General features: G+C 36.2%; 55 protein-coding genes (2 of these 55 cut by a window edge). 17 read left to right on the top strand and 38 right to left on the bottom strand.

Annotation, left to right across the window (positions count from 1 at the left end; genetic code table 11):
- Window positions 1-130, bottom strand: the 5' end (the start) of a protein-coding gene (gene pdxS, locus C794_RS14460; protein WP_017797865.1) for a pyridoxal 5'-phosphate synthase lyase subunit PdxS. The gene continues 758 nt to the left of window position 1, outside the view; 130 of the gene's 888 nt are visible here — the first part of the coding sequence; it begins with the start codon at window positions 128-130; its stop codon lies beyond the left edge, outside the window.
- 125 nt (window positions 131-255) lie between these two features.
- Between pdxS and pdxR the strand changes: the two genes are divergently transcribed.
- The 5 genes from pdxR (at window position 256) to C794_RS14485 (ending at window position 6,658) form a co-directional block, all read left to right on the top strand.
- The gene (gene pdxR / locus C794_RS14465) at window positions 256-1,656 is read left to right on the top strand and encodes a MocR-like pyridoxine biosynthesis transcription factor PdxR (RefSeq protein WP_017797866.1); all 1,401 of its coding nucleotides are present in this window, start codon (window positions 256-258) and stop codon (window positions 1,654-1,656) included.
- 48 nt (window positions 1,657-1,704) lie between these two features.
- A complete protein-coding gene (locus tag C794_RS14470; protein ID WP_017797867.1) occupies window positions 1,705-2,334 on the top strand; it encodes a Bax inhibitor-1/YccA family protein in 630 nt (209 codons plus the stop codon).
- Window positions 2,335-2,368: 34 nt separating this feature from the next.
- A complete protein-coding gene (locus tag C794_RS14475) occupies window positions 2,369-3,790 on the top strand; it encodes an alanine/glycine:cation symporter family protein (protein WP_039819658.1) in 1,422 nt (473 codons plus the stop codon).
- A gap of 264 nt (window positions 3,791-4,054) precedes the next feature.
- Window positions 4,055-5,164 carry a nitric oxide synthase oxygenase gene (locus C794_RS14480; protein WP_017797869.1) on the top strand — a complete coding sequence of 370 codons (1,110 nt, stop codon included), beginning with the start codon at window positions 4,055-4,057 and terminating at the stop codon, window positions 5,162-5,164.
- 69 nt (window positions 5,165-5,233) lie between these two features.
- Window positions 5,234-6,658 (top strand): dipeptidase, encoded by a 1,425-nt coding sequence (locus C794_RS14485; protein ID WP_017797870.1) that lies wholly within the window; start codon window positions 5,234-5,236, stop codon window positions 6,656-6,658.
- Window positions 6,659-6,737: 79 nt separating this feature from the next.
- Here the strand turns inward: C794_RS14485 and purU are convergent, their stop codons facing one another.
- A complete protein-coding gene (gene purU, locus C794_RS14490; RefSeq protein WP_017797871.1) occupies window positions 6,738-7,640 on the bottom strand; it encodes a formyltetrahydrofolate deformylase in 903 nt (300 codons plus the stop codon).
- A gap of 250 nt (window positions 7,641-7,890) precedes the next feature.
- On the opposite strand from purU, the gene C794_RS14495 reads away from it, so the two are divergent.
- On the top strand, window positions 7,891-8,358 hold the full coding sequence (locus tag C794_RS14495; protein ID WP_017797872.1) for an Hsp20/alpha crystallin family protein: 468 nt from the start codon (window positions 7,891-7,893) through the stop codon (window positions 8,356-8,358).
- 326 nt (window positions 8,359-8,684) lie between these two features.
- Here the strand turns inward: C794_RS14495 and C794_RS14500 are convergent, their stop codons facing one another.
- The 16 genes from C794_RS14500 to C794_RS14575 form a co-directional block, all read right to left on the bottom strand.
- Window positions 8,685-8,975, bottom strand: a complete 291-nt coding sequence (locus tag C794_RS14500; protein ID WP_017797873.1) for a YppG family protein — start codon at window positions 8,973-8,975, stop codon at window positions 8,685-8,687.
- A gap of 109 nt (window positions 8,976-9,084) precedes the next feature.
- Window positions 9,085-10,050, bottom strand: a complete 966-nt coding sequence (locus tag C794_RS14505; protein WP_017797874.1) for a Gfo/Idh/MocA family protein — start codon at window positions 10,048-10,050, stop codon at window positions 9,085-9,087.
- A 204-nt stretch (window positions 10,051-10,254) separates the two neighbouring features.
- A complete protein-coding gene (gene hxlA / locus C794_RS14510; RefSeq protein WP_017797875.1) occupies window positions 10,255-10,878 on the bottom strand; it encodes a 3-hexulose-6-phosphate synthase in 624 nt (207 codons plus the stop codon).
- A gap of 15 nt (window positions 10,879-10,893) precedes the next feature.
- Window positions 10,894-11,844, bottom strand: coding sequence for a sugar kinase (locus C794_RS14515; protein ID WP_017797876.1), 951 nt, complete (start codon window positions 11,842-11,844; stop codon window positions 10,894-10,896).
- 15 nt (window positions 11,845-11,859) lie between these two features.
- Entirely contained in the window at window positions 11,860-12,540 is a 681-nt protein-coding gene (rpiA, locus tag C794_RS14520; protein ID WP_017797877.1) for a ribose-5-phosphate isomerase RpiA, read from the bottom strand.
- 19 nt (window positions 12,541-12,559) lie between these two features.
- Complete coding sequence (locus C794_RS14525) at window positions 12,560-13,846, bottom strand: TRAP transporter large permease (RefSeq protein ID WP_017797878.1); 1,287 nt, start codon at window positions 13,844-13,846, stop codon at window positions 12,560-12,562.
- Entirely contained in the window at window positions 13,846-14,331 is a 486-nt protein-coding gene (locus C794_RS14530) for a TRAP transporter small permease (RefSeq protein ID WP_017797879.1), read from the bottom strand. The genes C794_RS14525 and C794_RS14530 overlap by 1 nt, the downstream gene beginning before the upstream one ends.
- Before the next feature lie 19 nt (window positions 14,332-14,350).
- Window positions 14,351-15,379, bottom strand: coding sequence for a TRAP transporter substrate-binding protein (locus C794_RS14535; protein ID WP_017797880.1), 1,029 nt, complete (start codon window positions 15,377-15,379; stop codon window positions 14,351-14,353).
- Window positions 15,380-15,417: 38 nt separating this feature from the next.
- Window positions 15,418-16,050 carry a bifunctional 4-hydroxy-2-oxoglutarate aldolase/2-dehydro-3-deoxy-phosphogluconate aldolase gene (locus C794_RS14540; protein ID WP_017797881.1) on the bottom strand — a complete coding sequence of 211 codons (633 nt, stop codon included), beginning with the start codon at window positions 16,048-16,050 and terminating at the stop codon, window positions 15,418-15,420.
- Window positions 16,051-16,063: 13 nt separating this feature from the next.
- A complete protein-coding gene (gene hxlB / locus C794_RS14545) occupies window positions 16,064-16,630 on the bottom strand; it encodes a 6-phospho-3-hexuloisomerase (protein WP_017797882.1) in 567 nt (188 codons plus the stop codon).
- A 13-nt stretch (window positions 16,631-16,643) separates the two neighbouring features.
- Entirely contained in the window at window positions 16,644-17,645 is a 1,002-nt protein-coding gene (locus C794_RS14550) for a LacI family DNA-binding transcriptional regulator (RefSeq protein WP_017797883.1), read from the bottom strand.
- Between the two features lie 199 nt (window positions 17,646-17,844).
- Window positions 17,845-18,102 carry a hypothetical protein gene (locus tag C794_RS14555; RefSeq protein WP_017797884.1) on the bottom strand — a complete coding sequence of 86 codons (258 nt, stop codon included), beginning with the start codon at window positions 18,100-18,102 and terminating at the stop codon, window positions 17,845-17,847.
- A gap of 126 nt (window positions 18,103-18,228) precedes the next feature.
- Window positions 18,229-19,689, bottom strand: a complete 1,461-nt coding sequence (locus C794_RS14560) for an aldehyde dehydrogenase family protein (protein ID WP_017797885.1) — start codon at window positions 19,687-19,689, stop codon at window positions 18,229-18,231.
- 13 nt (window positions 19,690-19,702) lie between these two features.
- Window positions 19,703-20,581, bottom strand: coding sequence for a methyl-accepting chemotaxis protein (locus C794_RS21250; RefSeq protein ID WP_039819660.1), 879 nt, complete (start codon window positions 20,579-20,581; stop codon window positions 19,703-19,705).
- A gap of 428 nt (window positions 20,582-21,009) precedes the next feature.
- Window positions 21,010-22,131, bottom strand: coding sequence for a M20 peptidase aminoacylase family protein (locus tag C794_RS14570; RefSeq protein WP_017797887.1), 1,122 nt, complete (start codon window positions 22,129-22,131; stop codon window positions 21,010-21,012).
- On the bottom strand, window positions 22,131-22,958 hold the full coding sequence (locus C794_RS14575) for a MurR/RpiR family transcriptional regulator (protein WP_017797888.1): 828 nt from the start codon (window positions 22,956-22,958) through the stop codon (window positions 22,131-22,133). The genes C794_RS14570 and C794_RS14575 overlap by 1 nt, the downstream gene beginning before the upstream one ends.
- 117 nt (window positions 22,959-23,075) lie before the next feature.
- Between C794_RS14575 and C794_RS14580 the strand changes: the two genes are divergently transcribed.
- Window positions 23,076-24,482, top strand: a complete 1,407-nt coding sequence (locus tag C794_RS14580) for a YfcC family protein (protein WP_017797889.1) — start codon at window positions 23,076-23,078, stop codon at window positions 24,480-24,482.
- A 157-nt stretch (window positions 24,483-24,639) separates the two neighbouring features.
- Window positions 24,640-25,752, top strand: coding sequence for an o-succinylbenzoate synthase (menC, locus tag C794_RS14585; protein ID WP_017797890.1), 1,113 nt, complete (start codon window positions 24,640-24,642; stop codon window positions 25,750-25,752).
- 300 nt (window positions 25,753-26,052) lie between these two features.
- Here menC and C794_RS21255 read toward each other — a convergent pair whose 3' ends face one another.
- Entirely contained in the window at window positions 26,053-26,808 is a 756-nt protein-coding gene (locus tag C794_RS21255) for a hypothetical protein (protein ID WP_017797891.1), read from the bottom strand.
- Window positions 26,809-26,986: 178 nt separating this feature from the next.
- Here C794_RS21255 and C794_RS21065 point away from each other — a divergent pair, with 178 nt between their 5' ends.
- Together C794_RS21065 and C794_RS14600 are read left to right on the top strand one after the other, a co-directional pair.
- Window positions 26,987-27,268 carry a hypothetical protein gene (locus tag C794_RS21065; RefSeq protein ID WP_017797893.1) on the top strand — a complete coding sequence of 94 codons (282 nt, stop codon included), beginning with the start codon at window positions 26,987-26,989 and terminating at the stop codon, window positions 27,266-27,268.
- A 381-nt stretch (window positions 27,269-27,649) separates the two neighbouring features.
- A complete protein-coding gene (locus C794_RS14600; protein ID WP_017797894.1) occupies window positions 27,650-29,044 on the top strand; it encodes an L-cystine transporter in 1,395 nt (464 codons plus the stop codon).
- A 68-nt stretch (window positions 29,045-29,112) separates the two neighbouring features.
- Here the strand turns inward: C794_RS14600 and C794_RS14605 are convergent, their stop codons facing one another.
- From C794_RS14605 to C794_RS14620, 4 genes are all read right to left on the bottom strand, one after another.
- Window positions 29,113-29,877, bottom strand: coding sequence for an SDR family NAD(P)-dependent oxidoreductase (locus C794_RS14605; RefSeq protein ID WP_017797895.1), 765 nt, complete (start codon window positions 29,875-29,877; stop codon window positions 29,113-29,115).
- A gap of 191 nt (window positions 29,878-30,068) precedes the next feature.
- Window positions 30,069-30,419 carry a fluoride efflux transporter CrcB gene (gene crcB, locus C794_RS14610; protein ID WP_017797896.1) on the bottom strand — a complete coding sequence of 117 codons (351 nt, stop codon included), beginning with the start codon at window positions 30,417-30,419 and terminating at the stop codon, window positions 30,069-30,071.
- Window positions 30,416-30,805, bottom strand: a complete 390-nt coding sequence (crcB, locus tag C794_RS14615; protein ID WP_017797897.1) for a fluoride efflux transporter CrcB — start codon at window positions 30,803-30,805, stop codon at window positions 30,416-30,418. The genes crcB (C794_RS14610) and crcB (C794_RS14615) overlap by 4 nt, the downstream gene beginning before the upstream one ends.
- Window positions 30,806-31,235: 430 nt before the next feature.
- The gene (locus C794_RS14620) at window positions 31,236-32,129 is read right to left on the bottom strand and encodes a 3-hydroxyacyl-CoA dehydrogenase (RefSeq protein WP_017797898.1); all 894 of its coding nucleotides are present in this window, start codon (window positions 32,127-32,129) and stop codon (window positions 31,236-31,238) included.
- 335 nt (window positions 32,130-32,464) lie between these two features.
- Between C794_RS14620 and C794_RS14625 the strand changes: the two genes are divergently transcribed.
- The gene (locus C794_RS14625; protein ID WP_017797899.1) at window positions 32,465-32,737 is read left to right on the top strand and encodes a hypothetical protein; all 273 of its coding nucleotides are present in this window, start codon (window positions 32,465-32,467) and stop codon (window positions 32,735-32,737) included.
- Window positions 32,738-32,795: 58 nt separating this feature from the next.
- Here the strand turns inward: C794_RS14625 and C794_RS14630 are convergent, their stop codons facing one another.
- Window positions 32,796-33,920 carry a zinc-dependent alcohol dehydrogenase family protein gene (locus C794_RS14630; RefSeq protein ID WP_017797900.1) on the bottom strand — a complete coding sequence of 375 codons (1,125 nt, stop codon included), beginning with the start codon at window positions 33,918-33,920 and terminating at the stop codon, window positions 32,796-32,798.
- A 395-nt stretch (window positions 33,921-34,315) separates the two neighbouring features.
- Here C794_RS14630 and C794_RS14635 point away from each other — a divergent pair, with 395 nt between their 5' ends.
- Window positions 34,316-34,882: a glycerol-3-phosphate responsive antiterminator gene (locus C794_RS14635; RefSeq protein ID WP_017797901.1), complete on the top strand. Its 567-nt coding sequence runs from the start codon at window positions 34,316-34,318 to the stop codon at window positions 34,880-34,882.
- Here the strand turns inward: C794_RS14635 and C794_RS14640 are convergent.
- The 6 genes from C794_RS14640 to hag all read right to left on the bottom strand — a co-directional run bounded on the left by C794_RS14640 (window position 34,839) and on the right by hag (window position 41,187).
- Complete coding sequence (locus C794_RS14640) at window positions 34,839-35,657, bottom strand: HAD-IIA family hydrolase (RefSeq protein WP_017797902.1); 819 nt, start codon at window positions 35,655-35,657, stop codon at window positions 34,839-34,841. The genes C794_RS14635 and C794_RS14640 overlap by 44 nt on opposite strands.
- A 27-nt stretch (window positions 35,658-35,684) precedes the next feature.
- The gene (locus C794_RS14645) at window positions 35,685-37,382 is read right to left on the bottom strand and encodes an ABC transporter permease (protein WP_017797903.1); all 1,698 of its coding nucleotides are present in this window, start codon (window positions 37,380-37,382) and stop codon (window positions 35,685-35,687) included.
- Window positions 37,379-38,503, bottom strand: coding sequence for an ABC transporter ATP-binding protein (locus C794_RS14650; protein WP_017797904.1), 1,125 nt, complete (start codon window positions 38,501-38,503; stop codon window positions 37,379-37,381). The genes C794_RS14645 and C794_RS14650 overlap by 4 nt, the downstream gene beginning before the upstream one ends.
- 13 nt (window positions 38,504-38,516) lie before the next feature.
- On the bottom strand, window positions 38,517-39,551 hold the full coding sequence (locus tag C794_RS14655; RefSeq protein ID WP_017797905.1) for an ABC transporter substrate-binding protein: 1,035 nt from the start codon (window positions 39,549-39,551) through the stop codon (window positions 38,517-38,519).
- Window positions 39,552-40,030: 479 nt separating this feature from the next.
- Complete coding sequence (locus tag C794_RS20510; protein ID WP_017797906.1) at window positions 40,031-40,207, bottom strand: YjfB family protein; 177 nt, start codon at window positions 40,205-40,207, stop codon at window positions 40,031-40,033.
- Window positions 40,208-40,290: 83 nt separating this feature from the next.
- On the bottom strand, window positions 40,291-41,187 hold the full coding sequence (gene hag / locus C794_RS14665; RefSeq protein ID WP_017797907.1) for a flagellin Hag: 897 nt from the start codon (window positions 41,185-41,187) through the stop codon (window positions 40,291-40,293).
- A gap of 688 nt (window positions 41,188-41,875) precedes the next feature.
- On the opposite strand from hag, the gene C794_RS14670 reads away from it, so the two are divergent.
- Window positions 41,876-42,064, top strand: coding sequence for an aspartyl-phosphate phosphatase Spo0E family protein (locus C794_RS14670; protein WP_017797908.1), 189 nt, complete (start codon window positions 41,876-41,878; stop codon window positions 42,062-42,064).
- A 401-nt stretch (window positions 42,065-42,465) separates the two neighbouring features.
- Here C794_RS14670 and C794_RS14675 read toward each other — a convergent pair whose 3' ends face one another.
- Window positions 42,466-44,436, bottom strand: a complete 1,971-nt coding sequence (locus C794_RS14675) for a methyl-accepting chemotaxis protein (RefSeq protein WP_017797909.1) — start codon at window positions 44,434-44,436, stop codon at window positions 42,466-42,468.
- Between the two features lie 343 nt (window positions 44,437-44,779).
- Here C794_RS14675 and C794_RS14680 point away from each other — a divergent pair, with 343 nt between their 5' ends.
- A complete protein-coding gene (locus C794_RS14680) occupies window positions 44,780-45,031 on the top strand; it encodes a GlsB/YeaQ/YmgE family stress response membrane protein (protein ID WP_017797910.1) in 252 nt (83 codons plus the stop codon).
- A 176-nt stretch (window positions 45,032-45,207) separates the two neighbouring features.
- Here C794_RS14680 and C794_RS14685 read toward each other — a convergent pair whose 3' ends face one another.
- A complete protein-coding gene (locus C794_RS14685) occupies window positions 45,208-46,080 on the bottom strand; it encodes a transporter substrate-binding domain-containing protein (protein ID WP_017797911.1) in 873 nt (290 codons plus the stop codon).
- Window positions 46,081-46,329: 249 nt separating this feature from the next.
- Here C794_RS14685 and C794_RS19905 point away from each other — a divergent pair, with 249 nt between their 5' ends.
- Both C794_RS19905 and C794_RS14695 read left to right on the top strand, forming a co-directional pair.
- Window positions 46,330-46,683, top strand: a complete 354-nt coding sequence (locus tag C794_RS19905; protein WP_017797912.1) for a hypothetical protein — start codon at window positions 46,330-46,332, stop codon at window positions 46,681-46,683.
- Window positions 46,684-46,919: 236 nt separating this feature from the next.
- The gene (locus C794_RS14695; RefSeq protein WP_017797913.1) at window positions 46,920-49,082 is read left to right on the top strand and encodes a YhgE/Pip domain-containing protein; all 2,163 of its coding nucleotides are present in this window, start codon (window positions 46,920-46,922) and stop codon (window positions 49,080-49,082) included.
- 442 nt (window positions 49,083-49,524) lie between these two features.
- Here the strand turns inward: C794_RS14695 and C794_RS14700 are convergent, their stop codons facing one another.
- The 6 genes from C794_RS14700 to C794_RS14725 form a co-directional block, all read right to left on the bottom strand.
- Window positions 49,525-50,985, bottom strand: a complete 1,461-nt coding sequence (locus tag C794_RS14700) for a CoA-acylating methylmalonate-semialdehyde dehydrogenase (protein ID WP_017797914.1) — start codon at window positions 50,983-50,985, stop codon at window positions 49,525-49,527.
- Between the two features lie 21 nt (window positions 50,986-51,006).
- Entirely contained in the window at window positions 51,007-52,350 is a 1,344-nt protein-coding gene (locus C794_RS14705) for a GntP family permease (protein ID WP_017797915.1), read from the bottom strand.
- Between the two features lie 22 nt (window positions 52,351-52,372).
- A complete protein-coding gene (locus C794_RS14710; protein WP_017797916.1) occupies window positions 52,373-53,572 on the bottom strand; it encodes an iron-containing alcohol dehydrogenase in 1,200 nt (399 codons plus the stop codon).
- A 143-nt stretch (window positions 53,573-53,715) separates the two neighbouring features.
- Complete coding sequence (locus tag C794_RS14715; RefSeq protein WP_017797917.1) at window positions 53,716-55,497, bottom strand: sigma 54-interacting transcriptional regulator; 1,782 nt, start codon at window positions 55,495-55,497, stop codon at window positions 53,716-53,718.
- A gap of 175 nt (window positions 55,498-55,672) precedes the next feature.
- Complete coding sequence (locus C794_RS14720; RefSeq protein WP_017797918.1) at window positions 55,673-56,407, bottom strand: tyrosine-protein phosphatase; 735 nt, start codon at window positions 56,405-56,407, stop codon at window positions 55,673-55,675.
- A 34-nt stretch (window positions 56,408-56,441) separates the two neighbouring features.
- The gene (locus C794_RS14725; RefSeq protein ID WP_017797919.1) at window positions 56,442-56,849 is read right to left on the bottom strand and encodes a secondary thiamine-phosphate synthase enzyme YjbQ; all 408 of its coding nucleotides are present in this window, start codon (window positions 56,847-56,849) and stop codon (window positions 56,442-56,444) included.
- A 139-nt stretch (window positions 56,850-56,988) separates the two neighbouring features.
- On the opposite strand from C794_RS14725, the gene C794_RS19910 reads away from it, so the two are divergent.
- Window positions 56,989-57,671, top strand: partial view of an alpha/beta hydrolase gene (locus C794_RS19910; protein ID WP_017797920.1) — the 5' portion only. 631 nt of this gene lie beyond the right edge of the window; 683 of the gene's 1,314 nt are visible here — the first part of the coding sequence; its start codon is at window positions 56,989-56,991; its stop codon lies off the right edge, out of view.

The raw sequence follows: 57,671 nt of genomic DNA on the forward strand, positions 1-57,671 counted from the left end.
TAACAGCTACCGCACCTGCCTGCTCAGCAATCTTGGCCTGCTCACTATTAACGACATCCATGATAACTCCGCCTTTTTGCATTTGAGCCATCCCTCTTTTAACTCGATCTGTACCAAGTTTTCTTTCCATAAATCTCACTCCTCATAATAGATTTTCTAGTGGTTTTTTATTATTATAAAAATAGATTGATATGTTTAAAAGCACCAATTTTTCATAATTTGATAAGGTCAGTTAGTAGAGAGGAGTTATTTAACATGGAAATGCTCAGTATACATTTGGATAGATCCCTAGGTACTCCATTATACGAACAAATATATATGTATATAAAACAGGAAATAATCAATTCTCATCTTTCATACGGAGAAAAGTTACCGTCCAAACGTAAATTATCAGAATTTCTTGAGGTCAGTCAGAATACAATTGAATCTGCATTTGATCAACTTATAGCTGAAGGATTTATTGAATCGATACCACGAAAAGGATATTTTGTATTGGCCCAGGGAGATTTAGAATATATTTATCAAGAGAAACACACTACTTCCACAGAAAATACTTCTGAAAATGAAATCAAATATGATTTTTACCCAAGTCGCATTGATACAGAAGCTTTTCCATTCGATCAGTGGAAGAAGTATGCAAAACAAATGATTGATAAACAATATCATCAACTATTATTACTAGGAGATGCACAAGGAGATGTTGAATTAAGAGAAGAAATTGCAAACTATCTTTATCACGCAAGAGGTATCCGTTGTGACCGTGATTCCATTATCATTGGTGCTGGTGTCGAAATATTATTACAGCAACTAATTTCTTTGTTCTCAAAAGAAACGTTATTTGGTATCGAAGACCCTGGTTACCAGCTGATTTTACATATTGTAAAACATTTTGGTCATCAAGCTTTTCCATTAGAAATGGATGATCAGGGGATTATGATGGAGGAATTGGAAAAAGCAGATCCATCATTAATATATGTAACCCCTTCTCATCATTTTCCATATGGATCTGTGCTATCTATTAATCGCAGAAATCAATTACTTCAGTGGGCAGGAAACAAACAGCAACGTTATATTATCGAAGATGACTATGATAGTGAATTTCGTTATACAGGAAAAACAATCCCGCCGCTGAAAAGTATGGATGCGAATGATCGTGTCATTTATTTAGGTTCCTTTTCGAAATCCTTAATCCCTTCACTGAGAGTAAGCTATATGATTTTGCCAAAACAGCTATTGCGTTTCTTCAACGACAAGCTTTCGTTCTATCATTCCACTGTCTCCAGAATCGATCAACAAGTACTTGCACAATTTATGAAGAATGGAGATTTTGAAAAACATCTCAATCGAATGCGAAAAATATATCGAAGAAAGTTGGAATTAGTTCTCGAACTTATAAGGCCTTACCATCCTATTATTCAGCTTGTTGGTGAACAATCTGGATTACATATTGTTTGTGAGGTAAAAAATGGGAAATCGGCACAGGAAATACTAGACAATGCAAATAAAGCTAATCTAAAGGTCTATCCGATTACAGCTTACACTGCTACGGATTGGTCAACGGAATATCCACAATTCATTATCGGATTTGCAGGGATACCATATAAACATTTACAACATGCGATTGAATCATTTTTAGACATCTGCCTGTCAAAGTAGAAATATGGTATAATTAGCATCTGTATTTTTTTAAAAAGGTGTGACATGATGAATAAACAAGAAATTATACAACGCATACTCATTGTATTCACGTTAACGTTAGCTGTAGCGTGTATAGGTATTTACATGGGACAATTCATACCTCAACAATGGATGCTGTCACTACTGATTATTGAAATTATCATGTTAATAGCTGCTGTACTTTTACGACGTTGGGGCCGAATTGGTTATATATTCTTATTTTCATTTGTGATAATAACCGGAATAACCATGTTTCCAGCAATTTACTATTATCTAAGTGAGATAGGTGCTATCGTTGTTTTATTTGTGTTTTTGTTAACTTTAATGATTTTTACCATTTTAGGAATAGTTGGCTGGGTATTAGAGAAAGATTTGTCTTTTATGGGTTCTACATTATTTATAATTTTACTTGTACTGATTGCTTTTAGCATATTTAATTGGTTTGTTCCACAATCTGATACAGTATTAGTAATCGTGGCTTGTGTTTCTGCTGGGCTATTTTCGGTATATATCGTTTATGACTTTAACCAAATCAAACATCGAGCATTAACCGCAAAAGATGTTCCAAGTGCAGTATTGAGCTTATACCTTGATTTTGTTAACCTTTTCCTCGACTTATTACGAATTGTAGCTTATGTTTTCAAAAGAAGAGGTTAACGTCGCTTGTCACCACTAATAGAAAGGAAGATTAATGTTGGAAGTACTTCAAACAATTATAGATCATGTAAATAATTTTTTATGGGAATACGTTTTAATCTTTGTGTTAATAGGTTTGGGGCTTTACTATACTATCAGAACAAATTTTGTTCAGTTTCGTTTGTTCCCTGAAATGTTTCGAGTTATTGGAGATAAGCGTTCCTTTGATGCTTCAGGGAAAAAAGGAACTAGTTCCTTTCAAGCATTTGCGATAAGTGCAGCATCTCGCGTTGGAACAGGAAATATGGCTGGTGTTGCAACCGCAGTTGCTTTAGGTGGACCAGGAGCATTATTTTGGATGTGGATTATTGCTCTTTTAGGTGCAGCATCTGGTTTTGTGGAAAGTACTCTTGCACAGCTTTATAAAGAAAAGGACTCTAATCAATATCGTGGTGGTCCAGCCTATTATATTGAAAAGGGCATGAAGAAACGTTGGCTCGGTATTGTATTTGCAATTACGATTACATTTACATATGGACTCGTATTTAATTCGGTACAATCCAATACAATTAGTTTAGCATTCGAAGGACAATTTCAAATTGATCCACTTTGGATAGCTGTTATATTAACTACACTCGTTGCCGTGATTATATTTGGTGGATTAAAGAGTATAGCTAATGTATCACAAGTTATTGTACCTTTTATGGCTATACTGTATATCGTCCTTGCTTTGATTATACTAGTAATGAATATTCCTGCTATTCCAGACATGTTTGCACTTATTTTTTCCAATGCATTCGGTATTGAACAAGTAGCTGGCGGTGGATTTGGTGCAGCAATTATGATGGGAATTAAACGTGGACTATTTTCTAATGAAGCAGGTATGGGGGCTGCTCCTAATGCTGCTGCAACTGCTGAAGTTAGCCATCCAGTTAAACAAGGGTTAGTTCAAGCATTAGGTGTATTTTTCGATACTATTCTAGTGTGTACAGCAACAGGATTTGTTATCTTAACTGCCGGAGGTTTTGCAGGTAGTGATGATGATGGCATACAAATTACACAAACTGCATTTACCCAGACTCTTGGAGAATGGGCAGGAATATTTATTGCCGTAGCAATTTTCTTATTTGCATTTAGTTCTATCCTCGGTAATTATTACTATGGAGAAAATAATATTGCATATATTCGTAATACGAAAATTGGGTTATTTATTTATCGTATTGCTGTTCTAGCAATGGTTGTCTTTGGAACGCTGGCTTCATTTGATATGGTATGGTCGTTGGCAGATGTAACGATGGCATTGTTAGCATTAATTAACTTGTATGCAATTACCGTCCTATTTAAAAAAGCAAATATTCTACTTAAAGACTATGTAAAACAGCGTAAACAAGGGAAAGATCCAGTGTTTTATAAAGATACTTTAGATGACCAAACTGGTATTGAATGTTGGGATCGAGAATTCCACAAGAACCAATAATATGTAACGGAAAGCATCGCTTCATGCGGTGCTTTTTTATATGTATCATTTGAAACTCGTGCTTTCCTGCATGAGTCGCCGTCCTTCATTACAATCAATAGCCAAGTATTTTCTATAACCAGAACATTAATTCACGTGAACATTTTCTGTCAAATTTATCTTTTACACACCTATATAGAATGCTACATAGGTGACAATACCTACATTGCTTCGATAGAATAGGTATGTCAAATACACTCGAAGATTAATAGGAGGTTTATTCCTTTGACGATAGAAAAAGTTTCTCAAGAGGCAAAGTTGTTTTTGACACAATACTGTGATGAAACAGATAAGCCACATGACTATTTAGCTAAACGAATCGCTCAAGTCAACTCGGAAATAGAAAAAAAAGGATACTATACTCAAATGTACGACGAAATTGTCTATGGCGCTAAGTTAGCATGGCGAAATTCCAATCGATGTATTGGTAGACTTTTTTGGGAACGGATAGAAGTCGTTGATGCACGAAATGTTGACACTTACGAAGAAGTTTTTGAATACCTCCTCAGCCATATACAATTATCGTTCAACCACGGAAGAATCAAGCCATACATTACCATCTTCCGTCCAGAACAAGACAAGAAGAACATCATAAAAATTTGGAATCATCAACTATTAAGATATGCAGGTTATCAAACGGACGAAGGTATTATTGGAGATCCAGATTCCATTGAGTTCACAAAAATTTGTGAACGTTTGAATTGGAAAGGCGCACGCACAAATTTCGATATTCTACCACTCGTAGTACAAATTGGAGACCAACATCCACAATGGATGGAGATTCCAAATGAGATCATTCCAGAAATACCAATCGAACATCCTGATTATCCGGAGATAGCTTCTTTAAATTTAAAATGGTATGCTATTCCAATTATATCTGATATGCGTTTAGAAATTGGCGGGCTCGATTATATTGCAGCTCCATTCAATGGTTGGTATATGGGAACAGAAATTGGTGCCAGAAATTTTGCCGATGAATATCGTTATGATATGTTACCAAAGATTGCTGAAAAGATGGGAATTAATACCAAACATGAAAGTAATCTTTGGAGAGATCGAGCATTGGTAGAATTAAATGCTGCCATTCTTTACTCATTTAAAAAGCAAGGGATTACGATTACAGACCACCACACTGCAGCTAAACAATTCGAAGTTTTTGAAAAGCACGAGGCTGCCAAAGGTCGGGATGTCACAGGTAAGTGGACTTGGCTTATACCGCCTGTTTCTCCTGCAACTACACATATATGGCATAAACCCTATAGAAACGATATTTTAAAACCTAATTTCTTTTATCAAAATAAATTTTATCAACCAACATCTTGTCCCTTTCATTAATAAAGCCTAGTGAATGTTAGTTTCACAAGGGCAGGATAAATAAAAAGCTTTTGGAGGAAATTTCTTATAATGAACCTTTCATCTATTTTTTTATTAGGAATCTTATCTATTTTACCAGGTGTAAGTGGTGCCGATTTATGGGATCACATAACCAAACCTTTCCAACTCATACATGATATTCAGGAAGAACAACCTGTTCATGAGCAATCTATTGTTGTTGATGGTCATATTGACACAATGATGAATGTTCTTGACGAAAATACATGGCTTCCAACTTTAAATATTGAAGAGCCGACATCGCTTCATATTGATATAGAAAAATTAAAAGAAAGTGGTATAGATGTAGGTTACTTTGCTGCATTTACAACAGATTACGGTTATACAGAAAGAAACTTAAGTAGAACATTAGCTTTAATAAATGCTTTGTACTGGACCGTTGAAAACAATCAGGAGTCCATGACTATCTCACCATCTCTCAATGAAATTAAAGATACACTTGCTAATGACAAAATTGCAATTGTACCAACTATAGAAGGCGGTTATTCTTTTTCACAAGAAAATAGTAAAGAACTTGTGCAACAGTATAAGGATCTTGGAATAAAAGCAATCGGATTTAATTGGAACTATTCAAACATTCTTGGTGAAGGAGCAGATGAAGTATACTTAGATGGACGTTCTTCTTCAGGCGGGTTAACGACAACAGGCGAAGAACTCGTTCAAGAAATGAATCGCCTAGGAATGATTGTAGATGTTTCTCATATGTCTAGAAGTACGTTTTGGGATGTGATCGAAACAACAGAAGCTCCTATTATGGCGACACATTCTGGTGTCGAAGAATTGAGAAGTCATCAAAGAAATCTAACTGATGAGCAATTACAAGCACTCAAAGAAAACAATGGCGTTGTTGGAATTGTATTTTATCCAGTATTTTTATCCGAAAATAACCAAGCTACTATCAATGATATTGTAGACCATATTGATTATGTCGTCGATTTAATAGGAATAAATCACGTTGCCATAGGTTCTGATTTTGATGGCGCAGATCTTCCTTCCGATATGACCGATAGTACTGACCTTCCCCTTCTGACTAAAGAATTGGAGAATAGAGGATATTCAAATGATGATATCCGAAAAATTCTTGGAGAAAATTCCTTAAGAGTAATGAATGATGTGGAAGAAATTTCAGAAGTTGAAAATGTTGCATCAAGTTCGACAGCTAATATTCTTCCTGAATTTCAAATGGGAGATCATATAAACTCTTCAACACCTACTTTCAAGGCAACCATTGAAATGGATGATTCCGCTCAAGTGGAAGAAGTTAATATTATTGTTGATGGACATAGATTTAAAGCAGAGTATGACGCAAGTTCTGGAGAGGTCTCTCATACAGTTACAGAAAAATTAACAGAATATTATCATGTCATCACCTTTGAAGTTGTATTAAATAATGGTGACACTATTCGAGATACTGCGATAGTATATTTAGATAATTAACTAAATAAGAACGAGCTCTGGACATAGTTAAAAGAGGTACGATATCCTGAAATTACATCCTAAAGCTCGTTCTTTTATTTTATTCAAAAATGATTGTCTTATTTTCATGGACAAGGATACGATCTTCTAAGTGCCATTTTACAGCTCGTGAGAGAACGCGTCTTTCAATTGATTGACCAATTTTCTTTAAATCGGCTGCATTTTGTTCGTGATTTACACGGTCAATATCTTGTTCAATAATCGGTCCTTCATCTAAGTCATTTGTTACATAATGTGAAGTTGCTCCAATCATTTTCACCCCGCGATCATATGCACGTTCATACGGTTTTGCCCCAATAAAAGCTGGTAAGAATGAATGGTGAATATTAATTATTTTATTTTCATATTTCTCAACAAAATGAGGACTAAGTATTTGCATATATCTTGCTAAGATAATCATCTCAATATCATATTTCTTTAGAATTTCATTTTGCTTGTCCTCAGCTTCCTTTTTTTGTCCTTTCGTGACTGGAACATGATAAAAAGGAATCCCTGCGGCCTCCACCATTTCCCTTGCAGTTTCGTGATTACTAATTACTACTTTAATATTTGCTAATAAATCTCCACTTTGCCATTCCCACAATAATTCAAGTAGACAATGAGGTTCTTTCGAAACAAAGATGGCTACATTTTTAAACTCACTCATCATAGCTATACGCCATTCCATTTCCATACGTTCAGCAACGAATTGAAACTTTTCCTTCAATTGTTCTACCTGTTCAGATAAACCTTTGATTTCAAATTCTAATCGCATGAAGAATTCTCCACCCTCTGGATCAACAGTATACTGATTGGAAGCTACAATATTTGCTCCTTGTTCATGTAAGAATGTTGAAACTGCTGCGACAATTCCTTGTTTATCTGGACATTTAATTAATAGTCGCGCTCGATCTTTATACCTTTCTTGAAATGTATCTAATTTATTTTCTGAATATCGGTACATATGAATCACAACTTTCTATCATCTTTTACTTTATCCTGCATGTAACGGGAATTTATAACCCCTACCTGATGAAGTTTTACTTTATAGTACTTTAAAGTATGAAAGAGCTATCAGTCAAGTTATGGCTTTATGTAAATATAATATTAGCAATTCCTGTAGGATTTATTATGACTCTCCGACTTTCGCCCATCCTAAATGATTATGTTTTGCATACAGTATAGATAGAACATCCAGAGTAGGGGGTATTGAAATGACTTCAGACAATAATTCATCTGATCCGAATAAGAAAAAGATATTACCTGAGAACTGGGATATTGACTTTAAACCACTACATCAATTTATGGATCGCATGGACTCTTTGTTCAATCATTCATTTAAGCAATTTAATGGTCATGTATTTCATCCCTTTTATGTAGATACCATTGAAACTGATGAAGCTATGATTATTAAAGCAGAGCTACCAGGGTATACACGAGAGCAAATTGAATTAGAAATAATCGGGAATCGCTTAAAGATAGTTGTAGAAAACAGAATATCAAATGAGCTACACTCAGATTCATTCTCCAAAAAGGAATCGTCAACTGAAAAAAAAGAAAGAACCATCACAATCCCATTTAATATTCCTAAAAAAGAAACAACAGCAACTTTAGAAAAAGGTATTTTAGCAATTACGATACCTAAATTGAATACAAATCGACATTTCTTAAACATTGAATAAACACACCCGTTTAGCAACGTAATGAGTACGCCGCTGTTATAGGGAAGATTCGACAATGGTCGAACTTCCTTTTTTCTTTGATCTATAGGTAATCACGGTGAGGAGACGAACCGATGATAACTTTCACCCTAACAAGGTAAGCCTCATAAGTAACATTTAGCAAGTCTTATTTAGTTATTTCGTTTTCTACAGCACGCACTCAAATATTATAATTTCCATTGCATAATAAAAAAACAGAGGCAGCGTCCATTAGAACGTAACCTCTGATTCTTTATTTGTTCCGAATATAAGGACAGTAATACCCCACTTAAAAAAGTTTCACTTTACTATTTTAATTTCTTCATGACTCCACTAATTAATGGACTGACGTTTTGATATACTTCCTGTAATTGACCAGCCGTTGTCATTAACTTACCGTAATCCCATTCACCTTTGTCATCTTGAAACATCGTTTTCACATGATTAGCAGTGCCTTGTATTTGACTATACTTATTTGATTGACCTGGTAAATACTTATTTTGTGGAGATAATCCAAAACCTCTTCTTCTTATTGCAGTCGGTTGAGGTCTACGTGGTCGTGGTCCAAATATTGGTCTTTCTGAACGTCTATCAAACATTTGTACAGTTCCCCTCCTCCGAGATACTTTGCTATAATTTATGCAAATATGTTTCATTGGAAAGGGCAATCCGTCTATCTCTTCATAAAAGACATTTTTTTGTCTCCTATTAATCGAGTCCAATTTGATTTCTTGCAGCTTCCATTACACTAGCTACATGAAGGGAATGTTCTAGGAGTTGGTCTCTTGCCACATAATCCTCGTTTGTAATAATCTCTTGAAAACGTCTAAATTCATACGTTAATCTAGGATCATCTTGTTGAACAGAAATAACTATTTCTTCATCTTTTTTCTTCAACGTTACTTTTTGAACTCCATTAGCCCCTTGAGAAACATAGAGATATCCTTCTTCGCCTTGAATCATTACAAAATTAACTCCAGTCGTATCTTTTGCTCCTACACAACTAGCTTGGAAAGTCGGATAAGATAACACCGCTATTCCAGAAGTATCTATTCCATTGCTATGTTGATTCGCTGAATAGTTAACTTTTTCTGGCTTTCCAAATAAGTTAAGCACGAAATGAAGATTATAAATGTTTATATCTGCCAATGCACCTCCAGCAAATTTAGGATCAAATATATTCGTAACCTCTCCATTTTTTAGTTGATCATAACGACTAGAATACTGGCTATAATTGCATTGCACTAGCTTAATCGGCCCAAGACTGTCTAAATGTTCTTTAATTAGTTGATAATTGGGTAAATGTAAAGTTGGAATAGCTTCAAATAAAAATACTTCTTTTTCCTTTGCAAGTGAGAATAATGCTTTAGCTTCTTCATGAGATGAAGTAAAAGGTTTTTCACAAATGACATTTTTTCCATATTCCATCGAAAGACGAGCTTGTTCAGCATGTAAACTATTAGGCGAGGCAATATAAATGGTATCAATTTCAGAATCACTTAACATTTCCTCTAAATTCGTATATATTTTTGCAATATCATAACGATCTGCCAGGCGCTGTGCTTTATCTTTAGTCCGTGAAAAAGCAGCAACACATTGCACATCTTGTAACGATTCAATTGCTTGTAACATTTCCTCTACTATTTTCCCAGAACCAATAGTTGCTATATTCAATTTACATCTTCCTTTCTTCCATAGTAATTCTGTTTCACCTACATTGTAATCCAAATCAATAGATAGATATAGTCTTTTTCATCTAAAAACAAAAAAGACAGGATACTCCAATCCCTATCAAAGCCATATTTCCTACCTTATCTATATAATAAAATCTTCCCGTCTTTTCTTTATCGTCTCGCAAAACGGGAAGATTAACTGAGATTATCTATCTTCCATTATGTTTCTTATTGTATTTGCAGCTAACTCCGGATTCTCTTGTCCAGTAATGGCACTGCCAATTATAACAATATCTGGTTTGTGTTGTTTAATATCTGGTAATGTTTTCGAATTGATTCCTCCAGCCACTGCTACTTGTACAGGAATTCCCTCGATTAAAGAAAATAAATCGGTATGAAAGACCCCTTCTGATTGTTTATCTTTACCCACATGTAAACCTACTAAATCAGCCCCAGTCGATGATAACTCTTTTACTCGATCTGCAGATTGGATTTCTAACAAGTCTATCATCATTTGTCCATTCATTTCTTTTGCAACTTGTAAAGTCTCTTTAATGGTAGAATTAGCTGCGAATCCCATTACAGTTACAATATCTGCCCCTGCTGTAAATGCTTGCTTTGCTTCATATTTTCCAGCATCACATATTTTCATATCTGCTAGAATCTTTTTTCCAGGATATAATTCTTTTATTTCTTTTATAATCGAGACGCCATATTCTTTAATTACGCCAGTTCCAATCTCGATAATATCAATATGTTGTTTCACACTTTCTAGTATGCGAATACTTTCCCCACGTGTTAGTCGATCTAATGCTAATTGTAATTTCATAAATTCTCACCTCGATTACCGTTCTATTCTCTCTACTTCTCCTAGTCGTTCTTGAACATCTTCATAATATGGAAGCCCTTCGTTATCACCTGTAATACCAACAACCATCGATCCTATTGTATTTGCAAAATTAAGTGTTCGCTTTAAAGACCATTCATGAAGATAACCATAGAGAACTCCAGCATTAAATCCATCTCCTGCACCGACCGTATCTACGACTTTGCTAGCTTTAACTGGAGCTGCTTTAATCGTTTCACCAAGAGAATAACCTACTGATCCGTTTTCTCCTTGCTTAATCGTTACATAAGAGATCCCCATTTTTTTACACGCTTCAATAATTGCTACCGGGTCCCGTTTTCCAATAATAATGTCCATTTCCTCGTCACCAGCTAACAAAATATCAACATCCGGTAAAATTTCTAACAATACCTTCCGAGCTTGTTCCTTCGACCACATTTTTAAGCGAATATTTGGGTCAAAAGATATTTTCACCCCATGTTTCTTTGCCAAATGTATAGCCTGCTTCCATACTTTTAATGCTGCGTCACCAATAGCAGGGAATATTCCTGTTAAGTGGAGAATTTTTGCATTTTTAAAGTATGATTCATTTAAATCATCTGGTGTCATCGACAACGTAGGTGATTTATCACGATAGTAAAATGTTTTTACACTGCCATCTTCCATAATTTCTTTAAAGTTAATCGATGTTGGATAGTGGTCGATAAAATCTATTTCCGATGTATCAATGCCTTCTCCTCTTACAAAATTACGAATGGATTTCCCAAATTCGTCATTACCAAGTCTGGTTATATATCCAGTATTTAGCCCTAACCGTGAGCATCCGATAGCTAAATTCAACTCCGCCCCACCAATTGTTTTATGAAATCCATTTACAAATTTCATAGGTCCAGTAGATTCTGGGTTGAAAACTACCATCGCTTCTCCTAACGTTATAATATCTTTCATATATACCCCTCCCAATCACCTTATATTTTCCATAACATAGATTTGACCGTTATCTGCAATAATTGCTTTATCTACCAAATGGGTGAAAATTCCAGTTTCAATTACTCCTACGATTTGTTTCAATGATGCATGTAAGGTCACTGCGTCGTCTATCTTTTTAAATTCACAATCAATAATATAGTTCTGATTATCCGAAACAAAAATTTCTCCATTCAATAAACGCAATTTGGTATGGCAACCAAGTTGTTGTAGCCTTTGTTCCGTAGCCTGCCATCCAAATGGCACAACTTCAACTGGCACTGGGAACGTTCCTAGCTTTCTTACTTTCTTTTCACCACTAGCAATTACGATAAAGGTGTCAGCAACCAAATCTATCATTTTTTCTCTAACTAATGATCCGCCTCCACCTTTAACCAAATGAAGCTGTTCATCGATCTCATCTGTTCCATCAATCGAAATATCTACGTTTTGATACGAGGCAAAAGTTGTTAAAGGGATCTTAAGCTTTCTAGCTAATCGTTCTGATTTTTTCGATGCAGGAATACCTACTATTTGCAATCCTTCTACTTTGATTCTATCTGCCAAACAATAGAGGAATTCATTTACAGTCGATCCAGATCCAATTCCAATAACCATGCCTTCTTTGATGTACCTTACCGCTTCTCGTGCTGCAATAAGTTTATCATTGTATTCCACTATATTCGCCTCTTTCTAGTTAGAATAAGCTAGGATTAATCATTTTCGGAATATAGAAAGCAATATCCGGGAAAAATGCGATGAATAACAAGACTACTAAAACAATTGCAATATAAGGGATTACTGCCACAAAAGAACGTTCTGTCGACATATTTCCAATTTTCGCAGCCAATAATAGACATAACCCGTATGGTGGCGTAATTAATCCAATTGCTAACGTAATCACTACAATTAATCCTAAATGTACTGGATCGATCCCCAATTCTAGTGCAGTAGGTAAAATAACAGGAACAAATAAAATCATTGCCGGAATTGCATCCATAAAAGTTCCTATAAATAAGAAGAAAACAATAATAATTAAAATAAATAACCATTCTGCGCCAATATTATTCGCAAAGAACTCTTGAGCCATTGCTCCTAATTGGTAATAACTCATTAATTCACCTAATGCACTCGCTGCAGCTAGAGCGAATAACGATAAAGAACTAAGTGCCAAGGTGTCGAATAATATCTTTGGAAAATCTTTGAACTTCAACGTTTTATAGTAAAACATACAAATAACAATCGTATAAAGTGATGCTACGGCAGCTGCTTCTGTGGCTGTAAAGAATCCGGTGATAATTCCACCGATAATGATTACTGGTGTAAGTAATGCTGGTATCGCTTCCAATAATAATTTAAAAAATACTTTCATCTCCACTTTTGCATCTTTCGGGTAATTTCTCTTTAGTGCGATGAAATAAATAAGAACCATCATTCCAACACCAATTAGAATACCAGGAATAATCCCCCCTAAAAATAATGCCCCGATGGAAGCATTCGTAAGACCAGCAAAAATAATCATTGGAATACTAGGGGGTATGACAACGCCAACTGTAGAGGAAGCTGCAGTAACCCCTACTGCGGTTTCTTTATCATAGCCTTTTCGTAACATGCTCGGTATTAGAACTTTTCCTACACCAGCAGTATCTGCTTGTGCTGCTCCAGAAACACCGGCAAACATCATCGAAACTAATACATTCGCATGAGCAAGCCCTCCACGTATTGGACCAACAATAGCTAACGCTAACTCAATCAACTTCTCTGAGATTTTCCCTGAGTTCATTAAGTTTGCTGCTAGAATGAACAAAGGCACAGCCAGTAGGACAAAGGAATCGAGGCCATTCACCATTTTCATTGCAACTGTAGCTTCAGGTGTATAAGGAATACCACTAATCCCAAGTAAAGCTACTATTCCAATAACAAAAGCAATCGGTACACCGATAATCATTAATACTAAGAAAATTGCTAATAACATAATTCCCATTATTCATGTACCTCCTTTGCTTTGATTATGCGAATGTGCTCTACGAAATGAGAGGTAGTATATATAAGCATGGTAGCTGCCATCACTGGAATTACTAACCATACATACCCCATTTTCATTTGTGGTATCGACGACCAAGTATAATTCCAAAACTCGCTTACCACCTGTACTCCTAATAAAAAAATACATATATTAAAAATGAAAAGGATTGCATCATTAAAAATACTAAGGTAAGCCCTTTTTTTGCCTTTAAGCTTTTGAACTAGAAAGTCAAAATTAAAGTGCTCTCTCCGATTTACCATAACTGCCGCTCCCATAAACACGGCCCAAATAAATGAATAATTAGCCGCCTCTTCTGTCCAGACCACAGAAATTCCTAAATGTCGAGTAACGATTTGTAATACAATAATTCCAAAAAACACACAGAGAAAAATAACACCAATGGTAATTTGTATTTTCTCTATAGCATTTGTCATCTTTTTCATGGTGAATCCTCTCCTTTCGTTAGTCTTCTAAACTTCTAATCTGCTGAAGCAGTCCTTCCACTTCAATCTCTTTAGCAAAATCATTTAAAATCGGTGTTGCAATATCAATGAAAGGCTGACGATCAATTTCATTAACTTCCGCACCATCCTCAATTGCTTTTTCCTTATATTCTTCATCTTGTTCCATAGTTGCCTCTCGTTCGGCTACCACAGATGCTTCTGCCGCTTGCAAGATGATTTCTTGTTGTTCCTTCGTATAATTATCGAACTTTTCCCCATTTGTTAATAAAAAGCGAGTCGTGTAGTCATGTGCTGTTTCTGTAATGTATTTACCATTACTTGTTGTGTGATGTGCTTGTTGCACGAAAAACGGATATGCATTCTCTGAGGAATCTACGACATCCTGTTGTAATCCTTGATATAACTCACCCCAAGATATTCCTGATGGGATTGCTCCAGTAGCCTTCCAAAAATCAGAAATTACTCCTGAGGTTTGTGTACGCAAGGATACCCCTCGTAAGTCTTCCACTGATTCAATTGGTTTCTTGCCATAGTAATGTCTTACACCTGCTGACCAATAACCTAGCAGTTTAAATGAATTGTCTGATTTCTCATTAATGATTTGTGCCATTTCTTGTCCAACTTCTCCATCAACTGCTGCTAACCAATGTTCATAACTATTAAACAAATATGGTGCTGAAAACAAATCTACTTCTCTAATTCCTGTTTGTGTCATGAACCCGGGAGAAGCTAATATAACATCCGCTGCCCCTAATTGAAGTTTCTCTACTAACTCCGATTCTTCTGTTCCAATCGTACCTGCATGAACTTCTACTTCCATTTTTCCACCTGATTCTTCTTCCACTACTTCTTTAAACTTGAGCAAACCAGTCTGATATGGATTATCTGGTGAAGTCTGGTTATGAGCAGCAATAATTTTAATTTTGCCATCTTCTCCTGCATCAACTTCATTCGTATTGCAAGCAGAAAGTACTAAAGCTATTAAATTTATAAACAAAATTATGAAAGCGATTTTATTTTTTCTCATAAAACGTTCCTCCCTCTTGATGTATTAGCAATTGTTTTCTAGACTTGATTAGCGCTTTGAATATATTGTTTCGCACGTTCAGTTAATTCAGCGTAATCTTCTTTTGTTTGAAGTAACGGAGCATTTACTAAGCTGCTTCCTGTTCCTACAGCTACACTTCCTGCTTTCAAATAATCACCGATATTATCCAAAGTGATTCCACCGGTGACCATCGCTTTCACGTGTGGTAATGGCCCACGAATATTCTTCACATAGTTAGGACCAACTGCATCGATAGGGAAAATTTTCACCATTCTAGCACCATGTTCATATGCAGTTAATACTTCTGTCGGTGTAAACACACCAGGGATATGTTCTACACCATACCGTTGACAAATTTCTAGCGTTTTTATATTTAATGTTGGGGATACAATAAAAGTTGCTCCAGCTAAAATTAATGCCCTTGCCGTCTCTGGATCAAGCACTGTGCCTGCTCCAATTTGAATTTCTTCATTTACATTCTGTACTGCTGTTTTAATTACATTTTCAACATTCGGTGTTTCAGCTGTTATTTCCACATGATGAATTCCACCTTTTGCTAACGCTTCCAAAATGGATACAATATTATCCGAATTTGCTTTTCGGATAACTGCTACTACTTTTTCTTCTTGAATACCTTCTATTACTGACATAAATAATCCCACCTTATTCTAAATTAGTATGTTTTTGGTTTAGACTTTCTACACTTCGATTGGCTGGATACATATCTAATAAATACACTACAATAGCATCTAATAATAGATGAGCAGATTGATCAAACTGACTACCAAGTGGTTGAATTGTATCTGGTTCTTGCGACAAACGTTTTTTAGTTGCGGCTGGCACACGGACGATATAATCACTTTGTGAGCCGATTGAAGATTCTTTATTTGTTGTTACTAAACCTACTTTCGCATCAATTTCTTTTGCTTTATTTGCATAATTCAATAAGGAAGTTGTCCCTCCAGAACCAGAAATTAATAACAATAAATCATTTGATTCTAAGCTGGGTGTATTTGTTTCTCCTACAATATAAATCTGATAACCACTATGCATAAGGCGCATACCAAACATTTTTCCTACTAACCCAGAGCGGCCGGTTCCCGCAATAAATACTCGAGGTGCTTGTTGGATACCTTCCGCTAATTCAATTACTTCTGCTTCAATAACTTGTCCCAGAACTTCCTGAATTTCTCTAGCGATAGTATTTATTTTTTGTTTCACGATAATCATCTTTCCTTTCTATTCAACAAGATTTTCTCCGATTCACCATTGGTTCGAAACGGAAGGTTTCCCTTGTACTTATATCTTGTGGATTTTTGATTTGTGTAAATAATAGCTCAGCAGCTTTCTTTCCCATTTCAAAAGCTGGCTGTGAAATCGTTGTTAATGCTGGCTGATAAAATTCTGCAAATGATACATCATCGACATTTACTAATGCTACATCATCTGGAATTCGGATATTTTGATAATTTATAAAGGATAGTACTTCATGTAAAACGCGATCATTTATCGCAAAAATTGCGTCTGGCGGTTCAGATAATTGAAAGAGCTCCGTCAACTTTTTTTGTATTTCATTAATTTCACCACAAGCAATATATTCATCAGATAATGATTTCCCATGTTTAGCTAGCTCATTTTTAAAACCAATTAATCTTTCCATTCTCGGTGTCAAATTCTCTTTTAACGGTGATGTTACTATGGCAGGTCGTTGATAATCTTTTAATAAATCCACTGCTAGAGTTGCAGCTTTATAGTTATCAAGTAATACAGTAGGAATATCTAATCCATCTACCAATCTGTCCATAAATACTAATGGATATTTTTCCTCTAAAAGTCCTTGATAAAGCGCAACATTATCACCGGTTGGAAAAGCAATGATTCCATCTACTTGTTTTGCCCGGAGCATATCTATATAGGTTTTCTCTTTATCAGAATTATCGTCTGCATTACATACAATGACATGAAATCCTTTTTCATGGCAGAAATCTTCTATTGCTCGAATGACCTGAGTTGAAAATACATGAAGAATATTTGCAACAATAACCCCAATGGTAGTCGATGATTTTTGTTTTAGGCTTCTGGCCACCATATTCGGACTATACTTTAGCTCTTTAATTGCAGACTCAATTTTTTCTTTTGTTTTTTGTCCCATATAATCATAACGACCGTTCAAATACTGTGATACTGTGCTTTTTGATACACCTGCATGTATCGCAACATCAGAAATTGTAATTCTTTTTGTCATAAGTTAATCCCTTCTATGCTCTATAACTAAAACGGTTTAGTAAATCGATTTAGTAACAGTATAAGATAAATGTAACCGTTTTACAATACTAATTTTTGGATTACTCTTTTTAAATAAGATATAGCAATTATGCTGTTGACTCGAATACAAAAATAAAAAGCCAACTCTTCTAAAAAAGTTGACTTCCAATTTATTTATACTACAATCCGTATGGTGAGTAGTAACTATACGTCGGATATGGAGGATAGTAGTAATATGGTGCTGATAACAATTCACCTGCTAATAATCCTCCTGCCAATCCTCCTAAAAAAGGCGCTCCGCCAAATCCAAAAAATGGTCCTACATAGCCTCCGTGGAAAATGGGACGTCCATGAAAGCCTCCACCATGAGGTCGTGACTCTATATACGATTCATATGGTTCTATATAGTTATTTTGATCAAATTGATAATTATTCAATTTGTTATCCCTCTTTCCTCCAAAATATATATCTTTCTAATGTATTCTATGCAAGTGTCTATATTTTGGATGGGCAGATTATTACGATACAAACCGAATGTCCAAATAACTATAGTTATAATTCTTTTAGGAATATGGGAATTGGCGTTTCGTATGTTGAATAGAGATCCATTTTGTTGTCGTGAACGCTTCTAAACTCCACTCTCCATTTAAACGACCTACTCCAGAATTTTTCACTCCTCCAAATGCCACATTCGGCTCGTCATTAATTGTTCCGTCATTAATATGGATCATACCAGATTCTAATTGTTTCGCTACTTCTGCACCTCGATTTACATCTCTCGTATGCACGGCACCGCTAAGACCATATGAACTAGCATTTGCATATGCGATGGCCTGTTCTTCTGATGTAACTTTCATAATCGCTACAACTGGAGCAAAGAATTCTTCATTGGCAATTTGCATATCTGGAGTTACTTCTGTAAAGATGACTGGCTCTACTACATTACCTTTCACCTGCCCTCTTACTAATGGGTGGGCACCTTCTTCAATCCCTTTTTCTATAAGGTTAACTGTATTTTTTACTTGGCGCTCATTAATTAAAGGACCGATGATTGTATTTGAATTTGCAGGGTCGCCGCAAGTTAATGTTTTAACTTTTTCCACGTACTTCTGAACAAATTCATCATATACATCTTCGTGAACAATAATCCGATTTGCAGACATACAGATTTGTCCTTGGTGCGTAAATCGACTAAATACTCCAGCACTTACTGCATAATCAATATCTGCATCTTCAAGTACGATTAATGCACTGTTACCGCCTAGCTCTAAATGAACTTCTTTTAGATTACGAGAAGCCACTTCACCAATATGCTTACCTACTTTTGTAGATCCTGTAAAGGATATCGCACCTGGAACGGGGTGATCTACAAAACGATCACCTATCTCAGAAATCTCCGTTGTTACTACTTGAAGTACGCCTTTAGGAAGTCCAGCCTCTTCAAATATCTTTGCTATCATTGTTCCACCCGTAATTGCTGTATGTTCGTGCGGTTTTAATACAACCGCATTACCTGTAGCTAATGCTGGAGCAACTGACTTCATAGAAAGGAAAAACGGGAAGTTAAATGGACTAATCACACCTACAACCCCTACTGGTACTCGATAAACACGGTTTTCTTTACCATCTATCGGTGATGGTAAGATACTTCCGCTCATTCGCATTGGAAAAGAGGAGGCTTCCTTAATCATATTGGTAACAAGTCCAATTTCAAATTCGGCTTTCAGACGAGTTCCACCTATTTCTTGAATAATAATATCGACTATTTCTTCATGATTTTCTTCCATATAACTAACAGCTTTATTCATGATTTTTTGGACGTTAATCGGATTTTCCTTAGACCATTTTTTTTGCGCTACTTTTGCTGATTCATATGCCATATCTAGATCTTGTAAGGAAGCTGCACGATATGAAGCAATAACCTCTCCATTAAATGGATTCGTATTTTGAATCGTAGCCTGACCACTTCCATCTTTCCATACACCATTTATATATTGTGATTCTAGTTGCTTATAAATTGACATGATACACTCTCCTCTAATTTCGTATTTCTGTATTTTCCTTAGCCATTGTAGCTAAGCTTTGAATATTGCTATTTACTTCTTGCATTGTAGCTGTAAGTTCCTCTATGGCAGCAGATTGAGAGTCTGATTCAAGATTTGCTTTCTGAATATCTTTATCAAGACCATCGATAACGGATTTAATTTTATTCGTAATCGTATAGATTTCATCTACTTGTATTTTTGAATTAGCAGCCATTTTGCGAACTTCGCTAGCAACTACAGAAAAACCTCTACCATATTCTCCTGCTCGAGCAGCCTCAATAGCTGCATTTAAACCAAGTAGATTACTTTGGTCGGCAATGCCTTTTACCGTTTGAGAAAACTCTTCAATTAACTGGACACTTTCTCCAACCTCAATTGATTTTTGTGATACAAAGTTCATATTCTCTGACAATTGAGAAATAGATTCCGCCATATCTGTTATTGTTTTAGTAATATCTTCAAAAACATTAGATAAATTCCCGGAAACATCTGACAATTGTTGTGCCTTATCAACGTTCATTCCTAACCCCACACCGCCAACAATGTTTCCAAATTCATCTATTATAGGTACTGCTTTTGAAATTAATTTAACCCCTAGAATATGAGCAGGAACCACCATTGACTGATTCTTACCTTCTTGGATCGCTCTCGTTACGATATCTCCCTCTAATAATGGGTCTCCTGCTGAAACATCCAATGAAAATGTTTGACCTGGATAGTTCTTTAATAATTTCTCCGTATCATATATTCCAATCGTTATATCATCATTGACTAACTGTTGAATATAAGGTCCAACCTGAATAAACGCTTCTAGTAATGGATGATTTTTTACATTTATTGAATCCACGCCTTTTTCCTCCTTCAAAAACATTTTAATTAACTTCTAGACCTTATATCGGTTATAAATATACGTTTTTGAAGACTACTACCTATTTCCGAAACTTTCAAAATTACTTTACTGTATTGTCAAAGTCTGAGAATGAATTTAGTTCATTAGGCTTGTACGATAATCAACTTAAAAAATAAGAGTTTGAGACTTTACAAAAGAGTTGCCTAACAGATGGATGGTGCTTAGAATAAACTCAAGAAATATACGGAGATTCCTGTGGGAGTAAGGCTCACCAGCCTCCCACGGAAATCGGAGTATATTTCTAGAGCGGGTTTCAAAATCTATTCTTCAGTTTTACTCTTCCACACTTCCCTCTAATTCTAGTAAGGATGAAGGTTGTATTAGGAGGGTAAAATAAAAATCCCTATCAAGAATATTGACTCTCAAATCGGGATTCTAATTAAAAGTTACTAATTATATACATACAGTATTGCTTTTGTAAGAATTTGCACTCCATTTTCAAGTGCATTTTGATCAAATGTCATAGTTGGATGATGAAGCCCTGGAGTTAAAGCACATCCTAATCCAAGCATCGTTGCTTTCAATTTCGGGCGTTTAATTGTATAAAAATGAAAATCATCCCCGCCAGGTGTTACTAATGGTTCAAGTAATTTGTCTTCTCCTAGATGTGAAGAAATTGCTTTTTGCATTATATGGATAGCCTCTTCATTAATTTCTGCTGCAGCAATCCCATGTACATCTGTTATTTTAATGTTAATATCATATAAATCTCGGACCGCATCAAAGATATTATGGACCTTTCTTTCTAGATGTTCCATTACTATATTGGATTGCGCTCGTAAGTCAAGACTAAATGAAGCGTTTCCTGGGATGATATTGGCGTTCTTTCCCCCAGACTGAAACTTCGTCATTTTTACAGAATGGGGAACACGTGGATCCAAGTGAATTTGGCGGATCATGTTAACGATTTGAGCTCCGACTTCAATCGCGTTATGATTGAGATGTGGTCTAGCTCCATGGGCATCGTCACCTTGAATTTCCCCATGAAACATTCTTGTCGCACCATGCACAATAACTGGCGTTGCTGTCCCCATTTTCGCTTCTTGGTCTGGACGAAGATGTACACCGAATAAATAGTCTACATTGTCTACAACTCCTTTTTCCACCATTTTTAGTGCACCACTACCATTTTCTTCAGCTGGTTGGAAGATAAATTTGACTGCAATTTTATCCTTAATATTTGTAATTTCTTCTAATGACCACAGTACACCAAGAACCATTGCCATATGTGCATCATGACCACAAGAATGATTCGCTTGAAATCTCCCATTCACTTCTTGCCATAGTGCATCCATATCCGCTCGAATACCTACAACTGGAAGGCCTTTATTAAAATCGCCATATTCTCCAACTATTCCTGTACAATCAGAAAAGGTTGTCACGTTACATCCCGCTTTTTCTAAGTAATGCTTAATATACTTAGTCGTTTCTACCTCTTCCCAACTAATTTCTGCATGTTGATGTAAATAATGAAATGTATCTCTTACTCTTTGTTCAATACTATTTATCATTAATCTTCTCCGTCCTTTATATAGTACTTAAATGTCGGTGGAACTTTACCTCGATCTTGAACCTGGTCGATTAACTCAGATAAGATGGAATTCATAACTGACATCGTAATTGGTCCTTTCTGTAACAGAACATTAGTATTCTCTGATGAGTATATCGAAATTACAAAATCAGCATATTCAGCTGCTGGTGATGCCCATGAATCAGTTATCACGATCACAGGAACTCCTATTTTTTTAGCTTCTTCGGCTAAACGTATGGTGTCTACTGCATATCGAAAGAAAGAAAAAATGATGATACAAGAATTTTTAGACATTAATTCGAGTACCCCTGCATCGCTTTCCGGTCTAAATAATGAAGCATTCCCTAAAATGTAATTCAAGTTAAACGAAAACCAATGTGCAAAACTAAATGAATGATAGTAACCTGCAACTACCACTTTCTCACTTTCTAATATTTTCTCTACAACATCGTTCAATACATCCACATCTATTATATTCTTCATCTGCTTTAAATTCTTAACATCTTCTTCGATAAAATGTTTAAAATTATTTTCTTTCGTTAATATGCTCTCCTTGTCCTTGATATTTTCTAGATTCATTAAATGATGTCTCACTTCTTTTTGCAGCTCAGAATATCCTCGATAACCTATATAATGACAAAATCGTATAACCATTGTTTCACTTACATCTATCATACTCCCTACTTTTTTAGCTGGATGTATGGCAAATACAATCGGTTCGGATAACAGATATCTCCCTACTTTCTTTAATCCTTTAGTCATTTCTGGGAGCTTCTCTTTCGTTCTTTCTACATATTCTCGATTCATAAACGTCACCTGTGTTAAAGTTTTTACATTATTTTATATTGATTTAAAGTATAAACTTTATTATAATTTATTTCAACTTTAAATATTTCGACTTTTTAAACAAAGAGGAGACAAAATATGACTAAACCAAAGAAAAAAAGAAAACTCATCTTACCTGATGCTTATGTGATATTATTTGTTATTCTCATCATCGCAGCATTACTGACGTACATTATTCCAGCTGGATCATTTGACCGTGAAACATCTGAGAATGGAATTGATGTAATTATTCCAGATAGTTATAGTCAAATAGAACAACAGCCTGCTTCGGTGATTGATATCTTTCGCTCTATTCAAGACGGCCTCATTGGTGGAGCTGGTTTAATATTTCTTGTATTAATCATAGGTGGAGCTTTTGCAGTTATTGAAAAAACAGGTGCTATCGACAACCTAATTATGAAAACAATTCGAGGAACACAAAATAGAGAATGGATGTTAATTATTATCGTAGCTAGTTTATTTTCTATATTTGGAGCACTTGGTATCATTGTCAATGCAGTAATTGCATTTATCCCAATTGGAATTATTTTAGCTAGAGCAATGAAGATGGACGCAATCGTAGGGGTATCTATTATTTACCTAGGTGCTTATTCTGGTTTCGCTATAGGTTTCCTTGATCCGATGACAACTGGGTTTGCACAACAAATCGCTCAACTTCCTCTATTTTCAGGTATCAGTTTTCGCTTAGTTATATATGTCACTGTTGTAAGTGCAACAATAGCTTATATTATCTGGTATGCAAATCGTGTTAAAAATAACCCAAACAAAAGCATTTTACGTGAAAATCGTTTTCCTAAATATGATGAACGGGACATCGAAGAAGTAGATGGAACATTAACAACTATTCACAAAATTGTATTGACAATACTTGTTCTTGGTATCGCAACATATGTCTATGGAGTATTCCAGTTAGAATGGTCCATTAATGAAATGGCAGGAGTATTTATTGCTATCGCCGTGTTAACTGCTATTATCTCGAAAATGGGCGCAAATCAAATGGTAGAGGAATTTATGCACGGTGCCAAAGGAGTTCTATATGGTGCATTAATCATTGGCATGGCTCGTTCCATTGTCGTGGTATTAGAAAATGGGTATGTACTTGATTCGATTGTAAATGGAATGGCAATTGTGATGGAACCTTTTTCAAGTGTGTTTGGAGCAATTGCTATGTTTATCGGTAATGGCCTGTTTAACCTTATTGTTTCATCTGGTAGTGGACAAGCAGCAATTGTGATGCCTATCTTGACGCCTCTTGCAGACTTGATGGACGTACCAAGACAAGTAGCCGTACAAGCCTACTCCATGGGAGATGGATTCACGAATATAATTACCCCTTTATCCGGAGTGCTAATGGCTAATTTAGCTATCGCAGGCATCCCATGGACCAAGTGGATCAAATTTGCGATTCCATTAGTTATTATCTGGTATATCATTGGCATTATTTTCTTAAGCATCGGTGTTATGATAAATTGGGGACCGATGTAGTATTCACACCAAGATTATTTTTCTAAAATACGATATTCTTATATAGTAAAAACTTATCAGGATGAACCAGACTGCAACCTTTTACTTCAATTTCCATAAATGAAGTAGAAATATCGGACGATGAAGAATATGTAAATCAAATAAAGGAGTCAATAAAATGAAATTTCAAGAAATAACCATGCATAAAGTAAGTATGCGTATGAAAAACCCATTCACAACAAGTTTCGGTACAGAACAAGACCGTAGCTTTGTTATTATCGAAGCAATAGATGAACTTGGAAATATTGGCTGGGGAGAATGTGTCACCTCAGATTCACCATTATATATTGAGGAATTCACAGATGGAAGCTGGGTTATGTTAGAACAATTTCTCGTACCACTTGCGTTGAAACATGAGTGGGAACATCCAGATGAATTAGCTGATTTGTTTTCTCCTTTTAAACGAAATAACCTCGCAAAAGCTGTGATTGATGCAGCTGCTTGGGATATATATGCAAAACGACAAGGAATCTCATTAGCAGATGCTCTTGGTGGAACCAAAAAAGAAATTGAAGTTGGCGTCAGCCTTGGTATTGAAGATGATATGGAAAAACTACTTACGAATATAAAGGGAAAAGTAGATGAAGGATACAAACGAATTAAAGTAAAAATTAAACCAGGTAAAGATGTTGAGGTAGTAAAAGAAATTAGAGAACATTATCCTGCCATACCGCTAATGGTTGATGCAAACTCTGCCTATACATTAGATGATATAGATTTATTAAAACAACTGGACCCATATAACTTAATGATGATCGAACAACCATTAACTGCTGGAGACCTTATTGACCACGCGGAATTACAAAAACACTTAGAAACGCCAATATGTTTAGACGAGAGTATTCATTCTTATGATGATGCAAGAAAAGCAATACAACTTGGTAGTGGAAAAATCATTAATATGAAAGTTGGTCGTGTTGGTGGGCTATCTATCATGAAAAAAATCCATGACCTTTGTGAGGAAGCTGATATCCCGATGTGGTGTGGTGGAATGCTTGAATCTGGAATTGGACGAGCCCATAATATTGCAGTAACTTCGTTAGCAAACTTTACGTTACCAGGTGATACTGCCTCTTCTTCTCGTTACTGGCATGAAGATATTATCGAACCTGAAGTACTTGTGCATAACGGTATTCTACAAGTACCAAGTGAGCCTGGTATTGGATATAACGTAAGTCATGAAAAATTAGCAAAATATACAGTATATAAGAAAACATTCAACTTAAATTAACTAAAGGTTTTTTGCTCAAACCTATATTAGCAATGTAATATAACAAGCTTCATTATATATGTTTATGTACATATTTTACTGAAGTACAAACTTGTGTTTACTTGTACATGATTCATATTCACATCCTTCCTTAGTATATTTTTATCGCCATTATTGTCCACACATCTTTATCACAACAAGAATAATTTAATTATTACTAAAGTGATAAGAAAGTTTGGGGAAAAATGGCAAGAGAGAACAATGATAGGAAAAAAAATCAAAAATTGAATACACAGTTGTCCGGCCTTCTAGTAGAAATAATCATACTATTATAATCTCTAATCCCTCCAGAACAATAGGCCCCACTGGAGCTACCGGACCTACGGGCGCAACAGGACCTACAGGAGCTACGGGAGCGGATGGCGTCGATGGTGTTACCGGACCTACAGGGGCTAAGGGACCTACGGGTTCAGATGGACTTGACGGCGCTACCGGGCCAACAGGAGCTACAGGATCGACTGGCGTTACGGGGCCGACCGAGGCAGATGGACTTGACGGCGCCACCGGACCAACTGGAGCTACGGGTCCGACCGGCGCAACAGGGCCGACCGGGGCAGATGGACTTGACGGCGCTACCGGTCCTACAGGAGCTACGGGACCGACTGGGGCGGATGGCATTGATGGTGTTACCGGTCCGACTGGGCCCACGGGACCGACCGGCGCAGATGGACTTGACGGCGCTACCGGTCCTACAGGAGCTACGGGTCCGACTGGTACAGATGGCGTTGATGGTGCTACCGGACCTACTGGAGCTACGGGGCCTACGGGTGCGGATGGCGTCGATGGTGCTACCGGACCTACAGGGGCTACGGGACCTACGGGGGCAGATGGCGTTGACGGCGCTACAGGTCCAACTGGAGCTACAGGATCGACCGGTGCGGATGGCATTGACGGCGTTACCGGTCCAACTGGAGCCACGGGGCCTACGGGTGCGGATGGTATTGATGGTGCTACCGGTCCAACAGGACCGACGGGGGCAGATGGCGTTGATGGTGCTACCGGGCCAACGGGTGCCACAGGACCTACAGGCGCTACAGGTACTTTCTCTCCAGCTTATGGATATGTATTTAATACCGGAGCTCAATCCGTTGTTTCTGGAGGAGATATTACTTTTAGCGCAAATGGCCCTTTATCTGGTGGAGTTGCTCATGCCTCTGGAACTACAACTGTCACAGTTACAAATGGTGGTGACTATTTGATTTCATATGCAGTTAACGTACTAATTTCTGGAATAAACATTGCTTTAGCTTATGCAATAGTTCTAAATGGGGCAATCCAAGATACAACAAGGTACGGCCAAACCGGTGGTCAAAATAATACAACAAGGCTAGCTATAGGCTCAGCTATATTAACCATACCAAGTGGTTCTACATTGACACTTCGTAACATTGGCACTACACCTGACACGCTAGTTACAACATCCGATGGGGTAACTATTGTTAATGCATCATTGAATTTAACTAGACTAACTTCTTAGCACAACATAACTTTGCAACAAAGTGAAATTTATATTTGTTAGACACAAATGATATTTAATTGAAGGTTTCAAGACAGAGGGGGAATCTCACGCTCCCTCTTTTTTCAATTATATAAAGTAGTTTATTTTAAATAACACAAGTTTCACGAGTTGTAACTAACAAAATCTATTTGGTTCTAGGTTTTTACTTTTAAATCGCTACTATTCCTTGGTCCTAACTAGACTCACTGATATTCTTATATATGTTTCTTTTGATCCATATTACATAATCTAAAAAGACAGCCAAACATTTTTTCTTGATTAAGACATAGAATCATTGTATAGTTTAATTCACAGTAAATTCATATGAATTATACGCATTTATAAGGAGGGTAATTATTAATGGATAACTTGTTTATTTTAATCAATGTTGTAGTGTTACTGGCACTTATTGGATTACTAATTTATATGCAGAAAAAACATGTATCATTCTCCAAACGAGTCTTTACTGGTATGGGAATAGGGATTGTCTTAGGAGCAATTCTGCAAGCTATTTATGGAGAAGGTTCATCTATATTAACCGGGACACTTGATTGGTACAGTATTGTTGGGAGTGGTTATGTAAGATTTCTTATGGTAATTGTTGTACCACTTGTAATGATATCGATTATTCGTGCCATTATAAACTTAGATAAGACAAAAGAACTTGGAAAAATGGCTGGTTGGATAATCGGAATACTTATCTCTACAACATTAATTGCCGCATTAGTGGGTATTGGGTCGGCATTATTATTTGATTTAAGTGCCGAACAAATTGAAGCTGGTCAAGCAGAAACAGATCGTGGACTTTCGATTGAACAAAGCTTTACTGAAATGGAAGGACAAACAACACCACAACGAATTCTAAACTTTATTCCTAGTAATATATTTTTAGATATGACTGGTGAGCGTCCGACTTCTGTTATCGCAGTAGTAATTTTTTCCGTCATTATCGGTATTGCCACTCTAGGTGTTCAACGAAAACAACCAGAACATGCAGCAATATTTACAAAAGGAATTAACGCCATATTTAGTGTCATTATGCGAATTGTAACTCTCGTTCTTCGCTTAACACCGTTTGGGGTACTTGCTTTAATGACAAATATGGTTGCAAGTACGAATTATCAAGGAATCATTCAATTAGGTAAGTTCGTTATTGCATCCTACGCCGCTTTACTCTTGATGTTCATTATTCATTTAGTACTTGTTGGCGTATTCGGACTTAATCCGATGACCTATTTGAAAAAAGTCATTCCAGTCCTTGGGTTCGCATTCACGTCACGATCAAGCGCTGGAACGATTCCATTAAATATTTCCGCGCAAAAGAATGCACTCGGCGTAGATGATGGAGCAGCGAATATTTCTGCATCATTTGGAGCTACAATGGGGCAAAATGGTTGTGCGGGTATTTATCCGGCAATGTTAGCTGTTATGATTGCTCCAACAGTCGGTATTGATCCTTTATCCCTTGATTTCATTATTCAATTAGTGTTAATTACAGCTATCAGTTCATTTGGTGTAGCTGGTGTTGGCGGTGGAGCAACCTTTGCAGCAATTATTGTTCTATCCTCTATGGGATTACCAGTAGGTCTGGCAGGGTTATTGATCTCCATTGAAGCATTAATTGATATGGGCCGTACCGCTCTGAATGTAAATGGAAGCATGGTATCAGGAACATTAACTTCAAAAGTGATGCGAAACCTTAACCATGAAACGTATCAAGATAAGAAATCAGTCGTTGAAAACACAGGTATTTAATTGTAGCTTTAGTATAAGAGTCATTTAGAAAACAGCAGGTTGGCTCAAACCAACACTGCTGTTTTCTATTAATCAGCTTGCATTCCGCCGTCTACATTGTAAAGCGATCCATTTACAAAGGATGCATCATCAGAAGCTAAAAACTTCACAACTTGAGCGACTTCTTCTGGTGCTCCAAATTTTCCTGCTGGAATACCTTGTTTTAAAGCTTCCCCAGATTTTTCCGGCTCCCCAGGAGTAAGGTTATTCTGAATATCAGCGAGCATTTGCGTATCAATTGCAGCTGGTGCTACAGCATTTACTCGTATTCCATCTGGTGCTACCTCTAATGCAGCTGTTTTGGTAATACCAGCAACTGCATGTTTAGAAGCAATATATCCGACCATACCTGCTGACCCAATATAAGCAGCATTTGAAGCTGTATTTACAATACTTCCATACCCTTGCTTTTTCATTTGTTTAATCACATGTTTCAGACCTAAGAATACACCGGTTACATTAATCGACATTATCTTTTCAAATGTAGATTGATCCAATTCCGTAATTGTTGAAACCGGTCCATTAATCCCTGCATTATTAAAGAAAACATCAATTTTCCCAAAGCGATCTACTGTTTGTTTCACATAACTTTCTACGTCTTCTTCAATAGTCACATTGCCCGCAATTGTAAAAACACGATCGTCTCCTACATCAAGAGATTCCTTTGCCTTTAATAATGAATCTTCATTGATATCTACTAAAGCAACCTTTGCCCCATGATCTAATAGAAGTTTTGCAGTTGCTTGTCCTATTCCCCCAGCACCACCAGTAATAAGTACTACTTTTCCTTCCAAGATTATCCACTCCCTTTTAATAATGTACTTCTCTTTCGTAACTTGCTTTCTTTATCATTTTATGAAAACGTTTACAAAATCACAAGTGATTTGATTGATTATTTGCACTTATTTTACAATGATAAGTATTCTACTCAGTTACTTATATAAATACCTTTTTCCGTTACAAACGGTGCATAGCAATTATGAAATTAAAAAATAATCCCAAGCCACGCACCGAATAAACTCAAAATAACAGTTGTAATTATATAGAAGATAGCTTGTTTCCATTTCTTATGCTGCAACATTGAAACTACCTCTGTACCAAATGTAGAAAAGGTTGTAAATCCTCCACATATACCAATTCCAAGAAATGCCCACCAACCTACACTTAAAAAGCCCGCTATATAATATTGCAAACATAGACCTAATATAAATGATCCAAATATATTAGTTATCCATGTTCCTAAAGGAAAAAAAGGATATTTATTCAACCATTGACTCAAACCATATCTTGCCGCAGCTCCAAGAGAACCTCCAATACCAACTATCCATATTGTCATGACATACCTTCCTCATTTTTAGATGTTAATGCAATACGCGCACCAAAGTAGGCGAGTCCAACTCCTAATACTACACTCCCTAAAACGTATATAACTGCTAACATATATTCAGCTGACTGTAAAAGTAATATTGTTTCTACAGAGAAGGTAGAGTATGTTGTAAAAGATCCAAGTAAACCCGTTCCAAATAGAAGTGACCATTCTTTTCGTACATAGTGCTTCCTTGCAAAAAATGTTAATAACCAACCAAGTGCAAAACATCCAATTAAATTAATGAAAAATGTCCCAATCGGAAAGCCACTGTTTGATGACATCCATTCCCCTAGCAAATAACGCAATATAGATCCAATAAAGCCCCCAAGCATAACGATAAGTACATTTTTCATATATTCACCTACTTATTAGAATATTCTTCTATAATAGATTACATTATAATCCATACTATACTATTTGATGAAACCTTTCTTATTTTTTATCATATAATTATTATTTAGAAGTGATAGCAATGAGATGAGATTACAACAATTGAATAGTTAAATAGGATCCCAGAAATTGAACGTCGTACAAACGGAGCAACAGTATTTGATAATCGAATAGTACTACCAATTAGAGAGGTTTGGAAAAGAAAAATTATTCTTAAAAAATATGGAAGTTCCATTTTTGTACATAAAAAAAGACGATACATATGTATTCTGAAACCATTACAATCAACAGGATATCTACCAACAATACGAGGAATTACGGAAAGTTTTGCAAAAACACTAGAACAGTTAAAAGGAGATTACTCATCCAAAAATGAATAACCTCCTTTTTCATTTACTTCAAGAAATCTTTTTCTAAATACGCTGGATTCGGATAATTATAAAATCCCTCTCCAGATTCAACACCAAGTTTCCCTTTATCTAAGTATTCTTCTTTTAAGAAATTTGCAATTGCTTTTGCATCTTCATCGCCATTTTCTCCTTTTGCTTTCGACAAGTTATATGGGGTACGAATGCCAACTACGTCTAATACAGCAAAGGGCCCACGCGGTGCTCCCATTGCAGCCATCCATGTTTTATCAATCGTCTCTGCATCTGCAATTCCATTTACAAGTAACCCTTGTGCAGCATCTAATAAAGGAACAAGTAGTGAATTTAATATATATCCAGGTTGTTCTTTATAAATTGGTAAAGCAATCATGCCAATTTGTTTTGCAAATTCTACTAAATCATCAAACACATCCATATCTGTTCGTTCATGCTTCATAATTTCAGCTGTATTGTTTTTCCAAATTTCATTTGCAAAGTGGAGCATTAAAAATTTCTCTGGTCTTCCTGTTGCATCTGCAAATTGGCTAGGAAGCATTGTCGAAGAATTGGAAGCGAATATAGTATGCTCAGGAGCAATTCTTGCTAATTTACCATAAAAATCCGTTTTTATATCCATCACTTCAGGAACTGCTTCAATGACAAGATCGGCATTGCCAGCAGCATGTTCAAGATTTGAATAAAAAGACATACTTTCATAAGCTCTATTAACCTGCTCATCCGTCGCTCCTACATCTTTTTTATAGCGTTCTTTTAACTTCTGAATTCGTTCTTTTGCTGTTTCTATAGCCTCATCGCTTATATCAAACACACTGACATTAAAACCTTTGTAAGCAACTTGAAATGCAATTTGGCTCCCAAGTACTCCACTACCAGCAATAGTTACATTTTTATAATCCATATTAATACCTTCTCTCTTTGAAATTGTTTTTTTAGAGCATAGATTATTCATGTCCCGATATTTATTGAAAACATCCTGTTTTTATTGAGTATACATCTATTGAAACTCACCTATAATTACATATTGAAAGTAAACTAAGTATACGTTAAAACTAACTTTTATCTTACCTCTTTTAGTATCTCTTTTTCTTTTTGGGCACATAAACCGCTTTTTATGTGTATCTATTCTCTATTATAACCAATAAATTTTATTCGATAATACTAGTATACAAAATAAATAACGGTTATCGCCTAATGTGAATATGATAAAATAAAAAGATTAAACGAGGAATGGCTATGACAAATAACAACTTTAATTCATCCGGAGTTACGGAAGAGGATATCGAAATTGCAAGAAGTTTAAAGTTAGGGTTAATTGCAGGGCTACTCACCACAGTGGGAGACGCTATTGCGACGTACGCTGCAGGAGTTGCAATTGAAGAGTCTATACAAGCAAATATCGTTCAAAACACAAAAACAAAACAACAAGACGAACGGTTAAACAGAATTGAAAGAAATCTAGAATTGATTCAACAGCAATTGGCAGAGAGACGAGATGAATCCAAATAGTTATCTATTCAAATAAGAAAGCCGTAGCCTATTATTTAAGGTACGGCTTTCTTATTATCTAAAATTGAATAATAATACGAGAAGCGTCCCCTTTGGCTAGTTTATCAAAGCCTTCATTAATATCATCCAACTTTATAAATTCGGTCATTAATTGGTCTACTGGCAGTTTTTCTTGTTTAAATAATTCCATGAATCTTGGAATATCACGATCTGGCACACAGCTTCCAACATAGGAACCTTTTAATGTTTTTTCTTCTGCCGTTAATGTCACATAGGGAAACGAAAACTGATGTTGTGGATGCGGTAGTCCTGTGGTTACAGTTGTACCCCCACGTTTGGTTATACCATATGCAACTTCCATTGCAGGTACTGCTCCAGCTGTTTCAAATGCATAATTCACTCCACCATTTGTTGCTTCCTTAATTTGTTCGATTACTGTCTCATCTTTCGAGTTAAAAACATCGGTAGCTCCTAATTTTTTCGCTTGTTTTAATTTATTTTCATTAATGTCGACAGCTATAATACGGGAAGCACCCGCAGTTACTGCCCCAAGCAATGCATTTAGTCCGATACCACCTAAACCAACAATTGCAACAGTACTGCCAAGCTTAACATTGGCTGTATTGACGACAGCACCTACTCCTGTAATTACTGCACAACCAAATAGCGCTAGCTTTTCAAAAGGAATATCCTTATCTACTTTTACTATGGAATTCCTAGATACAACCGCATATTCAGAAAAAGCAGAGACACCAATATGATGGTGGATGGTATCGTCCCCTTGACGTAATCTTCGTTCACCATTGAATAATGTTCCTTCATTATTCGCTTTCGCCCCAGGCTCACATAATGCCGGCCTACCTTCTTTACATGGGAGACAATGACCACAGCTCGGTACAAATACACATACAACGTGATCTCCTTCTTCTAAATCTTCGATACCTTCCCCTACTTCTTTTACCACTCCAGAAGCTTCATGACCTAACACCATCGGTAATGGTCTTGGTCTACTTCCATTAATAACGGATAGATCCGAATGACATAAGCTAGCTGCCTTTATTTCTAATAATACCTCTCCACGCTTTGGAGCATCTAACTCAACTATTTCAATTCGAACTGGCTGACTTTCAGTGTATGGATGTTTTACTCCTGATTTACGTAGTACCGCTGCTTTTGTTTGCATAATATTATCCCTCCAGCAATTTTATCAATCTATTATTCATAAAACTCTTTTGTGGATGAAAGAAAATTAGGAAATTCCTCAGAATCACGCACGAATACCTTGTCGCATGTATTATTCACATTTAAGGAAGCGCTTTAATTTAATCATAGTAATTGATTGCATCTGTTGCAATGATTATATTCTACTTAACATAAAATTACAAAAATATCAGTAAAGTGTACTTCTTCTCTTCTCTTATTCCTATCACCATTATACGTGACTTGCTTTATACATCCATCTACCGAATAAATCCTGTCCATATAGAATAATATGATATAGATAACGATATTAACATTACAAAACTGTATTTTTTACAGATAATTACTCAACAAATTTAGTAGAAAGGACGGGATAGATTGGCTCATATTGTGGATATTGTTCAGTCACAAGTTATTGCCTCTGTGAAAAAGGAACAAGATATTCAATATGCGATTACTTCAAATGCGAATGTTATATTTTTATTGACAGGGAATCTTCTCTCTACAAAGCAATATATTGATAGATTAAAAGAAGCAAATAAATCGGCCTTTATTCATCTTGATTTTATTGATGGGTTAACCAATTCGAGAAATGCCATCCAATATATTGCTAGAGAATGGAAACCTCTTGGCATAGTCACTACAAAAAGTAATCTAATTAAATATGCAAAAGAAGAAAATTTAGCGACCATACAACGCATTTTTGTAATTGATAAAAATGCTTTATTAAAGGGAGTCGAAATCGCAAATTCTGTTCGTCCAGATGCCATTGAAATACTCCCCGGATTAATGCCAAAAATTATCGATCAAATTACAAAACAAACCCACCTACCAGTAATCGCAGGTGGATTGATTAGTGAAAAACAAGAAATTATGAATGGACTTGAAGCCGGTGCACTTGCTATTTCTTCCGGAGATCCTTCCCTTTGGAATTTAGATTTGTAGTTGCATCTATTAAATCTCGAATACTATCAACTATAAATTCAGGCTGGTATTGTGACTGGTTCACCATTTCTTTAGTTGTGATGCCCGTAAGTACTAATACCGTATGCATCCCACTTTCGATGCCCATCTTTATATCTGTTTCTATTCGGTCTCCTATCATAAAGCATTGCTCAGGTGGGAGACGCATCAACTCTTGTGTAATAAATTTCGCCGCTTGAACAGAAGGTTTTCCTAATATCATCTCAACTTTTTCGCCTGTTGCTCCTTCTAAAGCTCCAATCATTGCTCCGCAATCTGGAATTTCACCACTTGCGACTGGACATGTTCGGTCAGGATTTGTCGCGATGATTGTTGCTCCTTTTTTCCAAGCTTGAAACGCAAGGTTGAGCTTTTCATATGTGAACTCTCGATCCCAACCAATAATAACATACGATGTTTCTACTGGATTCCACGTACATCCTATTCCTATTTTTTCTATTTCTTCAATCAAAGGATTTTCACCTATGACCATAACATTTGCTTGTTGTGCAATATTCTTCTCTAAATATCGAGCGACTAGGTAATTAGAGTTTACGATTTGATTATCTTGTACTTCGATACCTAACGCCCTTAGTTTTTGTACATAAGTGGCAATACTTTCGATTGATTTGTTCGTAAAGTAAATAATCTTGTCGCCACGTTGAATGAGTTTTTGTACGGTATCCAAAGCCCCAGGAATTAATTGATTATCAATATAAATCGTACCATCTAAGTCAAATATGAATCCCCTTTGCAATAATATTCCTCCCCATGATGAAATACACTATTTACTTGAAGATGAAATTTTATTGGCAATCATTTGCAGTGTTACTACCATTAATACTAAAATAATCGACATTGCCGCGGCAGAATAATACTCCGCGCGCAGTACATTTTGAAAAATAGCCAAACTCATCGGTGCCCACTCAGCAGGCGCCATTAATATCGATATACTTGTTTCTTTAATCACCGTTACAAACACTAAGATAGACCCAGCTGCAATTCCCGGTAACATTAACGGTCCAAGAATCGTTATGGCAGAAGTAAATGTAGAAGCACCTAAATTCACTGCAGCTTCTTCAATGTCTTTTTTTATTGATTTCATTGTTCCAACAGTTGATCGCACCATATATGGCAGCCTTCTTATCGCATAAGCTACAATCAGAATGAATGCTGTTCCTGTTAATTGTAATGGTGCAACATTAAATGTTTGGATTAATGCCACCCCAAATGCAATCCCGGGAACAATAAGCGGAATCGTCGTCATAAAATCCAATGAAGTAGACTTCTGCCTAACGACGAAATACGATACAAATACAGCAACTACCACACTAATGATTAAAGCGCCAAATGCTAAAATTAAACTGTTTTGTATATTCCCTAATGATGAGGAAAAAATTGTTTTGTAATGATCGAGTGTATACCCTGTTGGTAATGGGTCTTTCCCCCATGTTGTCGCAATTGACTGGAGAAATACCGTAAGCATTGCAAGCAAAGGAACAAATACAACAAATCCAGAAAAAATGGATAACGGAATCGTAACTTTTCTATTTTTGTTTAATTTAATTTGCTTTGGTTTTCCAGAAACCGTATCGTAATTTCTTCCTTTTAAAAAGAAATTTTGTAACCAGTATACAATGGCAGCAATTGCAATCATAATTACCGTTAAGATAGCAGCTCCACCCCAATTAAAGAATCCAGCAATTTCTCGATATGCATCCACAACAATTAAATTTAAATCCGTTGGAGCTAAAATGATTGGTGTTCCAAAATCGGAAAAACTGACCGCAAAAATAACCATTAACGTCGATAGCATTCCTGGAATCACTAAAGGAAATGTCACCGTCTGAAAAGTCAACCAGCCCTTTGCCCCCATATTCCTGGAAGCTTCTTCTAAGGAAGCATCACTAATTTTAAACGCGGCAACCATTGGCCACAGTGCATATGGAAAGAAGAAAAAGATCTGTACAATAGCAATGCCTGTCATCGAATACGGATCAATAAATAATCCTTCACCGCCAAGTGCTTGATAAATATATGTGACCCACCCAGAACGTCCAAACATAATAATAAATGCATACGCCGAGATAAATGTTGGTACAACGAGTGGTATCGTACATAATGCACTTATCGTTTTCTTCCATGGCATATTTGTCCGTGCAATCCCATATGCGATTGGAACACAAAGTAAAATGACCGCAACCGAAACGATAAAAGACAAGAGAATGCTATTTTTCAGGCCAGAAAAATAATGCCCATTTGAAAAAATCGCCTTAAAGTTTTCCAACGTTCCGTTTTGAAATTGTTCCAACGTAGTGCGCAATGTTTCTGTATTTATAAACGAACCAAATAAGTTGATTGGGTCATTTGTAAAACTAACCAAAAATACTGCAAGTAATGGTAGTATTAAAAACAAAAGAAAAAATGCGTAGATGAACCATTTGATAGCTGTCATGCTTGAGAATTTCCGGAGTTTTTTCATATTAATAACACCCTCTCAGGTAAAACTCCAAGTTGCACTGCTGTACCATTTTTCAAAATACTATCTCCAGATTCATATGTGGTATCAATAATAAGTAACTGCCCTCCCACCTTGACCTCATAACGGACAACGGATCCTAAATAGGTCGCAATTTGGATGGTTCCTTCGAATTGATTATCATATACATGCTGATCATTATTTTTAATGATAATTATATTTTCTGGCCGAATAATCACTTGCACTTCCTTTTCGTCAGTCTCTTGAGCTGATTGAACTGTTTGGTCACCAATTTGAATCGTTGTCCTACCAGATTCTGAAGAGATAACTTGACCAATAATAATATTTGAAGTACCTACAAAGTCAGCGATAAACGATGTTTTCGGATGACTATATAAATCCGTTGGTGTTCCAACTTGTAAAATTTCTCCATCTTTCATCACCGCTATACGATCAGCCATGCTCATTGCTTCCTCTTGATCGTGGGTTACAAAGATAGTCGTAATTTTTAAATCTTGTTGGATCCGTCGAATCGTATTCCGCATTGTATGCCGAAGTTTTAAATCTAGATTTGATAATGGTTCATCCATTAACAACACTTCTGGTTCCATGATTAATGCTCTTGCCAGGGCTACCCGTTGTTGCTGTCCACCAGATAGTTCCCCAGTTAATTTATGGGCGTGATCTTGCAACTCCACATATTCTAAAATTCCCATCACTTTTTCTTCAATTGGTTTTGAATACTTCACAATCCTACTATTAAGCATTCGCGTATAAACCGCTATTTTTTTAAATGGATTACCTTTCCGTAACTCTTTAATATTTAAACTATAGGCAACATTATCGAATACATTCATATGTGGAAATAATGCATAACTCTGGAATACCATGCCGCAATTTCGTTGATTTGGAGCAAAGCGATTTACTTCTTGATTGCCAATTTTAATTGATCCGCTTGTTGGATTTTCAAAACCAGCAATACAGCGCATTGTCGTCGTTTTTCCACAACCGGATGGACCTAAGAGAGCGAAAAACTCACCCTCTTTAATATCCAAATTTATATTTTTAAGTACCGTTACTTTACCAAAATCCTTTCGCACATTCTCTAGAAAAACTGCCCCCATGATTGATCATCCTTTACTTAATTTTGCTATTCCATTCATTTCGTATTCGATCATAATTTTCATTCACCCAGTCGATATCAAGCTCTACCGCATGATTACTAATATTATCAACGGACAAAGGTGTCTTCGATTCTATGTCTGGATTAATCGGAATATGATACCAGTCCGCAAGAATTTGCTGTGCATCCTCACTCAGCATAAACTCCATAAATTTCTGCCCGCCTTCAGGATTTGGTCCATCTTTTACTAGTGTCATTGGATTAGACAATATTGGCGTTTTATCTGGAACAACAAAGTCAACAGTCTCTCCATTCGCTTGGTGTTCATATGCCATAAAATCAAACCCAACCGCAACATGCGCTTCTCCCATCGCTACAGCTTTTGTAGGCGCAGAACCAGAATCCGGAATTGAATTTGCTTGATCCTTTAGTTTTTGAAAATATTCCCATCCCTCTTCTTCACCGTATTGCATCATATAACTAAGTACCATAAGAGTTGATGTACCAGATGCTGCTGGATTCGGAAATTGAATCTTTCCTTCCCACTTCGGATCCAACAAATCTTCCCAAGTCTTTGGTGCTTCTTCTTCAGAAACCAGATCTGTATTATAAGAGAATCCAAGTACGAATAACTCTACCCCAGTATAATACCCATCCTGATGTTTCATTTTGATACCGTTTTCAATTACTTCCCAGTCTTCAGCACTTTCTGGAATATAGGAAGTAATAATTTCCTTATCAACTGCGGATTCAAACGGAAGAATCCCTCCTCCGCCATACCAGACGTCTGCTTGCGGATTACCTTTTTCAGCCATCATTTGATTAACCAATACATTGGTCCCTGCATAATGAACATTCACCTTATCACCGTGAACTTCTTCATATTTCTGTGCAAGCTGCTTCGTCAAATCAGGTGTCTCCGGTGAATACAACGTGATACTATCGCCTCCATCATTATCACCATCGCCACTATCTCCCCCATCTGCACAAGCTGTAAGCAGAAACAATGGTAACCCTAACACCAAACAAACAACTAAAATCTTTTTCATATAAGACAACCCCCTCTTGCTATATTTATATCTCATAAAAAAAGAGAAAAGACCAAATAATCCCTAAAACATAGGGGAAAATTTAATCTTCTCTCGTCATCTCTTGAGATATATGAAGTTATACACATCATAGCAAGCGTCTAGGCATTTGTGAATAGCGAAAGATAGGAAGTTTTGCAGAAAATTGAAGTGTTAATTTACTTTTTCAAGAAAACAATACCCATATATCAAACATAGATCGTACTATTTGATTTCCATTGCAGAGGGACACTTTCCACGGGCCCAGCATCAGCTAACTTAGAAAAATAAGTACACTTTTCCAAGTGGATCTTCTGCTCGTGCTTTCCCGTTGGATTCGCCGTCTTTCTCACTCAAAGCCTTGTTATGCTTCTCAAACAATATAATATTAACTCAAAGCGTCTACGATATTGAATAAATTCGTAGACGCTTTTTTATGTTTTTCTGTATACAATAATTTTTCATCCTTTTAAGTCGATGGATTGACCTAAATGAGGATGCATTGGTTGATCAAGCATTTTTAATAGATTGGAACCTTGGCGTTCCGATTGGTCCATTACCTTATTCATCAGTCCAAAAGATACTTGCTGTTGTACATTCGCTTGACTCATTGCGATAGATAGCCCTGCTATATCCATCAATTGTCACCTCGTCTGTTCAATATTTCTACTTAAAAGAAAAGACCCTACTAGAAAAGTAGAGTCTTTATAACAAGATTATATTATTGAAGTAATTGTAATACACCTTGTGGTTGTTGGTTAGCTTGAGCAAGCATTGATTGAGCAGCTTGAGAAAGAATGTTACCTTTCGTGAACTCCATCATTTCTTTTGCCATATCAACGTCACGGATACGAGATTCTGCAGCAGTTAAGTTCTCTGAAGAAGCTCCTAGGTTGTTGATAGTGTGCTCTAAACGATTTTGTACTGCACCTAAGCTACTACGTTGAGTTGACACCTGTGTAATTGCAGCATCAATAGCGTTTAACTGTGTTTCGAAATCATTAGTTTCAAAATCTGTTATATCAATTTCGCTTATTTTTAAACCTGTTACTGCATTTCCATCACCATCTGTTCCATCTTCAGATCCTAAAGCAGTTGCTCTCATATCTGCAATGTTAACTGTAAGTTGTTGTCCACCATTAGCTCCGATTTGAAATACTAAATCAGTATCTGCAAAGCTACCATCTAATAAATCTTTACCATTAAATTGCGTTCTATCAGCAATACCTTTACTTCCGTCTTCAATTCCACCAATTTCTTCTTTTAAGGCAGTGATCTCATCTTGAATAGCTTGTAAATCTTCTGGTTCTTGAGTTCCAGTGTTTCCAGCTTGAACTGTTAGTTCACGCATACGTTGAAGGATAGAATGAGTTTCATTCAATGCACCTTCAGCAGTTTGAATTAAAGAAATACCATCTTGTGCGTTTTTAGTAGCCATTTCTAGACCACGAATTTGTCCACGCATTTTTTCAGAGATTGCTAGACCTGCAGCGTCATCTCCAGCTTTGTTGATTTGAAGACCTGAAGAAAGTTTTTCTAAAGATCCTTGAACTCCGTTTTGATTTGCTCCTAATTGGCGATGCGCATTAAGAGCAGAAATGTTGTGATTGATAATCATAATTTTCTACCTCCATGTAGTTGTTTTTTTCAGGTCACATCCTTGTGTCCTGATAATCTATATTAACCATTTAGGTCAATATCAAAGTAAACCGAAACTAATTGCGACTTGCTTGAGCTTCCCCCTCAAACACATGTCTTTCTTTAACGTTAAGGCCCTAACCAATCATCTCTTTGATGATCTATTTACTATATCGGATAAACTGATAAAAGGTTTAATAGTTTTTATAAAAAATTTTTTTCTTATGTGTTTGAATTCTTTAACTAACATGTTGCCATTAAATAGTAAAACGATTTAGTACTTCGTTCCCTTCACAACTGAATCACTATTCATGTATAATGATTTAAATTCAAGATTCCTTAATTCCTTTTTTCATTTAAAACCAAATATATAATTACATATCTATTTGTAATGAAAAATGGTGACTTCTTCAGTTGTAGCATAAGCAATCACTTGAAGAAGTGTTTTCCGAGTTAGTTGACCCATAATTGCAGATAACGGTTACCTACAATCAAAATAAAACCGTATATTCTTTCATTTTTTACTTATATTGACAAAATATTTAAACAATATTACAATAGGTAATAAGAACTATTGATTGTAAATTGTTTTGTCTATGGTGTATTTGACATTCTTTAGTTCTTGCCGTATCCAGCAGCAAGAAGTTGATAATTGGAGAGGGCGTGCAATGATGACCAAAGTAGACAAGTTAAATCAGCAAGTAGAAGCTACACGAAGAGAAATGTATGCAGCATATGAACGTAATCCCAAAGATCCTTATGTACTTCATCTATCACAAACGCTAGACAGTCTATTAAATGAACTCACGCACGCTTTGCAAGAACATACCCAAAGAGATGTTAGTCGAAATTTGTAAAAATTATAATGCAATCATCTTTCCTGATTAAAATACATTAATCAATTTCATAATAAGATATTTTATGTGAAATCCCAATGTTCACTGTTTTGATATTCTTTGCAGACGGACGCTTTCCACAGGCACGGCTTCAGCTAACTTGAAAAGAAGAACACTTTTCAAATGGATCTTCAGATCGTTATTCTGAGCAGGAGTCGCCGTCTTCCATTACAATCAAAGCCAAATTATTGCTATAATCCGAACATTAAATATAATCACACTAAAAAATATTTCAGATTCAACTTAGCAATTATGAAATTGACTCACTTATTACAAAAAGACAGGAGCTTAACATGGTAATACGGATAGTCTTTCATCGTCCGTGTTTCCATCATAATCTCCTGTCTTTTTTGTGCTATACGTTAATAGTTATATTTTGCGATTTTTTCGGTTAACTCTTCTGCCATATCTGTTAAAGATTTAGCTGATGCAGAGATTTCCTCCATGGATGCAAGTTGTTCTTCTGTTGAAGCTGCAACTTCTTCCGATGATGCTGCGTTACTTCTTGCAATATTAGCTAAATCATTCGCCGTTGCAGTGACTTGTTGCACTGCTGCAGCCATTTCTTCAGAGATGGCTGTTACTTCTTCTACTTGTGGCCGAATTTTAATACTTGTCTGCATAATTTGTCCAAATTTATCAATTGCATCATAAGAAACTTCTACTCCAGAAGAAACCTTATCCGTTACGAGTGACATTCCCTCCACTGTAGTTTGGATATCATGTTGAATTCCTTCAAGAATTACATTAATGTCATTCGCAGAACTCTGCGATTGTTCCGCTAGTTTACGTACTTCATCTGCGACAACAGCAAACCCTCTTCCATGCTCTCCAGCTCTTGCTGCTTCAATTGCCGCATTAAGTGCTAAAAGATTGGTTTGCTCCGAGATATCCGTAATCGCGCTTAGGATTGTAGTTACTTCTTTGGAACGTTCTAATAAAGACTCAATCATTTGATTAGAGTTATTAACAGACTCCTGAATTGCATTCATTTGTTCTAAAGTATTGTGTACCGCTTGTCCACCAACCTCTGCTTGACTGTTCATTTCTTCCACATATCCGGATACCGATGTTGCACTATCAACAATTTTTTCTACTCCTGTTGATACTTCTTCCAATGAATTGGCACTTTCTTCCGTACCATGTAATTGATGTTCAGCACTAGAAGATATTTCTTGAATTGCTGATGAAACTTGTTCGGTTGTGCTGGTCATCTGATCTGCATTGGCATTTAATTCTTCTGCAGAAGCAGCTACTTGTTGTGCATTAAATTCCACATCATGAATTAATTCTCTTAAACCATCTTGCATTTGATTGAATGCACTACCTAATTGCCCTATTTCATCTGTTGTTTTTACATCAATTGCCTGAGTCAAATCCCCAGTACTGATGATAAGTGCTTTTTCTTTCAACTCACGAATTGGTTTCAATATGGAACGTATAACTAAGAAAATTAAGACTCCGCCTATTATCAGTGAAGCAACAATTACAATTACTGTCGTGAAAAATACAGATAATGCTGCATCTTGTACTTCATCTTGATCCATTGTCCCCCCGAGTTTCCAACCTGTTAGATCGTTTGTCGCAAAATAAACAAACTTATTTATACCTTGAGAAGAGTAGGAAAATTCATCATTTGTGCTTTCATAAAGTTTGCTATATATTTCTTCTTCTGCCTTTGTTCCTTTATCTAGTTCTGGATGATAAATCACATTTTGTTGTTGATCGAGAAGAAACGCATAACCATTATTGCCAATGTCTATACCAGAAGCAATTTCTTCGATAAAATCAAAACTTAAATCTACTGCTACAACTCCTGAACCATCTTCAATAGCTTTCGATACAGTTACTACCAACTTTCCTTCTCCTACACCGATATAAGGATCAGAAATGATAACATCATTCGTATTTTCCATGGATGCTATGTACCAAGGACGTTCTCTTGGATCATAATTGCTATCTTGAACCAATTGAGGTTCTTGTATAAATTCTCCTTCTTCTGTACCAACATATATACTCGCTGCTTCTGGATGTAACTCCACATATTGTGAAAACTGTTGAAATACTTCTTCACTTTCATTTTCATACATGGAATCATTCATATTGTCTGCAAAGATTTGTACATCATGTACTTTCGATTCCATTGTATTATCTATTGTTCTATTTATTATATCTATATTCTCATTAATCCTTGTTTTCAATTGACCTTCAATCTGATCCACAGAGCTAAAATATGTTAGCACACCAATAATATAACCCGGTATTAATAAAAACCCTGCAAATGCCAATATTAGCTTAAAACGTATGCCTTTCTTCTTAAATAATTTTTTCACTATAGCATCTCCTTTATTTATACAAAATAGAAATTATTTTGTATCCCTCTACTTATTTTCGGTGTGACGATCATAAAATAAATAGAATATACGGAAGATGGAATATTGAAATATTTCTGTTATTTAATGTTTTATGGATTTAATTTGTTTTAAACAACTAAAATGACACTTTGGATGTAGTTATAAAAAATAAGTTTTTGCTAATTTTTACTGTTTTTTTACATATATTTCTATTATTTAGTCATACTATTGTACAAACCAAAATTCTTCATGTTGGTTTAAACATTCAATAAATAGGATATATAGTTATTAGTAATAACATCTCAAGAAAGGAATGATACACATGTTAAGTTTTATTTGGAGTTTAATCATAGGTGGTATACTTGGTTGGATTGCTAGCTTGATTGTTGGAAAAGATTTACCAGGTGGTATAATTGGAAATATATTAGCAGGATTTGTTGGTGCATGGTTAGGTTCATTTATTTTAGGAAGTTGGGGACCAGAAATCGGCGGGTTCTTTATTGTTCCGGCATTAATCGGTGCAATCATTCTAATCTTTATTGTTAGCTTAATTATGCGCGCTGTAAGAAGATAATTATCGAATTCCGTAGCATTTCAAGTAAGACTAATAAAAAGATTCCAGTATCTGATTCAAAAGATAACTGGAATCTTTTTGCTTGTTTTGGAACTTTGTGCTTATTCAGATCCTTCAATCTTAAATTTTAAATAGGGAAAAGACTACCATGGTGACCTTTTTCACAAAACCATTTGTTATAGATCTAGACCCTCTATTTCCTCCATTTCTAGATTAGGCTTTTTAGATGCGTCTTCCTCAAAATACTGAATTGCCAAATCAGAGAGTGTTCCATCATTACGCATTTCTTTAAGAACTTGATTTATTTCAGTTGTTAGCTGAGTTTCACCTTTTGGGATTACTATAGATTGCTCCGTTGTTCTAAATCGTAATTCAGGATGTAAATGGATATCAAATTCAGGGAACTCGGCGATACCAAATTTCTGCAGATAATAATCATTGATTACTACATCTGTTCTACCGTTATGTACATCACGTAAATATGCTTCATTTGGTGCGTTTCCGTAAGTAACAACTTCCGCTCCAAAATGTTCTGCAATTTGGCTATAGACTGTTGTTGCTCCACCACCAGCTTTCTTCCCTTGCAAATCTTCTAATGAATTAATTTCAGAATTATCATCTTTACGAACTACCATGGTAGTATAAGAATATTTATATGGTTCACTGAAATTAAATTCTTTCTTTCGTTTCTCTGTTGACTCAATTTGATTGGCAGCAACATCAATTCTTCCACTTTGAATTGCTGAAAGCATACTATCAACGCCCATTGTTTCAAAAGTAATATCCAAGTCCAATCTTTTGGCTAACTCCCGCATGACTTCAACATCAAATCCAGTTAAAGTATCACCTTCATAATACGATGCAGGAAATAATGTACCCGACGTCCCAACAACAATCTCCCCATCAGTATTAATTTCTTCCCACCTTTCATCATCGCTGGTACTCTTTCCATTTTCATTTTTGTCTGTCCCATCTTCACTGGAACTACCACATGCACTTAATAACAAGATAGAAAATAAAATAATTAGTATGATATTTATTCCTTTCAAGATTGCACCTTCTTTCGCTTTTGTAATTATAACAAAACTCTACTTAAAATAAATTGTGTTGTCAAAATGTTTATGAATGTAGTTTATCGAATTTTATGGTAGATATTTAATGAATAATTACCAGTGTGAACAAGAAATTTTACAACACTACAAATGTTTACTTTTACAACATAATAAAACAACCAATTTAACATTAGGCCACTGTACTGCATATGTTGCTATATAGGATTGTAGAAAAGAGGGATGCATATGAATAATGATTTTCATGAAGATCAAGTAGTACACCAAGAGCAGCAACTTGTGCCTTATCACACGAATGCTTATAATTGGAACGCACCTTATGGCTATTATCAGAGTTATCGTATAGAAAATGGTGCTCCTATTCATGACGGTGAACGCTTCATCTGGTTAGCGCCATTTGTTGGTGGATTAGCTGGAGGATTATTAGGTAGTGCCCTATTCCCTGGACCTGGATATTATGGGCCACCAGGACCTCCTGGGCCGCCGGGGCCTCCAGGACCACCAGGACCTCCATGGGGATACGGACCATATCCACCAGGTTATGGGCCAGGACCTTATTATTATGACGGACCATATTACTAATCTTTATCAACAACTTTTTAAAGTATAGTATCAGAAATGTTCTATACAATAATACAGTGATGATAAGCCCTTGTTAAATAAAAAGGGCTTTTTTTTGTTATATATCGAACTATCGTTCACAAGTTAAAATGAAAAGGCTATCAAAAAATATTTCCGAGTACTTACTAGTTTTCGTATAATAAAGTTTGTTATAGTGATAATCGTATGAACAAATTAACTTGATAGGAAGTCATAAAATGAAGAACATATGGAATATTTTTTCGACGGATGTTCGTAAAACAGGTACGAATTGGGTTGCACTTATTATTCTAGGCGGTTTATTGATTTTACCGTCCTTATACGCTTGGCTAAATATTAAAGCTGCTTGGGACCCTTACAGTCAAGTCGATGAAGTACCGGTTGGTATTGTAAATGAAGATGTCGGCGCAGAAGTGCGTGGAGAAGACATACATGTTGGAGACGAGCTTATATCTACCTTAAAAGAGGATAACTCCATGAATTGGCAATTTGATAACCGCGAAGGTGCGATGGAACATATTGAAAACGGGGACTATTACGCAGTGATAATTATCCCAGAAGATTTTTCCGAAAAGCTAGGAACGGTTACTACCGGAAATCCAGAAAAAGCAAATGTAGAATACTACGTAAATGAAAAGGTAAACGCAATTACCCCACAAATGACCAACCGTGGCGCAAGCACGATTGTTGATAATGTAAGCAGTCAGTTTGTATCGACGGTGAATGGCGTTATTTTTGATTTATTTAATCAAATTGGTGTGCAACTAGAAAATGATCTACCTGACATTGAACGATTTGAAGAGTACTTATTTAATGTTGAAGAAAGTTTACCTGAAATTGAAGAACTATTAACAAGTACATTAACAGATGCAGAGAATGCTGCTGATTTAATTAATGAGGCACAAGGATTAATTCCTCGTGCAGAAGAAACAACAAATGATGGACTAAATACAATTGATAATACGATAGCATTTCTTGATAATGCAGAGGGGCGTTTAAACGAAATGGCTCCGCAAATCCAAGAAGATTTAGAGACGATACAGCAAGTAACACAATCAACAAATGATTTCTTACAAGATGTTCAAGATTCTAATATCGATTTTGGCAGTGGTAATGCAATCGTGGAACAAGTCGACACACAAATTAATGATGGATTAGAGCGTCTTACAACGATAGAAGATGCTCTAAATCAAGTACAAGAACAGCTTGATCCTGAACAACCAGAATACGAACAAATTCAAGATTCACTTGATCAGATTGTATCATTAAGAGAATCATTAGAGAACGTTCAAACAGATGCCAATGAAATTAACACCGTGTTGCAGAATACAGAAGACGAAGTATCCACTTTACTCAATGATTTAAAAGAACGTTCGCAAACGGTTAATGAACAAGTAGATGCCTTTGTTGTTGAATATACGGATACAATTGAACCAACGGTACGTCAAACAGTTGATGAGGCTCAAGGGACGTTACAAGAGGCAAGAGGAATACTGGTTGATATTCAATCAACCATCCCAGAAGTCGAATCTATTCTTGCTTCTACGGATGGGAATCTACAAGAAGGAACGGATACGATTAATACCGTACTCGGTGAATTCCCTTATGTAAATACGAAAGTAAATGAATTAGCGGATCGCGTCCGTGAAATACAAGATGAAGCCGATTTACAGGAAATTATTGATTTACTCCAGAATGATCCTGAGGCAGAGCAAAGCTTTTTCCAAGAACCAGTAACATTGGATGAGACTCAAGTATTCCCAATTGCGAATTATGGTGCGGGTATGACTCCATTCTATACTGTTCTCGCTATTTGGGTTGGCGGTCTATTATTAATTTCACTGTTGTCCACCGAAGTTCACCATGTTTCGGAGTTTACGTTACGTCAAGAGTATTTTGGAAAGTTGATGACTTTCTTACTTATTGGGATTATTCAAACCATCATTATTACATTTGGAGATATTTTTATTCTTGGAGTAGAAATGGCACATCCAGGATGGTTTATTTTGTTTGGGCTATTCATTAGTTTCATTTTCATTACGATTATTTACACGCTTGTCTCTGTATTTGGAGATGTTGGAAAAGCAATGGTAATTGTTTTTCTTGTATTACAGATTGCCGGTTCTGGAGGAACATACCCTGCGATGCTATTACCCGAGTTCTTCCAGACAATCAATCCATTCTTGCCATTTACGTATGCAATCGACTTATTACGTGAAGCTGTCGGCGGAATTATCTGGAGTAAAGCAATCAAAGATATGCTTGTGTTAGCCTTATTTGGTTCTGTTTTCTTTGCTTTAGGAGCATTCTTTAAGCAACCCATTAACAAACATACGAGAAAACTAGCAAAAAAATCACGAGAATCAGGTTTATTCCATTAATAGAACAGGTTGGGACATAACAAAAAGTTTTAGTCAAAAAATAGAATATACTAGAATAAGCGTAAGAAATATACGGAGACTCCTTGAAAATCAAAAATCGATTTTCTCCATGCGATGCAATGCTTTCGAGGTCTTCCTTGTCCTATGGGAAAGAGGCCTAGACGAGCATCCCCCGATGCATAAGCATCCGGAGGCTCGCCAGCCGCCTTAAGATAAGCGCAGTATATTTCTGAAGCGGCTTTTCAAAACCAATTACTTTTGTCCCAACCTCCTCTCTTTATTGATAGAATGCTGCTAAATTTATGAGTTGTTTTTATATCCACAACCTTAACTAATTTGGAAAAGAAAATCACTATCCTAACAGCCAAGAAACTCTTAAGTAGGAATTAACTCATATTCTATTCCTAACACTTACTACTTCTAAATTTTTTACTTTGTATACCTACACCCATTTGGTAGTAAGTACTTTTTTACGTGTATAAAATTGTAATCCATCTTTTCCGTTTGCATGTAAATCCCCATAGAATGAATCTTTCCAACCAGAGAATGGGAAGAATGCCATTGGTGCAGGAACACCAATATTTACACCAAGCATGCCAGCATCGATAGTCTCTCTAAATCTACGCACGCTTCCCCCATCTCTTGTAAAGATACATGCCCCATTTGCAAATCTAGATTCGTTTGCTAAATCTACACCTTCCTCTAAATTATTCACACGGGCAATTGACAACACTGGAGCGAAAATTTCATCTTGCCAAATTTTCATTTCTGAAGTTACATGATCAAATATGGTTGGTCCGACAAAATAACCTTCTTGCTTAGCTGCTTCATCTGTACGACCATCCCGAACAAGATTTGCACCTTCTTCCTCACCAGAATGAATATATTGTAACGTACGTTCCTTATGTTTATCACGGATTACCGGTCCAAGGAATACCCCTTCATCTAACCCATTTCCAATTTTTATTTCATTCGCTTTCTGCGTTAATAAAGCAACAAACTCATCAGCAACCTCTTCTTCAACTGCTACTACAGATGCAGCCATACATCTTTCTCCTGCAGAACCGAATGCTGCATTCAATATTTGAGTTGTCGCATTTTCAAGGTTGGCATCATTTAGTACAATCGAGTGATTTTTTGCTCCTGCGAGTGCCTGTACACGTTTTAAATTCTCTGTTCCTCGTTTATATACGTATTCGGCTACTGGCTGAGAGCCAACAAAGGAAATAGCAGCAACTTTTTTATGATCAAGTAATCCATTTACGACATCATGAGCACCATGTACTATATTGAATACTCCTTTTGGAAGTCCTGCTTCTTCTAGAAGTTCTGCCAAACGGTTCGCTAATAATGGCGTACGCTCAGATGGTTTCATTACAAAGGTATTCCCGGTAGCAATCGCCATCGGAAACATCCAGCACGGTACCATCATTGGAAAATTAAACGGTGTAATTCCGCCAATGACCCCAATTGGGTAACGATATACACCGGATTCTAAATCAGTTGCAATTGAGGGTAGCTGTTCTCCCATCATTAATGATGGGGCTCCAGTCGCAAATTCTACATTTTCAATTCCACGTTGTACTTCACCATACGCTTCTGTGTAATTTTTTCCGTTTTCCACCGTAATTAATTGCGCTAGCTCATCCCAATGTTCTACGAGTAATTGTTGATATTTAAATAAGATTCGAGCCCGTTTTGGAACAGGTACTTCCTTCCAAGTCTTAAATGCTTCATTTGCCACCTCTATCGCATTGTTTACATCTTCACTTGTTGAAATTGGCACTTGTGCAATTACTTCTCCTGTCGCTGGATTGAAGACATCCTCTGTTTTTTCTGTACGAGAGTCAATCCATTCTCCACCAATATAGTTTTTAACGATTTTTACTGTAGTTTGTGTCATATAAAGCCCTCCTAAGTAAATTTAAAATATGGTGTACAAAATAACTGCCAACGCTAACACAATAGTAGGTAAAATTACACTCACCATTAAAATTGGTTTATACGCCCTTCCATGTGATTCTCCACATATCGCACGAACTGTGGTTACAACATACCCATTGTGCGGAAGAGAATCCAATCCTCCTGAAGCTAGAGCGGATATACGATGCATCGATCCTGGATCTAACCCTTGTGCTAAATAAATAGGAGCTAGGATAGGCAACGCGATTCCTAATCCGCCTGAAGCAGACCCTGTAATAGCACAAATGACAGTTACACCTATAGCTAAACCAATCAATGGCGGTCCAGGTAAATTCACCAAACCAGTGATTAACGAATCAAATGCTGATACTTGAGCAGCAACACTCCCAAATCCTACTACGGCACAAGTATTAGCTAAAGCTACTAACGCATTTTGCGCTCCCGTTGCAAGTGAGTTCCAAAATTCAGTAAGAAAACGAAGCATTGTCAAACATGCAACTGTGATACCTACTAATAAAGCGATTAATAATGCAATTGTTGGGTTCATAAATTGTCCTAATACATTTAAAAGCACAATGACTAATACAAGTGGAATACTGGAAATAATGATATTTGGCAAGTCCTCTTTTTTCGGATCAGATTCCTGTTGTGCAAGATTAGCTTCCATACTTGCAGCTGATTCCTCTCGCCCTCCATTTGGCAAAGAGAAGGTTTCTCCTTTGGCAATAGCTTTTTTCACCATAGAACCTAGCCATAAACCACCTAAAGTCATTATCAACAGTGCACATACGACACCAATCCATCCGCCTGCTGTTGGAGTAGTGCCAAAAAATTCAGTAGGTATAATATTTTGAATTTCTGGTGAACCAGGTGCAGTCATCGTAAATGATATAGAACCGAAAACGAGAGCCGCAGGAATGAATCGGTGTGGTAAATTTGCTGATCGAAATAAAGAGACAGCGATAGGATATACAGCAAACCCCACTACAAATAAACTCACACCTCCGTATGTCATAATAGCTGCAGCAGCTACAACTGCAAATACTGCTCGTTTTGGTCCCAATAGCTTTTTAATCCATTGAGCAATACTATCCGCTGATTTCGTCTCTTGCATTATTTTACCAAATATTGCGCCTAATAAGAAAACAAAAAACCATGACGCAAAATAGCCCGTAAATCCGGTCATATAATTATCCATTAAGGCAATATCAAATCTTAATCCCCCTGTTAGTGCTACGATCACTGAACTAATAATAGCTCCAATGATGATATTTACACCTTTCATTGTAAGGTAAATTAAAACTATTAGTGATACCAATAATCCAATCATACCTAGAAATTCCATCATTTCTCCCCCTGTTCTCGGTTTAATTACTTACCGACTTATGTGATGAAAATTGATAGCTATAACAAGTTTGATACAGTTTCTCTATTTCTTGTCTTGTAGGTATTCTCGGATTGTTCTCCGGGCTGCCACTCGCTAATGCATCCACTGCCATTTTGCTGATCACTTGTTGAAACTCCGATTGATTAATCCCCCAACCTTCAAAGTTTGGAATATTTAGATCAAAACACAACTCTTTCACCGACTCTACTGCAATATCTGCTGCCTCTTTATCAGATACTCCCGAAAGATCAGGTTCAAAAAACTTTCCTAAATCCGCAAGCCGCTTCACACAATGTTCTTTACTAAACTCAAGCACAGCAGGAAGTAACATGGCATTGGAAAAACCATGTGGAACATGAAACAAAGCACCGATTGGCCTCGACATTCCATGGACAAGACAAACAGAAGCGTTCGTAAAAGACATACCTGCTTGTAGAGAACCTATAGACATCTCTTCTCTTGCTAGAACATCGTCTCCATTCTCATATGCACTTTTTAAACTGTTTACAATTTTTTCCACCGAAGAAAGCGCTAACATATCTGTCATCGGTTGAGCTTTTCGAGAGATATATGCCTCAATTGCATGACTTAATGCATCGATTCCAGTCGCCGCCGTAACGGATTTCGGAGAAGATAACGATAATAATGGATCCACAATAGCAACATTTGGCATAAAAACTGGTTGTTTAATCATCATCTTTACATTATTACTCGTGTTTGTAATTATCGTAGCATCGGTCGCTTCTGAACCAGTACCGGCTGTTGTCGGAATGGATATATGTGGTAAAGGTGGTAGTTCTGCTAATTTTTTCATTCCCATATAATCCCCAATATAGCCACCATTCGTTGCAATCACTGCAATTGCTTTTGCTGTATCGATACAACTTCCTCCACCTAGGGAAATAACAACATCACATTGTTCGCTCTTTAATAATTGCAATGCTTCTTCCACATATTTATCTGTGGGCTCGGATTCAACCCCTAAATAGACAGCGCTTTCAATTTCTTCCTTACAAAGTAAATCTCTACATTCACTTACATACCCCAACTTTTCCATTATTTTATCGGTAATAATAATTGCCTTATGGCCACGTGCTGCTGCTTCTACCCCTATCTTTTCAAACGCATTTCTCCCATAATTTATTGTCTCCGGCGTACGAAAAACTGCATACTCTTGCATTCTCTCTTCCCTCCCCTTTTTCCTTTCTCTCATTACTATGCAAAAATCATGCCAAATAATAATGACTTCCATGCCAATGACTAACAAAAAAGGTGTAGGGAAAACACTACACTATTGTAGTGTTGTGTAGGAATTTATCTACACTACATCTCAATACCAAACTTCTTTAATTTTTGATAGAGCGTGGTTCGATGTATACCTAATTTCTGAGCCGTTTTGGTTTTATTCCCACCAGTTTGTTCTAATGTAATTTTTATTAACTCACTTTCTCTCATATGTTCTTGGTGTTTGACTTGATGCATGGGTGATAACTGATTATCTATCGTAAACTCTTCTCTTTTCATATAGTTTGGGAGATGATGATAGTGGATCATGTCACCCTCAGTTAATATGACAAGCTTTTCTATTGTATTAATAAGCTCTCGAATATTTCCATACCACTTATATTTCATTAGTACTCCTATCGCTTCTGCCGTTATATCTTTTTTCTGTATGTTATACTTTTTACAAATCGTTAGTAGATAAGAAGATATAAGTAATGGAATATCTCTTTCTCTTTTTCGAAGAGGAGGAATATGTAATTCGATTACATTAATGCGATAATATAAATCTTCTCTAAAGGTACCCTTCTCTACCATCACTTTCAAATTACGATTTGTAGCAGCAACTACTCTTGCTTTTAATGGTTGCTTTATCAATCCACCTACTTTTTCATACTCTTTTTCTTGGATTACTCTTAGTAATTTCGTCTGCATGGTAAGAGGCATTTCTCCAATTTCATCAAGAAATAACGTTCCATTGTCCGCAAGTTTAAATTTCCCTATTTTTCCTCCTCGTTTTGCACCCGTAAATGAGCCATCTTCATAACCAAATAACTCAGATTCAAACAACTGCTCAGGTATTGCCCCACAATTCACACAAACAAATGGTCCAGATTTATAATCACTCAAATGGTGAATACTCTTTGCAAATAGTTCTTTTCCTGTCCCGCTATCCCCTGTTATTAATACAGTTGCCTCTGTCTGGGCAACTTTTCTTGTCATCCGTTTTAATTTAGCTAACTCTTCACTTTGGCCGATAATTTGTTCCAAATAATTATCGCTCTGCAATTGATGACTAATTTCTTTCTTTGGATACTTTTCGTTTTTCATTTTTTGTTTTTTCTCTTGGTAACGATCATAGATTTGATATAGTTCCGTTACTCCTTCAAATATCAGCATTCCAATCGCACCTACTAATTCTCCATTCCTCCATACCGGGATTCGGTGTACTACCATTGGCTGTCCCTGTATGTATTGAATTACACCACGTTCTGCTATTCCTGTTTTCACTGTACGATGAAGATTTGTATTTTCAATTACTTCTTGAACCGGATGTCCAATTGCATCCTTTTTATCGACTCCAGTAAAACGACTATAGGCTTCATTAAATTCGACTATTATTCCGTTTCTATCTACCATTGCCACACCCTCATAGGCACTTTCGAGAATAACCTCTACGATCTCTGCAGAATGAAATGATTGATCTAATTCATTTATATAGTGTACTAATCCCCGTTGAATCTCATTAGAGGTTAGTATCCCTATTAATCTATGTTCATCGTCCACTACTAAACAATTGGATGTCGGAAGTTTACACACGTCTATAATAAATTGATCAGCATGAACAAGTTGAAAATGATTTCGAGACATGTATTCAGTAACTGGCATATTTTCTCCATGATCTAAAAAAGCTTGTACAATTGATTTACCTGTAATGATTCCAATTGGCTTGCCATTATCTATTACTGTAATAAAGTCTGCATCTATCTTATTAAAAAATTTGGCAGCTTCTTTCATAGAATTAGTGGAAAGAACATATATCCATTTGTTTATCATCCAATTCGCAACTGTTAAGTCCTTTATAATCTGATGTCCCTGTTTCAAGCTTATCTCCCCTTTCGTTTTTATCTTAGTTTCTATTATACATTGGTTTCAGTGTAAGTTTAAAAATTCAAAATTTAATTGCTATAAATATTTGTCACTAACATTTCACTGTTTACTATATATTAAAAAAGTTACCCAGTATTCTCACCATACTGGGCAACTATTTATATCGATTTTATTCTTCTATAAACGAAGTTCTTAATTGCTGCCTCTCTTTCTCACTAAATCCAATTTTATGGAGGAAGCCTTCCGTACTTCCATAGTTATCATATAAATAACGTAAAAATTGTTCCATATATTCTGGTTCACATAATAACATACTTCGAAATTGTTTCTTCGTCATAAGAGGAGGAGTACTACGTAATGCTTCTTCTGTTACCGGTTTATACTTACTCGTAAGTGCATAATCTTTTATAATCAAATCATGAGATACACCTGCTAAATCTAGCAACATTGCAGCTAAGACACCTGTTCGGTCCTTTCCAACTCGACAGTGAAATAATACTGGGTTGTCCCCTGCATGAATAAAATGTTGAAATACTTCTTTAAATTGCTTTTGACTCGAATCCAACATCATGCAATACATATCGACTAACGATTTTGGTATCTTCGTAGTGAACGTGGCTGGGTCTAATAACGGGATATTGATATAGTCATATGATAGTTGATCAATGTGCTTGTACTTTCCTTCAAAGGACAAACGAAGGTCAATAATCGATTGAACACCTTTTTCTCTAGCTAAATACTTTTCACTTTCTAAAGGTAGAGCATGTAACGAATCACTCCGAAAATATTTCCCCCACTTCGTCATATTACCTTCTTTCGTTGGATAACCGCCAAGGTCTCGAATATTCGCAGCACCATCGATATCAATATGTCTTGCTGGATTTAAAAGTAAAGCATCATTCATACTAAGATTCCCCTCTCAATAGCTTCTATATATCTTAGCCTTCTATTATTTTAACGTACACTGTTCTGTTTCTTGGTCCATCAAATTCACTAAAATAAACACTTTGCCATGTTCCTAGAATTAATTTTCCATCAGAGATAATTAATGTTTCATTTGCTCCAACAAGGGATGATTTCATATGACCATCGGAATTTCCTTCAAAATGCACGTATCCATCTTTATTTGGAAAAGTTTCATTTAAACCAAGAGAAAGATCTTTCTTCACATCTGGATCAGCATTTTCATTTATCGTTATTGCAGCTGTTGTATGAGGACAAAATACAACCATGATTCCTTCTCGGACATTACTTTGCTTCAAAATATCATTCAAGTAATTATCTAATCGGATAAAGGTTTGTTTTTGATCCGTTTGTATTTGAAATGATTGTACATTGCTTGCCATTCCAATCCCTCCTAGTTATTTCTATTATGCATATCATAACGAATATTCGGTTTAACAACAAATAATTGAGTATATTTGAAACTTTTTTGACGGTTCATTCGTATACATATTTATCCAATTATATAAAAGGGAGGAATCTATGCGAACTCGTATTGTTATCATCTTGTTTATTATATTATTGCTAGTAGCTTGTTCTTCCGATAGAACTTTGGAAGAACAATCAGAAGAGATCATCGACAACTTAATTGCAGGGAACTTTGAAGATGTAAGGGATAACTATTTTAGTCAACAGTTACAAGAGACTTATTCTAAAGAGGAACTTCAAGATTATTGGCAAGCAATGCCGATAAATGGGAACGCAAAAGTAGAATTGGAATCAAGCGAGCAGCAATCATTTCATGTTGTTGAAGGTGTTGTAGAGCAGACAGAATCTTCTATAAAGGTACGTATGACATGGGAACAATCAGAACTTGTCGGATTTCATATGGAACCTATGCAAAAGAAGAAAACGTTACCAAGTAATGTAGAAGAAGAAAAGATGATAATCGGTGAAGGTACTGATTTTGAGCTAGAAGGCACGTTAACTTTACCAACGAATCGTGATGAGGACTTACCCGGTGTTATTCTCGTCCATGGATCTGGACCATCAGATCAAGATGAGACAGTTTATGCATATGCTCCATTTCAAGATCTTGCCTATGGCTTAGCTGAACAAGGCATAGCTGTACTCCGTTATCCAAAACGCACGTTTGTATATCCAAATATGGAAGCTACATTCGGTAATGATTTGACTGTGAATGAAGAGACCATTGATGATGCGGT

This window comes from Oceanobacillus kimchii X50, from assembly GCF_000340475.1.
Classification (GTDB): Bacteria; Bacillota; Bacilli; order Bacillales; family Amphibacillaceae; genus Oceanobacillus; species Oceanobacillus kimchii.

Coding starts and splice junctions, on each gene's coding strand:
- crcB (WP_017797896.1), bottom strand. CDS start 30,419: ATGACAATATGGATAGTTGGTATTGGAGGTTCTCTTGGAGCTGCGGCA.
- C794_RS21250 (WP_039819660.1), bottom strand. CDS start 20,581: ATGTTTTTGAAGGAGGAAAAAGGCGTGGATTCAATAAATGTAAAAAAT.
- hxlB (WP_017797882.1), bottom strand. CDS start 16,630: ATGATTATCGTGAAACAAAAAATAAATACTATCGCTAGAGAAATTCAG.
- C794_RS14645 (WP_017797903.1), bottom strand. CDS start 37,382: ATGAAAAAACTCCGGAAATTCTCAAGCATGACAGCTATCAAATGGTTC.
- pdxR (WP_017797866.1), top strand. CDS start 256: ATGGAAATGCTCAGTATACATTTGGATAGATCCCTAGGTACTCCATTA.
- menC (WP_017797890.1), top strand. CDS start 24,640: ATGAAATTTCAAGAAATAACCATGCATAAAGTAAGTATGCGTATGAAA.
- C794_RS14705 (WP_017797915.1), bottom strand. CDS start 52,350: ATGGAATTTCTAGGTATGATTGGATTATTGGTATCACTAATAGTTTTA.
- C794_RS14575 (WP_017797888.1), bottom strand. CDS start 22,958: ATGAATCGAGAATATGTAGAAAGAACGAAAGAGAAGCTCCCAGAAATG.
- C794_RS14600 (WP_017797894.1), top strand. CDS start 27,650: ATGGATAACTTGTTTATTTTAATCAATGTTGTAGTGTTACTGGCACTT.
- C794_RS14470 (WP_017797867.1), top strand. CDS start 1,705: ATGAATAAACAAGAAATTATACAACGCATACTCATTGTATTCACGTTA.
- C794_RS19905 (WP_017797912.1), top strand. CDS start 46,330: ATGAATAATGATTTTCATGAAGATCAAGTAGTACACCAAGAGCAGCAA.
- C794_RS14620 (WP_017797898.1), bottom strand. CDS start 32,129: ATGGATTATAAAAATGTAACTATTGCTGGTAGTGGAGTACTTGGGAGC.
- C794_RS14710 (WP_017797916.1), bottom strand. CDS start 53,572: ATGCAAGAGTATGCAGTTTTTCGTACGCCGGAGACAATAAATTATGGG.
- C794_RS14515 (WP_017797876.1), bottom strand. CDS start 11,844: ATGAAAGATATTATAACGTTAGGAGAAGCGATGGTAGTTTTCAACCCA.
- C794_RS14720 (WP_017797918.1), bottom strand. CDS start 56,407: ATGAATGATGCTTTACTTTTAAATCCAGCAAGACATATTGATATCGAT.
- C794_RS14680 (WP_017797910.1), top strand. CDS start 44,780: ATGTTAAGTTTTATTTGGAGTTTAATCATAGGTGGTATACTTGGTTGG.
- C794_RS14650 (WP_017797904.1), bottom strand. CDS start 38,503: ATGGGGGCAGTTTTTCTAGAGAATGTGCGAAAGGATTTTGGTAAAGTA.
- hxlA (WP_017797875.1), bottom strand. CDS start 10,878: ATGAAATTACAATTAGCATTAGATCGACTAACACGTGGGGAAAGTATT.
- C794_RS14550 (WP_017797883.1), bottom strand. CDS start 17,645: ATGACAAAAAGAATTACAATTTCTGATGTTGCGATACATGCAGGTGTA.
- C794_RS14540 (WP_017797881.1), bottom strand. CDS start 16,050: ATGTCAGTAATAGAAGGTATTCAAGAAGAAAAAGTAGTAGCAGTTATC.
- C794_RS14670 (WP_017797908.1), top strand. CDS start 41,876: ATGATGACCAAAGTAGACAAGTTAAATCAGCAAGTAGAAGCTACACGA.
- C794_RS20510 (WP_017797906.1), bottom strand. CDS start 40,207: ATGGATATAGCAGGGCTATCTATCGCAATGAGTCAAGCGAATGTACAA.
- C794_RS14485 (WP_017797870.1), top strand. CDS start 5,234: ATGAACCTTTCATCTATTTTTTTATTAGGAATCTTATCTATTTTACCA.
- C794_RS14495 (WP_017797872.1), top strand. CDS start 7,891: ATGACTTCAGACAATAATTCATCTGATCCGAATAAGAAAAAGATATTA.
- C794_RS14725 (WP_017797919.1), bottom strand. CDS start 56,849: ATGGCAAGCAATGTACAATCATTTCAAATACAAACGGATCAAAAACAA.
- C794_RS14500 (WP_017797873.1), bottom strand. CDS start 8,975: ATGTTTGATAGACGTTCAGAAAGACCAATATTTGGACCACGACCACGT.
- crcB (WP_017797897.1), bottom strand. CDS start 30,805: ATGAAAAATGTACTTATCGTTATGCTTGGGGGCTTTATTGGATCTATA.
- C794_RS14695 (WP_017797913.1), top strand. CDS start 46,920: ATGAAGAACATATGGAATATTTTTTCGACGGATGTTCGTAAAACAGGT.
- C794_RS14630 (WP_017797900.1), bottom strand. CDS start 33,920: ATGCAAACAAAAGCAGCGGTACTACGTAAATCAGGAGTAAAACATCCA.
- C794_RS14530 (WP_017797879.1), bottom strand. CDS start 14,331: ATGAAAAAGATGACAAATGCTATAGAGAAAATACAAATTACCATTGGT.
- C794_RS14700 (WP_017797914.1), bottom strand. CDS start 50,985: ATGACACAAACTACAGTAAAAATCGTTAAAAACTATATTGGTGGAGAA.
- C794_RS14535 (WP_017797880.1), bottom strand. CDS start 15,379: ATGAGAAAAAATAAAATCGCTTTCATAATTTTGTTTATAAATTTAATA.
- C794_RS14655 (WP_017797905.1), bottom strand. CDS start 39,551: ATGAAAAAGATTTTAGTTGTTTGTTTGGTGTTAGGGTTACCATTGTTT.
- C794_RS14560 (WP_017797885.1), bottom strand. CDS start 19,689: ATGTCAATTTATAAGCAACTAGAATCACAATATATAAATGGTGTATGG.
- C794_RS14475 (WP_039819658.1), top strand. CDS start 2,369: ATGTTGGAAGTACTTCAAACAATTATAGATCATGTAAATAATTTTTTA.
- purU (WP_017797871.1), bottom strand. CDS start 7,640: ATGTACCGATATTCAGAAAATAAATTAGATACATTTCAAGAAAGGTAT.
- C794_RS14580 (WP_017797889.1), top strand. CDS start 23,076: ATGACTAAACCAAAGAAAAAAAGAAAACTCATCTTACCTGATGCTTAT.
- C794_RS14570 (WP_017797887.1), bottom strand. CDS start 22,131: ATGATAAATAGTATTGAACAAAGAGTAAGAGATACATTTCATTATTTA.
- C794_RS14525 (WP_017797878.1), bottom strand. CDS start 13,846: ATGGGAATTATGTTATTAGCAATTTTCTTAGTATTAATGATTATCGGT.
- C794_RS14625 (WP_017797899.1), top strand. CDS start 32,465: ATGACAAATAACAACTTTAATTCATCCGGAGTTACGGAAGAGGATATC.
- hag (WP_017797907.1), bottom strand. CDS start 41,187: ATGATTATCAATCACAACATTTCTGCTCTTAATGCGCATCGCCAATTA.